31 protein-coding genes and 1 tRNA gene are annotated in these 41,978 nt (G+C 64.1%); 21 read left to right on the plus strand and 11 right to left on the minus strand.

Annotated elements, in window-relative coordinates; genetic code table 11:
* Nucleotides 1-2,382: tetratricopeptide repeat protein (locus D779_RS18600; protein ID WP_198295752.1), on the plus strand; the 2,382-nt coding region annotated here is incomplete at its 5' end.
* Between the two features lie 44 nt (nucleotides 2,383-2,426).
* Here D779_RS18600 and D779_RS18605 read toward each other — a convergent pair.
* Entirely contained in the window at nucleotides 2,427-4,277 is a 1,851-nt protein-coding gene (locus tag D779_RS18605; RefSeq protein ID WP_043757150.1) for a glycosyltransferase family protein, read from the minus strand.
* Nucleotides 4,278-4,872: 595 nt separating this feature from the next.
* On the opposite strand from D779_RS18605, the gene D779_RS23195 reads away from it, so the two are divergent.
* The 5 genes from D779_RS23195 to fliS all read left to right on the plus strand — a co-directional run bounded on the left by D779_RS23195 (nucleotide 4,873) and on the right by fliS (nucleotide 11,067).
* Nucleotides 4,873-7,026, plus strand: coding sequence for a flagellin N-terminal helical domain-containing protein (locus D779_RS23195; RefSeq protein WP_043757152.1), 2,154 nt, complete (start codon nucleotides 4,873-4,875; stop codon nucleotides 7,024-7,026).
* Nucleotides 7,027-7,136: 110 nt separating this feature from the next.
* The gene (locus tag D779_RS23025) at nucleotides 7,137-7,523 is read left to right on the plus strand and encodes a flagellar protein FlaG (RefSeq protein WP_269747406.1); all 387 of its coding nucleotides are present in this window, start codon (nucleotides 7,137-7,139) and stop codon (nucleotides 7,521-7,523) included.
* A gap of 80 nt (nucleotides 7,524-7,603) precedes the next feature.
* Nucleotides 7,604-10,015, plus strand: a complete 2,412-nt coding sequence (fliD, locus tag D779_RS18620; protein WP_043757155.1) for a flagellar filament capping protein FliD — start codon at nucleotides 7,604-7,606, stop codon at nucleotides 10,013-10,015.
* A 247-nt stretch (nucleotides 10,016-10,262) separates the two neighbouring features.
* A complete protein-coding gene (locus tag D779_RS18625; RefSeq protein WP_052348270.1) occupies nucleotides 10,263-10,577 on the plus strand; it encodes a flagellar protein FlaG in 315 nt (104 codons plus the stop codon).
* 88 nt (nucleotides 10,578-10,665) lie between these two features.
* A complete protein-coding gene (gene fliS / locus D779_RS18630) occupies nucleotides 10,666-11,067 on the plus strand; it encodes a flagellar export chaperone FliS (protein WP_043757204.1) in 402 nt (133 codons plus the stop codon).
* Nucleotides 11,068-11,140: 73 nt separating this feature from the next.
* On the opposite strand, the gene D779_RS18635 is transcribed toward fliS, so the two are convergent.
* Both D779_RS18635 and D779_RS18640 read right to left on the minus strand, forming a co-directional pair.
* On the minus strand, nucleotides 11,141-12,256 hold the full coding sequence (locus D779_RS18635) for a phosphoserine transaminase (protein WP_043757157.1): 1,116 nt from the start codon (nucleotides 12,254-12,256) through the stop codon (nucleotides 11,141-11,143).
* Nucleotides 12,253-13,479 carry an ATP-grasp domain-containing protein gene (locus D779_RS18640; protein WP_043757159.1) on the minus strand — a complete coding sequence of 409 codons (1,227 nt, stop codon included), beginning with the start codon at nucleotides 13,477-13,479 and terminating at the stop codon, nucleotides 12,253-12,255. The genes D779_RS18635 and D779_RS18640 overlap by 4 nt, the downstream gene beginning before the upstream one ends.
* A 253-nt stretch (nucleotides 13,480-13,732) precedes the next feature.
* Here D779_RS18640 and D779_RS18645 point away from each other — a divergent pair, with 253 nt between their 5' ends.
* Together D779_RS18645 and D779_RS18650 are read left to right on the plus strand one after the other, a co-directional pair.
* Nucleotides 13,733-14,665: a GGDEF domain-containing protein gene (locus tag D779_RS18645; RefSeq protein WP_043757164.1), complete on the plus strand. Its 933-nt coding sequence runs from the start codon at nucleotides 13,733-13,735 to the stop codon at nucleotides 14,663-14,665.
* Between the two features lie 150 nt (nucleotides 14,666-14,815).
* Entirely contained in the window at nucleotides 14,816-16,489 is a 1,674-nt protein-coding gene (locus D779_RS18650; RefSeq protein WP_043757165.1) for a methyl-accepting chemotaxis protein, read from the plus strand.
* 62 nt (nucleotides 16,490-16,551) lie between these two features.
* Here the strand turns inward: D779_RS18650 and D779_RS18655 are convergent, their stop codons facing one another.
* The 5 genes from D779_RS18655 to D779_RS18675 all read right to left on the minus strand — a co-directional run bounded on the left by D779_RS18655 (nucleotide 16,552) and on the right by D779_RS18675 (nucleotide 26,032).
* Nucleotides 16,552-19,032 carry a response regulator gene (locus D779_RS18655; protein WP_198295753.1) on the minus strand — a complete coding sequence of 827 codons (2,481 nt, stop codon included), beginning with the start codon at nucleotides 19,030-19,032 and terminating at the stop codon, nucleotides 16,552-16,554.
* Between the two features lie 165 nt (nucleotides 19,033-19,197).
* Nucleotides 19,198-20,316, minus strand: a complete 1,119-nt coding sequence (locus D779_RS18660) for a DUF4340 domain-containing protein (RefSeq protein WP_081763601.1) — start codon at nucleotides 20,314-20,316, stop codon at nucleotides 19,198-19,200.
* Nucleotides 20,313-23,252, minus strand: coding sequence for a Gldg family protein (locus tag D779_RS18665; protein WP_043757168.1), 2,940 nt, complete (start codon nucleotides 23,250-23,252; stop codon nucleotides 20,313-20,315). The genes D779_RS18660 and D779_RS18665 overlap by 4 nt, the downstream gene beginning before the upstream one ends.
* Nucleotides 23,245-24,183, minus strand: a complete 939-nt coding sequence (locus tag D779_RS18670) for an ABC transporter ATP-binding protein (RefSeq protein ID WP_043757171.1) — start codon at nucleotides 24,181-24,183, stop codon at nucleotides 23,245-23,247. Before D779_RS18670 ends, D779_RS18665 begins: the two co-directional genes overlap by 8 nt.
* A 325-nt stretch (nucleotides 24,184-24,508) precedes the next feature.
* On the minus strand, nucleotides 24,509-26,032 hold the full coding sequence (locus D779_RS18675) for a fumarate hydratase (RefSeq protein ID WP_043757172.1): 1,524 nt from the start codon (nucleotides 26,030-26,032) through the stop codon (nucleotides 24,509-24,511).
* A gap of 467 nt (nucleotides 26,033-26,499) precedes the next feature.
* Between D779_RS18675 and D779_RS18680 the strand changes: the two genes are divergently transcribed.
* The 10 genes from D779_RS18680 to D779_RS18725 all read left to right on the plus strand — a co-directional run bounded on the left by D779_RS18680 (nucleotide 26,500) and on the right by D779_RS18725 (nucleotide 34,971).
* Nucleotides 26,500-26,576 (plus strand) — tRNA-Val (locus D779_RS18680).
* A 178-nt stretch (nucleotides 26,577-26,754) separates the two neighbouring features.
* Nucleotides 26,755-28,674 carry a threonine--tRNA ligase gene (gene thrS / locus D779_RS18685; RefSeq protein WP_043757174.1) on the plus strand — a complete coding sequence of 640 codons (1,920 nt, stop codon included), beginning with the start codon at nucleotides 26,755-26,757 and terminating at the stop codon, nucleotides 28,672-28,674.
* Nucleotides 28,675-28,736: 62 nt separating this feature from the next.
* Nucleotides 28,737-29,270: a translation initiation factor IF-3 gene (gene infC, locus D779_RS18690; protein ID WP_043757211.1), complete on the plus strand. Its 534-nt coding sequence runs from the start codon at nucleotides 28,737-28,739 to the stop codon at nucleotides 29,268-29,270.
* Nucleotides 29,271-29,426: 156 nt separating this feature from the next.
* Nucleotides 29,427-29,621, plus strand: coding sequence for a 50S ribosomal protein L35 (gene rpmI / locus D779_RS18695; protein ID WP_007042952.1), 195 nt, complete (start codon nucleotides 29,427-29,429; stop codon nucleotides 29,619-29,621).
* Nucleotides 29,622-29,695: 74 nt separating this feature from the next.
* Nucleotides 29,696-30,052: a 50S ribosomal protein L20 gene (gene rplT, locus D779_RS18700; RefSeq protein WP_043757175.1), complete on the plus strand. Its 357-nt coding sequence runs from the start codon at nucleotides 29,696-29,698 to the stop codon at nucleotides 30,050-30,052.
* 116 nt (nucleotides 30,053-30,168) lie between these two features.
* On the plus strand, nucleotides 30,169-31,200 hold the full coding sequence (gene pheS, locus D779_RS18705) for a phenylalanine--tRNA ligase subunit alpha (RefSeq protein WP_043757177.1): 1,032 nt from the start codon (nucleotides 30,169-30,171) through the stop codon (nucleotides 31,198-31,200).
* A gap of 100 nt (nucleotides 31,201-31,300) precedes the next feature.
* Complete coding sequence (gene pheT, locus D779_RS18710) at nucleotides 31,301-33,679, plus strand: phenylalanine--tRNA ligase subunit beta (RefSeq protein WP_043757180.1); 2,379 nt, start codon at nucleotides 31,301-31,303, stop codon at nucleotides 33,677-33,679.
* A gap of 4 nt (nucleotides 33,680-33,683) precedes the next feature.
* The gene (gene ihfA / locus D779_RS18715; RefSeq protein WP_007042956.1) at nucleotides 33,684-33,983 is read left to right on the plus strand and encodes an integration host factor subunit alpha; all 300 of its coding nucleotides are present in this window, start codon (nucleotides 33,684-33,686) and stop codon (nucleotides 33,981-33,983) included.
* Nucleotides 33,964-34,338 (plus strand): MerR family transcriptional regulator, encoded by a 375-nt coding sequence (locus D779_RS18720; protein ID WP_043757183.1) that lies wholly within the window; start codon nucleotides 33,964-33,966, stop codon nucleotides 34,336-34,338. The genes ihfA and D779_RS18720 overlap by 20 nt, the downstream gene beginning before the upstream one ends.
* A 294-nt stretch (nucleotides 34,339-34,632) precedes the next feature.
* Nucleotides 34,633-34,971 carry a hypothetical protein gene (locus D779_RS18725; protein WP_043757184.1) on the plus strand — a complete coding sequence of 113 codons (339 nt, stop codon included), beginning with the start codon at nucleotides 34,633-34,635 and terminating at the stop codon, nucleotides 34,969-34,971.
* 90 nt (nucleotides 34,972-35,061) lie between these two features.
* Here D779_RS18725 and D779_RS18730 read toward each other — a convergent pair whose 3' ends face one another.
* From D779_RS18730 to D779_RS18740, 3 genes are read right to left on the minus strand one after another with little or no spacing between them, the layout of a single operon-like run.
* Nucleotides 35,062-35,616 carry a VOC family protein gene (locus D779_RS18730; RefSeq protein ID WP_043757187.1) on the minus strand — a complete coding sequence of 185 codons (555 nt, stop codon included), beginning with the start codon at nucleotides 35,614-35,616 and terminating at the stop codon, nucleotides 35,062-35,064.
* 5 nt (nucleotides 35,617-35,621) lie between these two features.
* Complete coding sequence (locus tag D779_RS18735) at nucleotides 35,622-36,470, minus strand: metallophosphoesterase family protein (protein WP_081763602.1); 849 nt, start codon at nucleotides 36,468-36,470, stop codon at nucleotides 35,622-35,624.
* 22 nt (nucleotides 36,471-36,492) lie between these two features.
* On the minus strand, nucleotides 36,493-37,521 hold the full coding sequence (locus D779_RS18740; RefSeq protein ID WP_081763603.1) for a diacylglycerol/lipid kinase family protein: 1,029 nt from the start codon (nucleotides 37,519-37,521) through the stop codon (nucleotides 36,493-36,495).
* Between the two features lie 285 nt (nucleotides 37,522-37,806).
* Between D779_RS18740 and D779_RS18745 the strand changes: the two genes are divergently transcribed.
* The 3 genes from D779_RS18745 to D779_RS18755 form a co-directional block, all read left to right on the plus strand.
* Nucleotides 37,807-38,502 (plus strand): hypothetical protein, encoded by a 696-nt coding sequence (locus tag D779_RS18745; protein ID WP_157726459.1) that lies wholly within the window; start codon nucleotides 37,807-37,809, stop codon nucleotides 38,500-38,502.
* A 318-nt stretch (nucleotides 38,503-38,820) separates the two neighbouring features.
* A complete protein-coding gene (locus tag D779_RS21320) occupies nucleotides 38,821-40,896 on the plus strand; it encodes a hybrid sensor histidine kinase/response regulator (protein WP_052348271.1) in 2,076 nt (691 codons plus the stop codon).
* A gap of 83 nt (nucleotides 40,897-40,979) precedes the next feature.
* A partial coding sequence (locus D779_RS18755; protein ID WP_043757195.1) for a sigma-54-dependent transcriptional regulator occupies nucleotides 40,980-41,978 on the plus strand: 999 nt, incomplete at its 3' end.

A 41,978-nucleotide genomic window follows, 5' to 3' on the forward strand; every position in this document is an offset into this window, starting at 1 on the left:
GCGGAGCAGGGCGACCACCCGGGCGCGCATCACGGGCTCGGCGTGCTGGAGGTCGAGCGTGGCCGGATGGAGGAGGGACTGGGGCACCTGAGGCGGGCCTTGGAGTCTGCGCCCGAGACGGGGGACTACTGGCAGTCCTTCGCCGAGGGGCTGCTGCTGGCGGGGCGGGCGCAGGATGCCGCGAGCGTGATCGAGCAGGCCATGGCGGCCGGACTGCGCACTCAGGCCGCCCTAAAACTCGAGGCGCGGATCCGGCAGGCGCTCAAGGCGTCATCGGACAAGGCCGCCGATCTTCTGGCCGACCTCTTCAACCAGGGGCGTTACGACGAGGCCGAGGCCCTGGCGCGGCGATTGGCGAACGAGCATGCGCGCGATCCTCTGGGCTGGAAGCTGCTGGGAGCGGTGCTGGCCCAGACCGGCCGTCCGCAAGAGGCGATTCCCAACCTCGAGCAGGCGCTTGCCCTGAATCCGAACGACGCCGAGACGCTGAACGCCCTCGGATCGGCCCTGGAAGATGTCGGGCGACTCGAGGAGGCGGGGGTGAGCTATGCCCGTGCCGTTCAGCAGAGGCCCGGGTTCGTGGCGGCCATCTACAATCTGGCGAGGCTGATGCATTCCCTGGGACGTCTGGACGAGGCCCGGACCTATTTCGAATGGGCGCTGACACTCGATCCGGGGCACGTGAAGTCGCTCAATCAGCTCGGCTCCATCCTGCGTGAAATGGGGAACATCGAGGAGGCCGAGGATCTCTATCGCAAGGCATTGACGATCGATCCATCCGACGCACAGGTGCTCAGCAACCTCGGCAATACAGTATTGGGACAGGGGCGGTTGGACGAGGCGCTCGAATGCCAGCAGCGGGCCGTGAAGCTGCGGCCCGGCAGCCCCGAGATCCTCTCGAATCTCGGCAACGCCCTTCAGCACCTGGGGCGTCTGGACGATGCGCTGGCGATCTACCAACAGGCAATGACGATGCGGGGGGCTGCATCCGGTGCCGAAAATCAGGCCGATGCCATCCAGCAGCTCGAGGCGATGCTCCAGATGGAGCACCCTGAAATATTGGTGATTCGAGGCAACACCAATCAGTCGCTCGGCCGTCTCGACGAGGCCGAGAGCGACTATCGCAGGGCCATGCGCATGGATGCGAAGAATGCCTCCATCTACAGCAAGCTGCTCTTCACGCTGAATTACCATCCCGACAAATCCGCCGAGGAGATCTTCTCCGCCTATCGAGCCTTCGATCTGCATTTCGGCGAGCCGCTTCGAGCCGCCTGGCAGGCGCATGGCAACGACCGCGATCCGCAGCGGCGTTTGCGGATCGGATATGTCTCGCCGGATTTTCGGCGTCATTCATCGCGATTTTTCGTCGAGCCGCTGCTGGCGCATCACGATGCACGCGTCGTCGAGGTGACCGCCTATGCCGAATTGGCGCACGAAGACGAAGTGACGGCGCGCTATCGCAGCCATGTCGATGCCTGGGTGCCGACGCGAGGGTTGTCGGACACCGCATTGGCGGAGCGGATTCGCGCCGATGGCATCGATATCCTGGTGGATCTCGCCGGCCATACCGCCAACAACCGGCTCGGTGTTTTTGCTCGCCGTCCGGCGCCGGTCTCGGTCTCCTGGATGGGATACGGATATACCACGGGCTTGAGCGCGATCGACTATTTCCTGGCCGACGAGGTCATGGTGCCTCGGGGCAGCGAGGCGCTCTTCGCCGAGCAGCCGTGGCGTCTCGCCGTCCCTTCTCTGGTCTACCGGCCGGCACCGGATATGGGCGAGGTCGGTCCATTGCCGGCGCTCACGCACGGCGGCGTCACTTTCGGGACCCTGACGCGCAGCGTGCGCATCAACCATCGCACCATCGAGGTCTGGTCGAAGATCCTCGAGCGCATTTCCGCATCGCGGCTCGTCGTGGATAGCCAGGATTTCGCCTCCGAGTCCGTCAGGCGAGACCTGATCGAGCGTTTCGCCGAACATGGCATCGGCGCCGAGCGTTTGGTGATCGGCTATCACAGCCCGCCCTGGGATCTGTTGAGAGGCATCGATATCGGCCTGGACTGCTTTCCGCACAACTCGGGGACGACCCTGATCGAGTCGCTCTACATGGGGGTTCCTTACGTCACGCTGGCCGGTCGCCCCAGCGTCGGCCGGATCGGCAGCCAGATGCTTCAGGGGGCCGGTCTCGGCGAATGGATCGCCGATAGCGAAGAGGAGTATGTCGAGAAAGCGGTTGCCCTCAGTGGCGATCTGGACCGCTTGGCATCGATACGGGCCGCATTGCGCGATCGACTGGAGAGCGGCCCCTGGCGCGACGAGGCGGGGTTCGCGCGCCGGGTCGAGCAGGCCTACCGGGAGATGTGGCAGCGCTGGTGCGGATGACCCTGGGCGGGACGTGCAAAGCCCTGCGCAGCCCAGTGAATTCGTTAGGCGTTCATCCATTCGGCCAGCCAGCGCGCCCGATGGCTCATCAGGTGATTGTCTCGGGTATGTGCCTGGAGGCGCGCCTTGTGTCGGCTCAGATCTCGTGCGAGCAGCGTCTCGGCCAGCTCCGGCAATTCATCCAGGTCGTCGAAGACGAAGGGCCGCACGGCCGGGTCCGGGTATAGCCAAGAGAGTTCGGGGCGGGCGTCGGTCAGGACGGTCCCGCCAGCGGCGGCGATGTCCAGGACCCGTGGGTTCACGGTCGAGGAGACCTGCATGAAATTCAGATTCAGATTGATCCGACTGTCTCGGTAGAGACTCGGCAGGGATTCGGGAGCGATGATACCGGCATATTGGCCGGTCGCGAGCGCACCCGATTTCAGCCATTCCGCGTCGCCATGGACGCGGATCGGCAGACCCGCTTTGGCCAGCGTCTCCACTGCGGCGATGCGGAAGGATCCGGTCAGACACATCGACAGCAGATAATTCAGGAAGTAGACCAGATGGGGATGGGCGCGGCGCTGGACATCGATCGTCTGACGCAGATCCGTTTCATGTCCGCTCAGATAGCGATGGATCGCCACGAAGCCGCGCTGGCGGTTGATATCGGCCGTCAGGGCGGTGCCGCTCTGTCCGCAGAGCTGGTCGAGGCCGGAGGCCAGCATGTTGAGATTGGCGACCAGTCCCGAGAGTCGGCTCTGGCCGACGAATGAAATCAGGGGTTCCAGGCGTTCCGGTTCCCTGTCTGGAACGGCGGCGAAGGCTTGAAGCGCTCCGGGAGGCAGCCAAAGAGACCCAGGTGGCAGTAGCGGCAGCATATCGCGGGCGAAGGCGAGCGCCGGGCTGGGCGGGTCGGCGAATTCCATGTCGATGACCGAGGCGATGTTCGGTACATCCCACCACCAGCTTAGGATCCGTCCCGGCAGGAAAGGCTCCGGATCCAGGCGCTCATGGTTCATATCGGTTTCGAGCAACGAGCGGTTACGCACCAGGGTGACGGAGGCCGGCTGGGCGAGCAACTCGGCCAATGCCTGCCGCCACTCGGCCGCTTTCCAGACACCCTGCCGATCCGGGACCCGAAAGAGCTGAACGCGAAGACCTTGCTCGGACAGACATGCGGCCAAATCGTCGAAAATCCGGCAGCATGGGCTGATGACCGTGACGTCGAAGGCCGGCGCCGGCCGGCTGGTGGATGGGGTTGGGGCGGCGTCGGTCTGCGGTTCGGGTTCGGATTCACCCCAGTCCGTCAGGATGGCGGCGAGGGCGCGCGATTCGCGCACGCTCGCTTCGATCGCTTCGAAGAAGCTGTGGTGAAATTGGGTCGAACCCGTTCGAATGAGCATGGGGGCGTCGGGCTTCAGGTTATCGCGCTGGAGTTCCGCCAGGGTTTCCATCAGTCCGATTTCGGAGAATCCGGGATGATCGATCCAGGGAATCGCCAGGCTCAGCCGTCCCTCGGCAATGGGACCGGAGAGGTCGATGCGCCCGAGCAGGCCGATCAGCAGCCGGCCTTCGGGTTCGATGACCAGGACCCGGGCATCCGGATTGTCCAGCGCCCGCATCAGCCGCCGACCGTCCCCTATTCCAAACAGGACTCGACGCGCATGGATGGCCGGGTCGAGATCCGCTGGATCCTCGTCCGCGATCGAGTGCCGTGAGGACCCGTTTTCGGGAGACTGATCCAAGGCGTAGAGCCTGGCGCTCGTCGCCTCTTGATCGGCACGCCATGCGAATTGCTGAATGCGCCCGGGCAGACGCTTGCCGGTCAAGATTCGCGCCATGCGGGGATCGAAGAGTCGCAGCGCCTCCAGATTTCGACGCCAGATATCGGTTTCGGGATGTTCGAGTGTCATCGGGCCGCTATCGTTCCTGACAAGATTCTGAGCAAGAGTGGATCCAAACAATGTCTCATGCGATCGATGCGTACAGCTACAGGCTCGGATCCTGAAGTCGGCGATTCATGCCGATTTATCTACACTGTCAACGGATGCGACGTCGTGGACGTGGGCAATCACAGCGGTTCCCCAGTCTGGCCTTCATCATGTGGCAGATATTATGCATCCGCCTCCCAGGTGCCAAAGTATTGGCGCCGAGAGGATGTATCCTGGACTCGATTACTCGGATTCGGATTCGGCTGACCGAAGGAGGAGCGGACACGATTGCATGTCAGGCGGGTTTGGCGTCTCGCCGAACGGGGAACCGGCCCCGAGATGCTCGATGCGGCAGTGCAAGCTTGGAGAAATGAGAGCATCGTCACAGGTTAGGTGTGGGGTTCGCTCAAGAGACGCCGAGTGTGGTCGATAACCTGCATTGAAGGGGTGCTAAGCTTCGCGTGGCTAAAGATTTTAGCCCGATCGCCGATACCCCATAGGTGCGGAAAATCAACAGAGAACGGTTTATCGCTGCCGTGCGCAGACTACCGGTTCGGCGGTTATCAGGAGAATAGTCATGTCATTGGTCATCAACACCAACGTTGCCTCGCTCAATGCACAGCGAAATATCGAAAAGTCACAGTCCAGCCTGAGTCAGTCCATGGAGCGGTTGAGCAGCGGCCTGCGCATCAACTCCGCCAAGGACGACGCGGCCGGATCCTCCATCGTCAGCCGTCTGACCTCGCAGATCAAGGGCCTCGACCAGGCGGTCCGCAATGCCAACGACGGCATCTCGCTGGTTCAGACGGCCGAAGGCGCCCTCAGCGAGACGGGCAACATCCTGCAGCGTATGCGCGAGCTCGCGGTACAGTCCGCGAACGGAACCTATACCACCGGCAACCGGGACACGCTGAACGCCGAGACCAAGCAGCTGATCGAGGAGCTGGACCGCATCTCGAGCACCACGGATTTCAATGGCCTGAATCTGCTGGATGGATCCGCTCACGATGTGACCTTGCAGATCGGCTCCCAGGCGAACCAGACCATCACCGTCTCGATCGGGAAGATGGATTCCGGGGCACTGGGTGTGTCGGAGTCCGCGGGGCTCGGTTCGGTCTCTCGGGTCGGTACCGGCGCGGCAGCCTCGTCGTCCGCCGCGAGCGATGTCGATGTGGCCATGGCCGCCGCGGCGACCAATGCCGGCGCATTGGGCACGGGCGACCTGGTGATCAATGGCATCGCAATCGATGGCGCTATCTCGGCCTCCGATGCGGCTTCCGCGTATGGCAAGAGCAGTAGCGCCATCGCGACCGCGGCCGCGATCAACGAGAAGAGCGATCAGACCGGTGTCTCCGCGGTCGTGGGCGAGACCAAGCTCGGCGGTTCGAGCATGGCTGCGGGTACCGCCACCGGGACGATCCAGCTCAATGGCGTCTCGATCAGTCTGCAGACGACCAGCGATGCCGCGACGACCCGTTCCTCCATTATCGAGGCCATCAATCTGAAGTCGGATCAGACCGGTGTCACTGCTATCGATTCTGGTACCGACATGGGCGGTATCACACTGTCCGCCGCGGATGGCCGCAATATCACGCTGATCGAGACCGAAGGTGGATTGACAAAGGCCAATACCGGACTCGGGTTTGCCGGTGCCTCCCTCACCACGGCGATGGCCACTGGAACCGTCACCCTCGTTTCCGAGGGGGGCAAGGACATCAATATCGCGTCCGGTGCGACCGGAAAGGCCAGCGACGCGGGTTTCAGCGAGGGTACCTTCAGTGGCACCATGACCCAGGTGACCTCGAATCTCAAGGACACCACGAACTCGATGGCCGCGGGCAACCTGCTGGTCAATGGGATACAGGTCGGTCCGTCGTATGCAAACGACGATACGGCGTCGTCCGGCGGCAATGTGTACAGTGCCATTGCCAAGGCCGCGGCATTCAATCTGGTTTCGGACAGGACGGGTGTCACCGCGACGGTCAACGAGAATATCGCCAAGAACGATGTGGCGCAGGCCACGGCGAGCGCGGCCGTGTCGGGCTCGATCAACGGGGTTGCGATCACTGGTTTCAACTCGGTCGCCGGTGATGATGCCCGGAGCGCGAACCGTCAGTCGCTGGTGAACGCCATCAACGGCATCTCCGATCAGACCGGCGTGCGGGCGGTCGATACCGGCGAGGCGGGGACCTCGGCGGGCGGCGGCGTGCAGCTCTTCGCCGAGGACGGCCGTAATATCGTTGCTCAGCTGACCAACGGTGCAAACGCGGGCTTTGGGAGTACCGCTGGTACCACCACCTTCGTCGGCGAATTCACGCTCACCTCCGACAAGGAGATCGTCATCGGTCGCGGGACCAACGACAACCTCGCTTATTCCGGGTTGACCGTTGGCGAATACGGCGGCGGCGAGGATGGAATGTCGCTGGCCAGCATCGACATCTCGACCGCGGAAGGCGCCACCAAGGCGATCGGCGCCATCGACAACGCGCTCGACGAGGTCAACAACGTCAAGGCCGATCTGGGTGCGGTGAACAACCGGCTCGACTTCACGATCAACAATCTGTCGAGCATCTCGCAGAACGCCACGGCCTCGCGCTCGCGCATCCAGGACGCGGACTTTGCGTCGGAGACCGCCAATCTCTCGCGCTCTCAGGTTCTGCAGCAGGCGAGCTCGGCCATGCTGGCCCAGGCCAACTCGGCGCCTCAGCAGGTGCTCTCCCTCCTGCGTTAAGGTGATTACTCAAGGCTGAAGGGCGCGCGGCCTCCGTCCGGAGGCCGCGCGGTTGACTTCGGAGGCGTAAGATGGTCAATGATATCAATGGACTCGCATCGCATAGTCAGATGCCGGTATCACCGCATTCGTCGGCATCGTCCAATCAGGCGGCGAACAATGGAACCGAAGGACAGGGTCTGAAGACGACGAAGTCCGCGACGGATCCGGCGAGGGCGGAGGCCATGGCCGAACGTCTTCAAGGACATCAGGGCGGTCAGGATGGGGCCACTCTGCGCGAACAGCTGACCGATGCCGTGGAACGCATCAACGAGATGATGCAGAACGGCAAACAGACCCTGAAGTTCCAACTGGATGACGATTCCGGGCGCATGGTGGTCCAGGTGATGGATGCCAGAACGGATGAGGTGATCCGCCAGATCCCCAGCGAAGAGACCCTGAAGTTCGCGGAATATGTCGATGGTCTGGTTGGCTTGATCTTCAACAAGAAGGCCTAGGGTCGACCGAATCGCGGATACCGCATCCACACAAGGCGCGATCCTCTCATCAGCATTTCTGAAGTAATGGAGCGACGGCCATGGCCACCAACAATATCGTCAACTCACTGGGTATCGGGTCCGGGATCGATCTCAGCACCCTGGTGTCGCAGTTGGTCGAGGTCGAGCGGGCCGCGCCCCAGGAGAGGATCGATAAACGCACTGAAACGCTCAAGGCCCAGATCTCCGGTTACGGTCAGCTGACGAGTGCGCTCGATACGCTGCAGACCGCGGTCAAGACGCTGAGCGATGGCGATCTCTTCAATGCCCGATCGGTCGCCGTTCCCGATTCCGACTCGATCACGGCCGAGTCCCTCGAGGCCGGCGCCCAGACCGGAAGTTACAGCATCAAGGTCAATCAGGTCGCGACCGCGCAGTCTCTGGCGATGACGGCGGTGAGCCAGAATCAGCGTGATGCCGCGCTTGGCAAGTCCGGAACCATGTCCATCAGCTTCGGGGAATGGAGCTATACGGGGGCCGATAACGATATACCGGACGCCTTCACCGTCAACGCCGATCGTGCGGCCCTGTCGATCGAGATCGAGGAGACGGATTCGCTCGATACCATCGCCCAGAAGATCAACGATCAGGCTTCCGGGGTGCAGGCATCCGTGCTCAAGGTCGACGGCAAGTTTCAGCTGATGCTCACCGCCTCTTCCGGTCAGTCGAACGCCATGGAGATCACGGTCGACGATGCATCCTTGGACCAGTTCGCCTTCAATAGCGCGAACCATGCGAACGTCACGGAGACCCAGCAGGGACAGGATGCCATTCTCGAGGTCAACGGCTTGGCCGTGACGCGCGAGAGCAACCAGATCGATGACGTGATCGAGGGGTTCAAATTTACTCTGAACAAGCCGTCCACCGAGGCGCTCAGCTTTTCGATCACGGAGGACAAGAGCGCGGCCGAGACTGCGATTCGCGAGTTCGTCGATGCCTATAACAGCTTCCATGAGACTGTCGAAGGCTTGGTCGGCTATACCCGCGACGAGGATAAAAACTGGGTGCGAGGCGATCTGGCCGGAGACAACTCGGCGCGGATGATGATCAATCGTCTGCGAGAGTCGATCGGCCGTGCCGTCCCCGGGCTCGAATCCGGGTTCACCTCGGTGGTCAATGTCGGTATCCGCACCGAGCGCGATGGCACCCTGAGTATCAAGGAAGAGTGGTTCGCACCCGCCTTCAACGACCATTTCAAGCTGTTCGAATCACTCTTTTCCCCCTCTTTGAGTGTGGGCAACACCTCGGTCGCGGTCTACCAGGGCAGCTTCGCCTCGAAGGCCGTGTCCGGCAACTACCAGGCCGAGATCACCCGCGATCCGACTCAGGGTCAGGTCGTGGGCGGTGCGATCGGGCATGATTTCGGCCTGGGGGCTCTCGATGCGTCCGGCGGGGGCTATAGCTTCAAGATCAATGTGAACGGGGCGGAATCCGACCTCATCGAGTTGACGGGTAACTATGGTTCGGCCGATGAGCTGCGCGCGGATCTGCAGTCGCGCATCAACGGGGACTCCAATCTCAAGGCGGCCTTCGGTGCCGTCGACGTCCTCTACGACTCCACCAGCAATGCCTTCAGTTTCGTCTCTCGGGAATATGGCTCGATTTCCAAGGTGGGGTTCACCGAGGTCGGCGCCAATATGGGCACGCTCGGAATCTCTGCGACCGGTGCCGAGGTTCATGGCAACTCGATCAGTCAGGCCGGCTTCGATTCGGCTACAGACGCCTTCACGACATCGCTCGACGGATCGGCCGGTGACTACAGCTTCAAGATCGGTGTCGACGGTGTCGAGTCGGATCTGATCCAGCTCTCCGGTACCTATGCCAGCGCGGAAGAGGTACGCGCCGAGCTCCAGTCCCTGCTCGATACCGATGCCCAGCTGGTGGCCGCCGGGGTCGGGGTCGATGTCAGCTACGACGCGGATACCGATCGTTTCAGCTTCGTCTCGCGGTCGACCGGCTTAGACTCCGATGTCGATTTCACCGAGGTTGGGGCGGATATCGGCAAGCTGGGCATCGAGGATGTCCTGACCGGAACCTCCGGCGTCAACGTTGCCGGGACAATCAATGGCGTGGCTGGCTTCGGTGCCGGCAACGTGCTGCTGCCGAATCTGGACTCGGATGCCTATGGTCTCAATCTCAGCGTCAAGCCGGGTGCGAAGGCCCAGGGCCAATTCGATTTCAGTTTCACGCGTGGCTTTGCCGGCGAGCTGTCCAAACTGATCGACGAGCTCGCGGGAAGCTCGGGTCTGATCAGCGTGCGCGAGGAGAATGTCCAGAGCCAGCTCGACGCCTTGGGCGAGGATCAGACCAGGCTGGATGCCAGGATGGATAAGGTCAGTGCCCGTCTGACCGCCCAGTTCATCGCGATGGAGAGCATCCTGGATTCGCTGGACTCGACGAGCGGCCAGCTGGAGGGGCTGGTGGATCGTCTGCCGTTCACTTCGAAAACTTGATTTCAAATCTCTCGCTTTCCTTACCCGGGGGGAGTGCCGAGACTCCCCCCGTTCCTATGTAAGGGACGCCTGAAGGCTATCGTCATGACATCGCCGGACCGGCGATTTTTTTTGCTCGACCGAAATTTTCCCTCAAGAATCCCTTTGCTTTGCCGTTACTTCAATCAAGGATGGTATATGGCTGTGTAGAAAGGGTTTTCACTAAATTCATGTGTCTGATCCAAGGCGCTGAAGAAGAGGATGCCTCATGAGTGACGCGAAACCGAGCCTCGGGTTGGCCTCCGCCAACGGAGGTCCGGTATCCGCCAAGACAGGCGGCGAGGCGTATGTCAAGGGTGTGGTCGCAGGTGGCAATCAGGTTGTCGTCGAGTCGATCGATAGCTTCTTGCAGGATGAGAAGCGAACGCTTGAGTTCTGTCTGGATGAGGATCAGGGGTGCGTTCTGGTCCGGGTCCTTGACTGGGAGCGTCGGACGCTCATCAGACAGATACCATTCGCGCAAGCTGTGAGGTTGATGGCCGAGTTCTATGAGCGGGTGACCGATCGTGCCAAGCCTCGGTGAGAGAAAATCTCTGACAAACATTTGAATGAATTTCGACTACTGATTCGTATCAATCCTAATAGCCACTCGTCGGGGAGTGAGGAACATGATGTACGCGATGCGCAGAGAGTTACAGCAATATCGTCAATCCGGTGCAATGGCCGAGGCGGAGACGGCAGACCCTCATCGGTTGATCCAAATGCTCTTCGAGGGGGCTCTTGAGCGCATTGCAGTGGCTAAAGGCGCCATGGAACAAGGCAATATCCAGCTCAAGGGGAATAAGCTGACTCAGGCGATCGCGATCATCGGTGGTCTGCGCTCATCCCTGGATCATGGCAAGGGCGCGGATCTGGCGGCCAATCTGGACTCGCTGTACGAATACATGACGCGCCGTTTGCTGCATGCAAACATGCGTAACGATGCCGAGGCGCTGGACGAGGTCATTGGCTTGCTGCGTGAGATCAAGTCCGCCTGGGATACGATTCCCACTCTGCTGCGCCAAGCTTCCTGAGAACCGCGGCCTCGATCGATGAAGATGCCCGAACACCGCTCGCTGTTCGGGCTTTTCTCTGGTTCGACGTGGATCAGACGCGCCCGCGATGCGTATCTGATCGGGATGCGAAGTCCGTCATGAATCCACAGAGCGATTCGACGGCGTCGAGCGTCATGGCATTGTAGATGGAGGCGCGGATTCCCCCCAACGATCGGTGTCCCTTCAGTCCGCTGAATCCGGCCTTGGCCGCTTCAGCGGCAAAGGTCTGCTCCAGTTCCGGTGTCGGTAGGTTGAAGGTGACGTTCATCAGCGAGCGATGCTCGCTATTCGCCCAGCCCAGATAGATATCCGAATGCCCATCGATGATGCCGTAGAGCGCATCGGCCTTGCGCCGGTTGATCTCGGCCATCCGATTCAATCCGCCGATCTCGTCCAACAGCCAGCGCGTGACCAGCAGCACCACATAGATGGCGAAGACCGGAGGGGTGTTGTAGATGGATCGGGCCTCGAGATGGGCGCGATAGTCCAGCAGTGACGGGATCTTGGCGGGAACGCGTTCGAGCAGATCGCGACGGATGACGACGAGCGTGACGCCGGCCGGCCCCAGGTTCTTTTGCGCATGGGCATAGATGAGATCGAAACGCCCCGCGTCGAATGGTCGTGAGAGGAAATCCGAGGACATGTCGCATATCCGCGGGACCTCTTCGCGTCCCGGGATCTCGTGAAACTGGATGCCCTCGACCGTTTCGTTCGAGACATAGTGGAAATAGGCCGCTTCGGGCGAGCAGTGCAATTCCTCGGCTGCCGGAAGGCGGCGATATCCAAGGGCTTCTCCGTCCCAGAGGACACGCACCTCTCCTTCCAGCCGCGCCGGCGGTATGGACCGTCGGCTCCAGTAGCCGCCGCGCACATACTCGGCCGCCTTGCCCGAATCGCGTAGCAGCAGCATGGGCACCATGCTGAATTGGAGCGTGGCGCCGCCCTGCAGCAGGAGGACGGCATGGGTTTCCGGAAGATCGAGCAAGCGTCGGATATTGCGCTCGGTCTCGTCCACCACCGAGGCGAACCAGTCCGAGCGATGACTGATGCCCAGGATGGAGAGTCCGACCTCGGGCACCGCGACGATGGCCTCTTGTGCCGCCTGCAGCACGGTGCCGGGCAGGGCCCCGGGACCCGCCGAGAAATTCAGTGCATTCAGTGCATTCATGCCGGCGTATTCGACCCCCGATCTTTCGCGCGCTGGATGAGCATGGTGCGGAAGGCATCGAAGACCTTCCGCATCGCCGGTTGCTTATAGGGATAGAGATCGACCGGGTCCATGGCATGAACGACCATCGCCGGATCGATCTCGAAGATCAGCAGACGTCCATCCTCCGTTTCGGCACAGTCGATGCCCAGATAGTCGAGCCCGATGGCGCGATGGATGGCTGTCAGGGCAGGGCCATGCCTGACGGCGAATTCCTGGTCGAAGCGGTTCATGAAATCCGCTTCCTCGGCGCGCTTCTCGGCGCTCTCCGCCATTCCTGCGTTGAGATAGTGAATCATCCAATGGTCCGATATCCCCATGTGGCAGGCGAAGGGCCGCCCGTCGATCAGCACGAGCCGATACTTGCGATAGCGTCCATCCCGACTGCGGTAATCGACGAACGGCGAGAGGAAGACCTCCTGGTTTGGCAGCGAGCGGACGGCCGCCAGAAGTTCGTCACCGTTCTCGGCCTTGGTGAGCCCCTGACCGGCATGGGAGTCGACCGGGCGTAGGATCAGGGGGAAATTGACGGATCCGTCCGGCGAGCGAAGCGGTTGGGCGTTGTTGGCGATGATCTCTTCCAGCCGGTCGGTCCGAAGGCGCCAGGTCGGCGGGATGAGGATGCCGGGAAGCGCTTTCATGACGTCATGGACCCGCTCTCGCGCCACGAGGCCAAGCGTTTGCTTGAGGTTGAGGACTGGCCTGGGCCAGTCGAGCAATCGCGGCAGCCAGGCATCCAGCAGCGGTCGGTTGGCGTCCGATTCGCCGATGGCGAAAAAGAGCAGATCGTGCTCGGGAAACTGTAATGAATCGAACGACTCTGCCGTTAACTCATCGGGAGACGGGTAGCACAGGGTCAATGCGATATCCGACTCTTCGAGGAGACACTCGATCGGCACATTGGACATGAGGTCGCCCGGCGCCATGATGGCCAGCAGTTTCAAGCGGGCGGGGCGTGAGGACTGGATGGGATAGAGGGTTTGGATCTCGAGCGCCTCGCGCTGGAGTTGCATCGCGATGTCGCGCTGACCACGGAACTGCATCAGGATCGAGGCGTCCATGAGCGCGGCTGCATCCGTTGGGTCCGTGCTCGCGCGTTGAATCAGTGTTTGACCGAACGCCGTCAGATCGACACCCGAAAGGTGTTGGCGCAGCAGCGGGGCGAGACCAAGCGAGGTTTTCATGATGCAGCTCGGGACGATGAGATCAGGTGTCGAAGAATTGTCTTCCGCATATCCAGGTGCTGCAAGTCATCGTCATGAAGACCGGTTGTATTGCACCGATCCGATTCAACCGGGCGGTTTTCCTGTCAGGATGTTGACGGGGCGCCATTCGTCCGTGTCAAGTTGTATGCAATCTTCTGTTATCGAAAGAGATTTTTCTTTTGGCATGGGTTTCGCAGATCCCCGTTTAGAACATGATTGCGGGAGATATGCCGTGAACTCTGTCAGCCAAGCCGATACGCCGCGCCTGACCCTCGTCTCTTCGGTCGCACAGCCGATCCATCAGCCCGTCGAGGAGACCATCGATGCAGTGCGCTTTCTCCAGGCGATGACCTTGTCCCTCGACCTGGACGAGGTGTTGGAGACGCTCAACGGCTTTCTTCGCGAACTGGTCGACCACAGCGGCTGGGAGTACCGTCATGCGGAATACTCCTGCGTATTCAACGGTGGAATCCCGGACCGTCATCGTCTCGAGTATGCCCTGACCCTGAACGGACAGGAGATGGGCACGCTCAAGCTGATGCGCGGCCGGCGATTCTCCGAATCCGATCAGATGCGTATCGAGAGCCTCTTGGGGCTGGCGGCGCAGTCGCTGCGCAACGCCCTGCGGTTTTTCAGGGCCTCGCAGCAGCTGGAGCGCGACCCGCTGACGGGGCTTGGCAATCGGCGCGCCTTCGACATGCAGGGTTCCCAATGGCTGGCCGACAGCGTGCGCCATCGTCATCCGATCGCGCTCATGGTCATGGATCTGGATCGCTTCAAGGGTGTCAACGACACCTACGGTCATCCGGTCGGCGATCAGTTGCTCCGCGCGGTGGCCAATACCCTGACGTCCGTGACCCGGGCCGCGGATCTGTGCGTACGCATGGGGGGCGATGAATTCGTGGTCCTGCTGCCGGGAACGGATCTGTCCGCCGCCATGGAGTGTGCGGAGCGAATTCGTCAGGCGGTGAGCCGGGAGTGCGTCATGATTCCGACGGGGGAAACCGTGACGACGAGCGTCAGCATCGGTGTCGCCGCCCATCGTCATGGCATGGACCTGGATCAGCTCTACCATCAGGCGGACGATGCGCTCTATGCCGCCAAGCGTGCAGGGACGAATCGCGTCTTGGCCGGTGCGGGGAATCCCTCATTGCAGACGAAGTGATGCCGTTGGCATTTTCAGTTAGCCGAACTCGCTTAGACTCATTACGATACCCTTAACGCCAGTGCCGTTGGTACCCAGACTGCGGCACTCTTCGGATAGAGCGCCTTCGAGGCGCTTTATCGTGTCCGATTCTTGTGGGAAACGTATGTCATGAGCAAAGTTCGACTAAGTGTGAAGTTGCTGGTCGGCTTCCTTTCGGTCGCGATGATCGTCCTGATCGTCGGACTCTTCGGGATCAAGGGCGAGATGGACATGAACAGTCATCTCGTCGCGATCAGCGAACAGTGTCTCCCCTCCCTGACCCAGCTGAATCGCCTGAATCTGGAGCGCGTCCAGATCCGTGCCCAGAGCTACGAGGTCAAGGCGCTGACGACATGGGGACCAGAGGCGCGCGAGATACTCGAACAGGTGATGCGCCAGCGCCAGGCGTCCTGGACCATCATCGAGGATGCGATCGCGAAATACGAGCGCTTGCCTCAAGCCGAGGTTGAACAGGCCGTTTATGAGGCATTTCTGTCCGATTACAAGACCTGGCGCAGCAGTTACGTTCAGATCGATGACCTCATGGCCCGCATGGTCGCGGCGTCCGGGCCAGATGCCTACGATGCTTTGGCGGCCGAGTATTCGGCGATCATCGACGAGTCATTCCTGCTGTCCGATCGCGTCGGGGTACTGATCGAGTCGCTGGTCGCGCTCAAGAATCAGAGCGCCAACACCCAGCTCGCCGAGTCCCGCCAGTCCGGTAGTCTCATGCTGAAGATCAATGGCGTTGGGATCGCGCTCGGCCTGATCCTGGCCGGTGGGCTCGGCCTGTTCATCACCCGGGACACCTTGCGCCAACTCGGCGACGAACCGCTCCGGGTGGTCGATGTGGTGAATCGGATCGCCGGCGGCGATCTGGCCTCGGAGATCAAATTGCGCAAGGGCGACGAGACCAGCCTGCTGGCGGCCATCTCGCGCATGGCATCGGATATGAAGCATCTCCTGCAGCAGGTTTCGTCGGTCAGCGATCAGGTCGCGGCCGCCTCGACTCAGCTCGCGGCGACGAGCGAGAAGACCCGCGAGCAGGTCAGGGTAGGGCAGTCGGAGACGGATCAGGTCGCCACGGCGATGAACCAGATGCTCTCTACCGTCGAGGAGGTCGCCCGGCATGCCGCGGCAGCGGCCGGCGCGGCACGGGATACGGATCGGGAGACCGAGGCGGGCGGCCAGGTGGTCAATCAGACCATCGCCGCGATCGAATCCCTGGCCATGGAGGTCGAAGAGGCCGGCAAGGTCATCGAGCGCCTGTCCGATGACAGCAAGGAGATCGGTGCCGTGCTGGACGTCATCCGGGGCGTCGCGGAACAGACCAATCTCTTGGCCCTGAATGCCGCGATCGAGGCGGCCCGCGCCGGCGAACAGGGACGCGGCTTCGCCGTGGTCGCCGCGGAGGTGCGGACCCTGGCCAGCCGGACGCAGTCCTCGATCCAGGATATCCAGGGCAAGATCGAGCGGGTCCAGAACGGCTCGGAGGGGGCTGTGCGGGTCATGCAGAAGGGGCAGGCGATGGCGCGCGAGAGCGTCGATCAGGCCCAGCAGGCCGGTGTGACCCTGCAGAACATCAGCTCCGCCATCACCAGCATCAGCGACATGAATCATCAGATCGCGAGCGCCGCCGAGGAGCAGACCGCGGTCGCCGAGGAGATCAACCGCAATATCCACACCATTTCCTCGACCGTGGATCAGACCTCGAGCGGTTCGTCGCAGATCGCCATGGCGAGCGAGCAGCTGGCGCAGCTCGCCACACGCATGCAGGAGCGCGTGGAGCGCTTCAAGATCTGATTGCCGACCCCGGACCCTTCATTCGCAAGGAGTGGGTGAAGGGTCTTGGGTGCGATCTCGGCTCAATGGGCGCCGTCATGATCGGAGCGGCCGGATCCGTTGCGCTTCTTCCTGTCTTCGATCAGCCGTAAGACCCTTTCTTCCAAGGCGTCGGCTTGAATGGGCTTGGCGATGATGTCGTCCATTCCGGCTTCCAGGAAGCGTATAGGGTCGTTTGCCAGCGTATCGGCCGACATGCCGATGATCGGGGTGAAGTCCATCCCGTCTTCCTTCTCTCTGAGTCGTCGAATCGTATCGATGCCATTCGCGTCGTGCATCTCCAAGTCGATCATCACGAGATCGAATGTCATGGGGGCGAATCGCTCGATCGCGATCGCTTCATCTCCGACGCTGGTGACCGAGTGTCCCCATTGGGCCAGCAGGCTTTGAGCGAGCTTGCGGTCGAGTTCTTTGCTCTCGACGAGCAGGATGCGGAGCCGAGACCGCTGTTCCTTGAGGTCGTGGCGTGTCAGCAGCGTCGGCCTCGTCTTGGATTCGCCGGATTCCAGCAAACGGGTCAGCAGGTCTCGGATCTGGCAGGGCGGTGTCGGTTTGGTGAGAAAGGCATCGATTCCGGCCTCACGGCAACGCTGTGCCTCTCCGCGGGTTGCGCTGGCCGAGATGAGGATGATCTTGGCCTGTCCGATCAGTCCTTCCTCGGAGAGCTGGCGTGTCAAGTCATAGGCATCCATGCCCGGAAGGATGGAATCCAGCAGTATGACGTCGTAGCTTGGTTCGGCCGTTCGGGCGAGTTGCAGGGCCGAGCGACCGTTGCCGGACTCCCGAGTCGAAAAGCCCCAGTCATCGAGCCAATAGGCGAGCGTCCTGCGATTGAGCGCATTGTCATCGACGATCAGGGCGCGTCTGCCCTGCCAGCTTTGGCGGATGCCCAAAGGAATCTCGGGCGGCTCGGTTCGAGGTAGGCTCAGATTGACGTAAAAGATCTTCACGCCCTCCGGTTTGGCGTCCAGCCGCAAATGTCCACCCAAATGCTCGATCAGGCGTGCCGCCATCGTGAGTCCGAATTCGGCGTCGATCGGATGGAGCGGCGTGTGAGCGGTGCGTGTCGGGGCGAGCACGGCAAGAAGCTGGCGCAGATCGCTGCACTGGATATCGATCCCGTTGGCGATGACCGCAATCTGGATGTCGTCTTCGGCGGCGACCCGGTTCGGACGGGATGCCAGCTGGATGCGGATCTCGCCATGCATGCTCAGATCGATCGCGGTCGCGCAGAGACTGGTCAGCACCTGGCGAATCCGTCCTGGGTCGCCGACGTGGAATTGCGGCTGATCCTCCGGCAGGTCCGCGACGAATGTCAGCCCCTTGTTTTCGGCCCTGATCGCCAGCGGCTCGAGCGTCTCGGCGACCATGATCGCGAGATTGAAAGGGATCGACTGGATCTGGAGCTCGCCGGTATCGATATGGGCGACGTCCAGGAGATCGTCGAGCAGTGCGAGCAGGGTTTCGCCCGAAGCCTTGAGTCGATCGAGATAACCGCGCTGGGTCGAGGTCAACTCGGTATCGAGCGCCAGTTCCGCCATCTTCAGGATGGTCTGCATCGGGTCGTGAATCCGATTGCCCATGGCCGAGATGAATTGGCTCCGGCCGCGATTGGCCCTCTCGGCCAGATCGCGAGCTCGCTCCAGATCCGACTCGGCTTGCCTGTCCGCCGTGATGTCCGTGCAGACGCCGACCATGCGCAGCACTTCGCCCGTCGGTGAGCGAACGAGTGTCGCCTGCTTTCTCAGGTGCCGGACATCCGAGTCCGGACGCAGGATGCGAAATTCGATCTCCCCGTAGTCCGCCTCCTTGGCGAGCCGGTCCAGGGTCCGCAAGGTCGGCTCTATGTCGTCCGGGTGAATCCGTGTCCGCCAGTCGCTGAAGGTCCCTCCGAAGGCATCGTTCGCCACTCCGCACAGTTGGCGCATCTGAAAATCCCAGACGAGCTGTCCCGAGCACAGATCCCATTCCCAGACGCCGATGCCCGCGGACTCGCGCGCAAGCTCGAACCTCTGGGTCTGGTGGCGCATCTGCGCGCGATGGATGCAGGCATTGGCGGCGTTGGCGAGCCGTCGGACGAGCGGCACGAAGGCATGCTGCATCCGCTGTGACATGGGGCTGGCCTCATGCCCCGCGAGAAACAGCAAAATGCCGAATCCGGGCAGACGAAATGCATGCAGCGTGCATTCCTCGTGCTGCCAGATCAGTGGAAGCTCATCCGGGTTGCGCGAGAGACTTTCATAGAGATCCCTTGCGGACCATTGATCCCAGAAGGTGGCGTAGCATGCGGTGCGCGTCAGCGTATCGGGTACGGCGGTGATACCCTGAGGCGTGTCTTCGTTCCTCTGTTCCTGTTGCTGGACGTGGAGAACGGCGGCGCCGACGCCGCCGAGCAGGCGCTGCATCTCGACCAGAAAACGTCGCAGCATGGGCTCGGGCTCGGTGCCTTCGCCAATGGCGAGCGACAGTTCGTACAGGATCTCGATATCGGCCGATGCACTCATAGGCGGTCGTCGTTCGTATTCCAGTGTGTCGCGCTCCATTCTCGGGTATCGAAATCGCTACGGCAAGCAAGCCGCGAGCCGATGGGGGTAGGGCGGCCCAGGCGCGACGCCCGGGCCGGAGTCTGGCCAGATACCCTCGGCATGTGCCGAGGGTATGGGGGCGGGTCAGTCCGCTTGCGAGGGTGCCGATGCGGCTTTCGGCTCGACGGTCGCTGGCGTGTCCTCAGCGGCTGGGGCTGCTTCGAGCTCGTCGGCTGGTTCCTGCGTCTGCGCCGGTCCTTCCGGCTCGGCCTTCAGGTCGTCGGCCTTCAGGTCGAGAACGCCTTCCAGGTCGTATTGCGAGAGCTTGAAATAATAGGGACGATCGGCGTCCTTGAGGACATAGTCCTCGCTGTCCTTGGCCTGCGAGATGCGATAGGTCCGGGTCTTGTCCCCTTCCAGATGGATGACGAGCGTCAGCTTGGGGTTCTCCTGGTCGTAGTCGGGTTCGTCCTGGATGCCGAGCACACCGCGATAGCCGAGGTTGGCGACCTTCATGAGGAGCGCGTCCACCGCGCTCTGGTCCACCTGGGCCTCCTGGCCGTCCAGCGTCCAGCCCTCCTCGCCCTTGGTCAGGGTCCAGTCGTCGGTGCCGATCGCGGTGATCTTGGGTCGCTCGATCTGCAGTTGGGAGCGGTCGATCCAGTCGTCGCGCCGGTTGGAGACGTCCGAGATCGCCAGCGGCAGCTCGTAGACGGCCGGATCGTCCGCCGGGCGTCCGAACAGACGTCTGAATCCACCCGATTCGCCGAACAGCAGCGTCGCCAGCTCGCCCTTGCCGTCCCCAAGCACCAGCCGGCGCTCGAACGCATCGTCGGCGACCTTGAAGCGCGTGCGCGCCTCCTCGCTGGTCGCGACCGGCAGCGGACGTTTGAGCCCGGCGAGCTGAGTCAGCAGACGGTCCATCTTGGCACCGTCGGCCGGAAAGTCGGCCAGGTCCGCCAGAACCCAGCCGCCATCCGAGCGGCGGCTCAGGGTCACCGAATCGGAGGGTTCGGATCCGGCGATGGTCACCCGCTGGACCTGATTAGGTTCGAGATCCACCAGCGGGGTCTGGGGTGCCGGGGCGTTCATGCGCGACTCGGTCAGCGAGACGCCGAGCGCGAGCAGCAGCTGCAGACCGAGCAGGGCGATCAGGACCATGACCCAGGGCGCGCGCAGATCCGGGCGCCAGCCCAGGCTCTGGGCGGTCGGCTGTGATGGGGTCTCCGTCATCTTGGACTCCGTCGAGGTCTGTTGCTTCATGCCCGCGCCCCTCCGTCGTGAAGGATGGCGGCATAGGCGGACTCACGCCGCCGACGGGCGCGACGATGGATCCAGTACACCAGCGCCAGTCCCGCCAGGGCCAGGAGATAGTTGAGCGACTCCCAGAAGAGCCGCGTCTGCTGACCCATGGGGTCGAGCATGCGGCTGAACTGGCCGCGTCCGCGCAGGCTCAGCAGGCCGCGATCCTCGAGCGACCAGTCGACCGCGTTCTGCACCAGCTCGACCGGCTTGAGATAGCGGGTCTGGGTCGCCTCGTTGGCCAGGCTGATGGCGGTGTCGGAGAGGAAGCTCGATGAGCCGATCAGGATCAGCCGCGCCGACTCCGGCGAGGACTCCACGACGCCCGAGATGACCGGCTTCTTGGCCTCCGCATCGGCGTCCGTCTCTGACTCCTGGTCGGTCTCTGCATCCGCATCCTTCGCCTTGCCGTCGGTGTCCTTGGCGTCCGCATCCGCCTTCGGCAGCAGCGGCGAGGGCTTGCCGGCGAAGGGCGAGTCGAAGCGTCCCTCGATCGAGACCGCCAGCAGCTTGCGTCCCCGGTCGTCGCCGCGCGGGAAGCCGATGTCGCCGTGGGCATCGAAGTCGGGCTGCATGTTCTCCGAATCGCTGGTCCAGGCGCTATCCGAGCTGCGGATCAGCTCGACCAGATGACGGCCCGCGTTCTTCTCGCGGTCCACCTCGATCGGCGAGGACCAGTTCATGGTGATCTGACCCAGGTTGGAGGTGATCCCCGAGTCCTGCGCCAGTCCGTCGCCGCGCACGTCCGGGAAGTAGGGATAGTCCAGGGTCTGGATCTCCTGCACCACGAACCCGCCGACGTCGCGCTGCACCGGGATGGGGAAGGGCGTGTTCTGCGGATCCAGGACCAGGCTCTCGCCGAGCGTCAGGCCCTGATGCTCGAGCCAGGATTCGAGCCCGGTCGGGGCCTTGTGGGCGCCGATGGTGCCGCCGGAGAGGTCGACCTGGAAACTGGACGCGGCCAGGAGGACGGTACCGCCCTGCATCAGGAACTGGTCGACGGCGAACTGCTGCTTCTCGTCCAGATTCTCCGGGGCCAGGACCATCAGCAGATCCGCCTCCGCCGGCACCTGGCCGGATTCGAGATCCGTCTCCTGGATCCGGAAGTTCTCCTCCAGGCTCTGCTGCAGCAGGCTGTAGTCGCCGCCGCCCGGCGCCCCGTAGGGATTGGGCATGGAGGCCGGCTTGTAGAGCGCCAGGGTGCGCAGCACGCCGGGCGCGAAGCGCTTGATGCCGGCCTCGATCGCCCGGCTCAGACCCGCGCGGTCGAGCGATTCGGGCAGCGGGATGGGGAAGCTCTGATCCCCGGACTGCAGCACCATGTAGAAATAGAAGGGCGTCGGGTCCAGCAGGCTCACGACCAGTGGCTCGAAGCCGTAGTCCTCGCGGATCTGCTTGGCGACGCTGCCATCGCCGGCGGCCGGATCCTTGAATGCGAAGCTGAAGCGTCCGGACGAGTCCCGGGCCAGATCGCTCAGGACCGATTCCAGATCCTTGCGCAGCGCCGGCAGGGGCTCGGGAAGCGTGTCGGACGCGGAGACGAATCCGGTGAAATGCAGCGGCTTGGTCAGGCTGGAGAAGAGATCGCCGCCGCCGCGATAGCCGTAGAGCACCTTCTTGATGGTGCGGGTCAGGTCGTACTCGGGGTTGCGCAGCCGGACGTCGAGATCCGTCTCGCTGCGCACCTTGAGATCGATCAGATCCTGGAAGTTGAGCGTCTCGTACTGATCGCCGTACTTGACCAGGATGTCGAAATAGGAGTTGACCACCGCCGCCTGGTACTTGTTGGCGGTCTGGAAGGCCACCGGATGAATGCCGTAGAGCTCGCCCGCCTCGCGCTCCAGCTCGGGCGAGTCCTGGGGATCGACGATCTCGACCCGGACCTTGCCCTTGCCGGCGATCTCGTACTCCTTCAGCAGATCGCGCAGCTGCGGGACCAGCGGGGCCAGCAGCGGATGGGTCTGGGCGCTGAAATAGCCGCGGATCAGCAGCGGCTCCTGGAGCTGGTCGAGATAGGTCTGGGTGGCCTCGGAGAGGGTGTAGAGACGGCCCTGGGTGAGGTCCGCGCGTGCCTGGGTCACGCCCTGCAGCCAGAGGTTGGCGGCGATCAGGTTGGCGACGGCCAGTCCGGTGACCAGCATCCAGCGGTGATGGTGGCGCGGGTTGGCCTGGGGTTCGGCCCAGCGCAGACGCTCCAGGCTGTAGACCGTCAGGGCCAGGAAGGCGCCGACCAGGCTGAGATAGTAGTAGAGATCGCGCAGATCGATCACGCCCCGGGTGATGGACTCGAAACGCGATCCGCTGCCGATCAGACGCAGGATCTCCCCGCCGTTGTGCCCGACCAGGCTGGTCAGGGCCGGCGAGCCGATCAGATAGAAGAGGATGCACACCAGCGCGCTGCCGATGAGCGCGACGATGGGGTTGTCGGTGCGCGACGAGACGAAGAGCCCGATCGCCAGATAGGCCGCGGCCAGCAGCAGGGTGGCCAGATAGGCGCCGACGATCGGACCCCAGTCCAGCGGCCCGAGCAGGGACACGGTGACCGGCAGGGGCAGGGTCAGGGCCAGTGCGACCGCGACCAGTCCGAGCGCGGCCAGGAACTTGCCGAGCACCAGCTTGGGCGTGGCGACCGGCAAGGTCATGAGGTTCTCGATGGTGCCGGACCGGCGCTCCTCGCTCCAGAGCCGCATGGTGAGCGCCGCGCAGAGGAACACCAGCAGGATCGGCATCCACTCGAACAGGGGCCGCGCGTCGGCGATGTTGCGGGCGAAGAAGGCGTCGACCCAGAAGAAGACGAAGAGACAGACCGCCAGGAAGGCCCCGATGAAGATGTAGGCCACCGGTGAGCCGAAGAAGGCCGCCAGCTCGCGGCGGGCGATACGCAGGATCTCAGACATGGGCCGCCTCCATCCGCTCCAGGGTCACGGCGCCGAACAGCGCCTCCAGGTCCTGACGCTCCTGCTCCAGCCCGTAGAGCGGCCAGCCGCGCTCGCCGAGCGTTTTGGCGACCAGTGGCGCCGCCGAGCGGGCGTCCGGGGTCTCCAGGGCGAAGCGCCGCAGTGTCTCATCCTGGTCGAGCAGCGAGACGTCCGTGACGGCGTCCAGCCCGGTCAGGGCCGAGCGCACCGCGTCCAGATCCTGCTCCAGGGTCACCAGCAGCCGCGGCGTGCGGCCGATGGCGTCCAGCCGGCTGTCGAGCGCCAGGCGTCCGCCGCGCATGATGAGCACGCGTCCGCAGACGGCCTCGACCTCCTGGAGGATGTGGGTGGAGATGATGACCGTGGCGTCCTGGGCCAGCTCGCGCACCAGTGCGCGCATGTGCTGGATCTGCGAGGGATCGAGCCCGTTGGTCGGCTCGTCGAGGATGAGGATGCCCGGCGCGTGCAGGATCGCCTGGGCGACCCCGACGCGCTGGCGGTAGCCGCGCGAGAGCGTCTCGATGGTGGCGGTCGCCTTGGGTCCGAGCTCGGTGCGCTCGACCGCGCGGCGGATGGCCGCCGGCCGCTGCCGGGGCTCGAGTCCCTGGAGCGACGCCTGGTAGTCCAGGTAGTCCAGCACCGTCATCTCGGGATAGAGGGGGCAGTTCTCCGGCAGATAGCCGATGCGTCTCTGTGCCTCGCGCCGTTGCTCGGCGATGTCCAGTCCGTCGATCCGGATGTGTCCGGCGCTGGGTTCTAGATAGCCGGTGAGCATCTTCATGATGGTGGTCTTGCCGGCCCCGTTGTGACCGAGCAGACCCACGATCTCACCGCGACCGATCTCGAACGAGACGTCCTGGACCGCCCTGAGCTCGCCGTAGCGACGACTGAGCCCGCGAACTTCGATCATGGCGTTACTCCTAGGCTCGCTTGATGTGTGTCTTGAGGAAGGGGCGGATTGCCCGCCTGGGCGCGGATTTCATCCAAGCCGCCCGGGTCGTGCAAGTACCGCCGCTCGGGAGGCTTGGTGGTGGGATCGGGGCGAGGCTTTGAATTCCTTGTCGATTCAAATCCTTGCGAATTCGCTTCGGTGTGGCGGGGCGGTGGTTAAATTTTGTTAAGGCATCGGCGCCGCCTCGAAGGCATGCTGCCGTTGGGGTTCGCTCTCGCCCACCTCGACCGACCCATGAAGGGCATGGGTCGGTTCATCTGGCCGGGAATGGCCTGGGCGGTCGTCAGATCACCGCGACCGGTATCTTGCCGATCCGGCCGCGCCATTCGGCCGGTCCGGTCTGGTGCACGGACTCGCCGCGGCTGTCGACGGCGACCGTGACCGGCATGTCCTCGACCTCGAACTCGCGGATGGCCTCCATGCCCAGGTCCTCGAAGGCGACGAGCCTGGAGCTCTTGATCGCCTTGGCGACCAGATAGGCCGCGCCGCCGACCGCCATCAGATAGACGGCGCCGTGACGCGCGATCGCCTCGATCGCGGCCGGGCCGCGCTCGGCCTTGCCGACCATGCCGATGAGGCCGGTGTCGGCGAGCATCTGCTCGGTGAACTTGTCCATGCGGGTCGAGGTGGTGGGGCCGGCGGGTCCGACCACCTCGTCGCGGACCGGATCGACCGGGCCGACGTAATAGATGAAGCGGTTGGTGAGATCCACGCCCTCGGGCAACGGCTCGCCCTTGTTCAGCAGGTCGGTGATCCGCTTGTGGGCGGCATCGCGACCGGTGAGGAGCTTGCCAGAGAGCAGCAGACGCTCGCCCGGGCGCCAGGTGGCGATCTCATCGCGGGTGAGGCCGTCGAGATCGACCCGGCGGGCGCCGGCATCCGCGTCCCAGGCGATCTCGGGCCAGTCGTCGAGGCTCGGCGGTTCCAGAACCGCCGGGCCGGATCCGTCGAGGGTGAACTCGATATGACGGGTCGCGGCGCAGTTGGGGATCATGGCGACGGGCAGCGAGGCGGCGTGCGTCGGATAGTCGAGGATCTTGACGTCCAGCACCGTGGTCAGCCCCCCGAGTCCCTGGGCGCCGATGCCGAGCGCGTTGACCTTCTCGAACAGCTCCAGGCGCAGTTCTTCGATGGGTGTGGATGGTCCACGCGCCTTGAGCTCGTGGATGTCGATCGGCTCCATCAGGGATTCCTTGGCCATCAGCATCGCCTTCTCGGAGGATCCGCCGATACCGATGCCGAGCATGCCGGGAGGACACCATCCAGCCCCCATGGTCGGGACCGTCTTGAGCACCCAGTCGACCAGGCTGTCGCTCGGGTTGAGGATGGCGAACTTGGACTTGTTCTCCGATCCGCCTCCCTTGGCCGCGATCCGCACCTCGACGCGATCCCCCGGAACCAGATCCAGGTGCATGACGGCCGGGGTGTTGTCGCCCGTGTTCTTGCGCCCGCCGATCGGTGGGGACACCATGGAGGCCCGCAGGACGTTGTCGGGGTGCGTATAGGCGCGGCGCACGCCCTCGTCCAGCATCTCCTGGAGGCTCATGTCGGACTCCCAGCGGACGTCCATGCCCACCTTGACGAAGGCCACCACCATGCCGGTGTCCTGGCAGATGGGGCGCCGGCCCTCGGCGCACATTCGGGAGTTGATGAGGATCTGGGCCATGGCGTCCTTGGCGGCGGGGGATTCCTCGGCGGCGTAGGCCGCGGACAGCGACTGGATGTAGTCGCTGGGGTGATAGTAGGAGATGAATTGCAGGGCGTCGGCGACGCTCTGAATGAAGTCGTTCGTTCGTATGATGCTCATAGTGCCAGCTGACGTTTGTCAGGTTCGTGACCGGTAGAACCTTGGTATGGTGGCCAATTCTACGACAGGGTCTGAAAGACCTGGAAACCTGAAGCCCAGGGGGCGCGATGCGTCGGCGTTTCCCAACGATTGAGCCAGGCGCTCTCCGCGGAGGTCTCCATCTTCCAGCCGGATAGTGGCACACCCCGTGGTATGGAGACCGCTCGCGCGAAGGCTAGGCATCAAAGGGGTTCCGGGAGGCGTCCGGCCCCGGCGGCCAAGGGATCATCCTCCAAGGTTGTCAGGGCCATGTCGTCACAGACCAAGTCGGCGTCGCTGCCGGCCCGCTCGGAGACCGACGAGTGGGAGGAATTCTGACCCGAGGGCAGCGATGGAGCATCGACGGGGATCCGTCGCGGTGACGAGGATGAAAAAATGCTTGCTATCGCTGAAAGCCGTCTGTAATATAGCGGGCTCTGAACGACGACAGGCGCGTAGCTCAGTTGGTTAGAGCACCACCTTGACATGGTGGGGGTCGTTGGTTCGAGTCCAATCGCGCCTACCAATTCCGGCTGTCAGCCTTCAGCGATCAGCTTTCAGCGCAAGAATCTGGCTGAAAGGGGAGCGCTGAAGGCTGACGGCTTTTTTATTGCCCGTCAATCCTTGCGTTCCCCCAAGTCAGGGCCGTGCTGTACGACTCACGTGATCCCTCGTATCGATCACCACTGAAACCAGGATTCGAGATGCCTCTGATTACCCTTCCCGATGGCTCCCAACGCCAGTTCGATCAACCCCTTTCCGTTCACGAGGTCGCGGCCTCGATCGGCCCGGGTCTCGCCAAGGCGGCGCTCGCCGGGCGTGTGGATGGAACCCTGGTCGACACCTCCTATATGCTCGACCGCGACGCCGAACTGGCGATCGTCACCAGCAAGGACGAAGAGACCGCGCTGGAGCTGCTGCGTCACGACGCCGCCCATGTGATGGCGCAGGCGGTCCAGGAGCTGTATCCGGGCACCCAGGTGACCATCGGTCCGGCGATCGAGAACGGCTTCTATTACGACTTCGCCCGCGACGAGCCCTTCACCCCGGACGATCTGGAGCGCATCGAGGCGCGCATGCACGAGATCGTCAAGCGCGATCTGCCCATCGTTCGCGAGGTCTGGGACCGCGAGGAGGCCAAGCGCACCTTCGCCGGGATCGGCGAGCGCTACAAGGTCGAGATCATCGAGGACATCATCCCCGAGGGCGAAGAGGTCTCCGTCTATCGTCAGGGCGACTGGTTCGACGTCTGCCGCGGTCCGCACCTGCCGAGCACCGGCAAGCTCGGCAACGGCTTCAAGCTGACCAAGGTGGCCGGCGCCTACTGGCGCGGCGACTCCAGCAATGCCATGCTGCAGCGCATCTACGGCACCGCCTGGCGCGACAAGAAGGAGCTCAAGGCCTATCTCCAGCGTCTGGAGGAGGCCGAGAAGCGCGATCACCGCAAGCTCGGCAAGCAGCTCGATCTCTTCCACTTCCAGGACGAAGCGCCCGGCATGGCCTTCTGGCACGCCAAGGGCCGCGTCATCTATCGCCTGGCCGAGGCCTACATGCGCGAGAAGCTCGCGGAGTACGGCTACGAGGAGGTCGAGACCCCGCAGGTGCTCGACCGCTCGCTGTGGGAACGCTCGGGCCACTGGGAGAAGTTCGCCGACGGCATGTTCACGACCCAGCTCGACGATCGCGACTATGCGATCAAGCCGATGAACTGTCCGGGCCACATCCAGCTCTACAACCAGGGGCTCAAGAGCTACCGCGACCTGCCGCTGCGTCTCGCCGAGTTCGGTGTGGTGCACCGCAACGAGCCGTCCGGAACCCTGCACGGCCTGATGCGCGCCCGCCGTTTCACCCAGGACGACGCCCACGTCTTCTGCACCGAGGAGCAGCTCCAGTCAGAGGTGGCGACCCTGATCGACATGGTGTTCGAGACCTATCGGGATTTCGGCTTCGACCAGATCGACCTGGCCCTGTCGCTGCGCCCCGAGAAGCGGGTCGGCGCCGACGAGCTGTGGGACAAGGCCGAGGCCGCCCTGGATCGCTCGCTGAAGGACAAGGGGCTCGAATTCAGGGTGCAGCCGGGCGAGGGCGCCTTCTATGGCCCCAAGATCGAGTTCACCCTGCACGACAGCATCGGCCGCGCCTGGCAGTGCGGCACCATCCAGGTCGACTTCTCCATGCCCGGCCGGCTCGGTGCCTACTACATCGCCGAGGACAACAGCAAGCAGACCCCGGTCATGATCCACCGCGCGGTCCTGGGCTCGGTCGAGCGTTTCATCGGGATTCTGATCGAGCACTATGCCGGATTCTTCCCTGCCTGGCTGGCGCCGGTCCAGGTCGCCGTGCTCAATATCACCGACCGTCAGGCGGACTATGTCAAGGAAGTCGCTAAGGTATTGCGCGACAAAGGCTTCCGTGTCGAGACGGACTTGAGAAACGAGAAGATCGGCTTTAAAATCCGCGAGCACACCCTGCGGAGGGTGCCCTACTTACTCGTGGTGGGGGATCGGGAAGTCGAAACCCGCTCGTTGTCCGTTCGTGACCGCAAGGGCCAGGATCTCGGCTCGTTCGAGCTTGGCGCCTTCATCGACCGCCTGGGCGAAGAGGTCGCGAGCCGAGCCCACTAAAGCGTACGGCTTCGCGAAGCGGGTCATGAGCATGATCCGCCCCGCTGCGTTCATTTGTGTTTCTGGAGGAACCTGCTATCGCCGCACCAAAGAGAAACCGCGTCAACAAGGAAATCAATGTGCCGGAGGTCCGGCTGATCGGCGCGGATGGAAATCAGATCGGGGTCGTGAACACGCGCGAAGCGATGGACATGGCCGCCGAGGCGGGATTGGACCTTGTCGAGATCGTACCCACGTCGGAACCACCGGTGTGTCGGCTGATGGATTTCGGTCGCTTCCTCTTCGATCAGAAGAAGAAGAAGAACGAGGCCAAGAAGAAGCAGAAGCAGGTTCAGATCAAGGAAGTGAAGTTCAGGCCAGGGACGGATGAGGGAGACTATCAGGTCAAACTACGCAACCTGACGCGTTTCCTCAATGAAGGGGACAAGGCCAAGGTGACCATGCGGTTCCGGGGGCGTGAGCACGCCCACCGCGAACTCGGCTTGGAACTCCTCAGACGGATCGAGAACGATCTGGCCGAATTCAGTACCGTGGAGCAGCAGCCGCTCATGGAGGGGCGTCAGATGGTCATGGTGCTCGGCCCCAAAAAGAAATAGCGACGATCGGAATACCGGCCTCGGGGCGATTCACACTGAGGGATCGCGGAGGCAAGGCATCGGGCGCCCCTGCTGGCGCCCGATGCGTTCTGAAGACCTGTCGGCCGGTCCGCGTCGCATCATCGTCATCAGCAAATAGCGGAGTATTCGAGACCCATGCCTAAGCTGAAAACCAATCGCGGAGCCGCGAAGCGCTTCAAGCGCACCGCCTCCGGTATCAAGTGCAATGCCTCCCATCGGCGTCACATCCTGACCAAGAAGAGCACCAAGCGGAAGCGTCAGCTGCGCTCGCCGCAGCGCATCCACAAGTCGGATGTGCGGATGGCGCTACGGATGATCCCCTACTGCTAGGGAATCGACGCGACCGATCGGATCCATTCGGCCGATCGGCCAATTGCACTCATCAAGTTACCGGAGAGTTATAGATGCCAAGAGTCAAACGCGGTGTGACGGCGCATGCCCGCCACAAGAAGGTGCTGGACGAAGCCAAGGGCTATTACGGCGCGCGCAGCAAGGTCTATCGGGTCGCCAAGCAGGCGGTCGTCAAGGCCGGTCAATACGCCTATCGCGACCGTCGCCAGAAGAAGCGCCAGTTCCGTGCGCTCTGGATCGCCCGCATCAACGCCGCCGCCCGCGACAACGGTCTGTCCTACAGCCGTCTGATCGCCGGTCTGAAGCTGGCGGGTGTCGAGGTCGATCGCAAGATGTTGGCCGACATCGCCTATCACGATAGCGTCGCCTTTGCGGCGATCGCCGAGCAGGCGAAGACGGCCCTGGCCTGATCCGCAGCCATCCCGTTCGCGTCCGCCTGCGACAAAGAGGGAAAGGCTCAGGTCTTTCCCTCTTTTCGTTTGGGTCGGGGCGAACGCACCAGACATCCAGCCGGAAGACTCTAAGCATGGCCGAAAACACCGGACTCGGTATCGCTTCCCTGCGCGATGCCGCTATCGAGGCAATCGCGGGCGCAACCGATCTTGCCGCGCTCGACCAGGTGCGCGTGCGCTATCTGGGCAAGAGTGGCGAGATGACCGCCCTGCTCAAGCGGCTCGGCACCCTGCCGGCGGAGGAGCGTCCGGCCGCGGGGCAGGAGATCAATCGGGCCAAGGTCGCCGTTCAGGAGGCCATCGACGCGCGCAAGGGCGCGCTGGAGCAGGCCTCGCTGGCCGCGCGTCTCGCCGCCGAGCGGATCGACGTGAGCCTGCCCGGGCGCGGACAGCAGCCCGGTGGACTGCATCCGGTCACCCGCGCCCTGCGCCGCATCGAGCGGCTCTTCGCTAATTCCGGCTTCGCCGTGGCCGAGGGTCCCGAGGTCGAGGACGCCTATCACAACTTCGAGGCCCTCAACATTCCCGAGCACCATCCGGCACGGGCGATGCACGACACCTTCTATTTCGACGCCGACCGCCTGCTGCGCACCCATACCTCGCCGGTGCAGATCCGGGTGATGGAGGAGCAGAAGCCGCCGCTCAAGATCATCGCCCCGGGCCGGGTCTATCGCTGCGATTCGGACCTGACCCACACCCCCATGTTCCATCAGGTCGAGGGGCTTCTGGTCGACGAGAACGTGAGCTTCGCCGACCTCAAGGGCGTGCTCTACGACTTCCTGACCAACTTCTTCGAGCGCGATCTGGCGCTGCGCTTCCGGCCGTCCTACTTTCCCTTCACCGAGCCCTCGGCGGAGGTCGACATCCAGTGCGTCATCTGCGGCGGCAGCGGCTGCCGGGTGTGCAAGCAGACCGGCTGGCTGGAGGTGCTCGGCTGCGGCATGGTCTATCCCGAGGTGTTCCGGCACGTGGGCATCGATCCCGACCGCTATCTCGGCTACGCCTTCGGCATGGGCGTCGAGCGTCTCGCCATGCTGAGATACGGCATCGACGATATCCGCCTCAATTTCGACAACGACCTGAGATATCTGCGTCAGTTCGCCTGACGCCGACTCGGCGGGCGCCGACGCGCGCGCCCGGCATCATGACTTCATCTAGACTCGCCGGGCGCGACTGGTCCGGCGAGCGACGACGGGAAATCGAGACATGCGATTCAGTGAGGCTTGGCTCCGCGAGTGGGTGAACCCACCGGTCGATACCCAGCAATTGGCCGATCAGCTCAGCATGGCGGGTCTGGAGGTGGACGCGGTTGAGCCGGCGGCGCCGGACTTCAGCGGCGTCTTCATCGGGCTGGTCCAGGCGATCGCACCCCATCCGGACGCGGCCAAGCTGCGTATCTGCACGGTCGACGTGGGGCAGGGCGATCCGCTTCAGATCATCTGCGGCGCCGCCAACGTCGCCGAGGGGATGCGGGTTCCGGTGGCGACCATCGGCGCTCGTCTGCCGGGCGACTTCAAGATCAAGCGCGCCAAGCTGCGCGGCGTCGAGTCCTTCGGCATGATCTGCTCGGCCAAGGAGCTGGGTCTGGCGGAGTCCTCCGAGGGCATCCTGCCGCTGCCCGCCGACGCCCCGCTGGGCGAGGACGTCCGCGCCTGGCTGGCGCTCGACGACCACTGCATCGAGGTCGATCTGACCCCGGATCGCGGCGATTGTCTGGGACTCGCCGGACTGGCGCGCGAGGTGGCCGTCATCAACCGCTCGCCCCTGACGCCGCCCGCGATCGAGCCCGTGGCGCCTGCCTGCGACGACCGCTTCCCGGTCTCCCTGGCGGCGCCGCAGGCCTGTCCGCGCTACGTCTGTCGCGTGATCCGCGGCATCGACCCGACGGCCGAGACTCCCATGTGGATGCAGGAGCGTCTGCGTCGCGGGGGCATTCGCGCCATCAGCCCGGTGGTCGACGTCACCAACTATGTGCTGCTCGAACTGGGGCAGCCGATGCACGGCTTCGATCTAGCCAGGCTCTCGGGCGAGATCCGGGTGCGCATGGCCGCCGCCGGCGAGCGTCTGGCCCTGCTCAACGGCGAGGAGGCGGAGCTGCGCGAGGACACGCTAGTCATCGCCGACGCCGAGCGTCCGCTCGCCATGGCCGGCATCATGGGCGGTGCGGACAGCGGGGTCGGCGACGATACCCGCGACATCCTGCTCGAGAGCGCCTTCTTCGCCCCGCTGGCCATCAGCGGCAAGGCGCGCTCCTATGGTCTGCACACCGATTCCTCGCACCGCTTCGAGCGCGGCGTGGATCCGGAGCTCCAGGTCCGGGCGATCGAGCGCGCCACCGCGCTGCTGCTCGACATCGTCGGCGGCACCCCAGGTCCGGTCCATGAGACCAGCTCTGCCGAGCATCTGCCCCCGCGCCGGCCCCTGCAGCTGCGCGAGCGGCGTATCGCCCAGGTTCTGGGCCTGGAACTGCCGGCCGAGTCCGTCGAGGACATCCTCGGCCGTCTCGGGATGGATCTGGAGCGCTCGGACGAGGGCTGGACGGTCACGCCGCCGAGCGCCCGCTTCGATCTGGTCCAGGAGGTCGACCTGATCGCCGACGTCGGACGCATCCACGGCTACGACCGCATCCCGGTCTCGCATGCCAGCGCCTCCTCGGTGACCAAGTCGGCGCCCGAGTCCGGGTTCGATCTGGATCGCGCCCGGCTCGCCCTGGTCGATCGCGGATTCCACGAGGTCATCACCTACAGCTTCGTCAGCCCCGAGATACAGGCGCTGGTCGAGCCGGGCGTCGAGACGCTCCAGCTGGCCAATCCCATCAGCGCCGAGCTCTCCACCATGCGCACCAGCCTCTGGCCGGGTCTGCTGCAGAGCGCGCTCTACAACCAGTCGCGCCAGCAGGACCGGGTGCGGCTCTTCGAGTCCGGGCTGCGCTTCCGGGTGACGCCCGATGGACTGCGCCAGGAGCTGGGGATCGGTGGTCTGGTGGCCGGGGGCGTCGCTCCCGAGCAGTGGGATCAGAAGGCGCGCCCCGTCGATTTCTACGATCTCAAGGCCGATGTCGAGGCATTGCTGTCCCTGACGGGCGCGGCCGGCGAGTTCCGCTTCGTCCCAGGCGAGCATCCGGCCCTGCATCCGGGCCAGACCGCCCGTATCGAGCGCAATGGCGAGGCGGTCGGTCTCATGGGGATGCTGCATCCGTCGGTGGCCGCCAAGCTGGATCTGGACGGCGACGTCTTCCTCTTCGAGCTGGATATCCTGCAACTGGACGAAGGCGTGCTGCCGCGCTACCGGCAGATCTCGCGTTTCCCGGCCATCCGCCGCGATCTGGCTCTCCTGGTCGACGAGGGGGTCACCTACGGGGCCATAGATGCCTGCATCCGAGCGGCCGAGCCCGAGCTGCTGCGCGAGCTGGTGCTGTTCGACGTCTACACAGGTGAGAACATTGATTCAGGACGAAAAAGCCTCGCTTTAGGATTGATTTTACAGTCTTCTTCCCAGACACTTACGGACGAAGTCATCGAGAGAACGGTAGGACGCATCCTGGATCGTCTTACCACCGAACTTGGCGCACGATTGAGAGATTGAAGGTATGGCATTGACCAAAGCCGAAATGGCTGAACATCTGTTCGAAGAACTCGGGCTCAACAAGCGCGAGGCCAAAGACATCGTCGAGATGTTCTTCGAAGAGATCCGCACCGCGCTGGAGCGGGGCGAGCAGGTCAAGCTGTCCGGATTCGGCAACTTCGATCTGCGCGAGAAGAAGGAGCGTCCGGGACGCAATCCCAAGACCGGCGAGGAGATCCCCATCACCGCCCGTCGCGTGGTCACCTTCCGCCCCGGCCAGAAGCTCAAATCGCGTGTGGAGGCCTATGCTGGAACCGATCGATAGTGGTAACGGTCTCGGCGAGGGCGATCTCCCGCCCATCCCGGGAAAGCGTTATTTCACCATCGGCGAGGTCAGCGAACTGTGCGGCGTCAAGCCGCACGTCCTGCGCTATTGGGAACAGGAATTCCCACAGCTCAAGCCCGTGAAGCGCCGGGGCAACCGGCGCTACTACCAGCGACACGACGTCCTCATGGTCCGGCAGATCCGCAATCTGCTCTACGACCAGGGGTTCACCATCGGTGGCGCCCGCCAGCAGCTCAGCGGCGAGGGCGCCAAGCACGACATGAACCAGACCCACCAGATCCTCCGCCAGATGCGCCTGGAGCTCGAAGAGATCCTCCAGGTGCTCCGGCGCTGATTCCAGGACGCCGTCGCCCGATTCCGAGGCATGGTTCCTGCTTACTTCACCTTCCCCCGGATTCCCCCCATCCTTCATGCCCGGCCGGGGTCCAAGGCCGTATGTCCTCATCCCTGAATTCGCCGCCGTGGGCTCGGTCATCTCGCGAGGGTGACATAGTCACGGATGTTCGGGGACGGAATCCTTAGAGTTGGATCACACCGCGCGGCACCATCCACGCGCGCGTCCCGCTCCGTCCCTCGCCCGTACCGCGATGGATCGAGGCCGGAGCCAGAACCCAAAGGAATCCGCCCCATGTTGAAATCGATCATCCCGCCCGCCGTCGGTCTGGCCATCGGCCTCGGTCTCTTCGGCGCTTCAGCCGACGCCTCCGAGACGCTCGATGGCCGCGTGCTGTGGGAACGTGCCGAGGGGCCGACCGGCAAGTCCTGCGCCTCCTGCCATTCGCCCCTCGAGGAGACGATGCGCGGACGGGCCGCGACCTATCCCAAATTCATCGCCGCCATGGATCGCGAGGTGACCCTGGAGCAGCGCATCAACGGCTGCCGCCGCAAGGCGCTTGGCGTCGAGCCCTGGGCGCCGGATGCGCCCGAGCTCGAGGCGGTCGCCGAGCTGCTCCGCTCCTTGGACTGAACGTCCCGGCGTCCGCTTCCTTGGCGCCCTCCATCGGTCCGCTCGGCTGGGAGGGGCCGATCCGTCCCCGGGGAACCGGGCTGAGACGGATCAGCGCTGATCGGTCCTCGATGGAAGGCGGCGTATCCCAGCCTTCCACGGCGGCTCCTTCCATTCGGGATGCCGCTTCCATTCGCCCTTGAGCGCCCCGAGCCAGCCTCGGAGGTCTGAAAGGGACGGGATCGTCGGGGTATGGCTCAGCTCGAAATGGATGCCCGTGAAGGGGTCGTCGAAGAAGACGGCATAGTAGCCCGGCGCGTAGACGGGATACTCGGCCGGCGGCTCGGTCACCTTCACCTGGTTCCTCAAGAGGAAATCCCGGTGGAAGTCGTCGACCTCGCGGCGGTTTCGGGCCCAGAGCGCGATGTGATGGATGCCGGTGGCATGCGCGTCCGGGTTCAGCCTGTCCCCGGTCTCCGCCGGCTGGATCCCGATATAGCTGTGGAAGAAGGGGAGGCGGGCCATGTAGTAGGTCGAACGGTAGCCGATGTCCAGGGTCCAGAAGCTCTGGTAGCCCAGCCAGCCGAACATGCGGTCGAAGAAGGCGATGGATTCCTCGTAGCGCAGCACCGAGAATTCGACGTGATGAATGCCTTTCCATCTCATCTCGATCAGACTCCATTGTTGCTTGATGGCGGTTCGAATTGCGGACTTGAGTGTAGGTTATGAGCAGCGGGCGCCCAGCCGAGTTCGGAACGTTGAAAGGACGAACTCCCGGCCACGGCGAACCGCTTGCCGTCCCAGCGCATGGCCTCGATGCGGATCTGCCGGGACGATGCCTGGATGCGGTTGTAGGCGTTCGGCTCGCCCTTGCGGCGGCTGGAGATGGCGGTTCCGGCCTGGGCGACGACGATGCCGTTGGCGGTGCCGGCGTCGCTGCGGTGCAGGTGTCCGCCGAGGATGAGATCGATCCGGGCCGAGCGCAATCCGTCCAGAATCTCATCGGCCCGGCCGACCAGGCCGCGTTTGCGCACCGCGTCCGAGAGCAGGAAGGGATGATGGGCGACCAGGATGCGCACCGCATCGGGTTCCGAGGCGCCGGCCAGTCTCACGACCCGGCCCAGCTGATCCAGGTTGATTCGGCCCCGGGACCAGTCCAGATGCATCCCCCAGCGTCGCGCCGTCTTGACCCCGATGGCGATGAAATCCCGTCCCCTGACGCTGGATTCGAGATCCTCCGAGATGTGGCGACGCCATTCGCGCCAGGGGTGGACGAAGCGCCGCCAGGGTCGCCAGCCGGGCAGGTCGTGATTGCCGGGAACCACCAGGACAGGATCCGGCAGCCTGCGGATGAAGGTGGCGGCGGCGGCGAATTCGCGCGGGCGTGCGTGCTGGGTGAGGTCGCCGCTCAGGGCGACCAGATCGGGCCGCATCCGCCGGATCTCCGCGCAGAGCGTCTCGGCGAGCGGCGGCAGGTGGGTTCCGAAATGCAGGTCCGAGATGTGGGCGATACGCATCATGGAAGGGGCGTCGCGGCGCCGCTCAGGTCGCGGGCACCAGCATGGCGACGGATCGAGGCTCGACCGAGAATCTCAGCGGCGTCTCGAGACGCCGGATCTCGCCGTCCAGCATGAGGGAGATCGCTCGGCGCCCGGAGACGCCGAGGCTCGCCTCGGACGCGGCGGTGGTGAGCACGGCGTCGTCCGCCAGCCAGTCGCCCAGCATGACCCGGGTGAGCAGTCGGATGAGATCGCGGGCCGAGGTCTTGCGGACCGCATAGATGCCGAGCCGCCCGGCGTCGAGATGCGTCCGGCGGGGCAGCGGGCCGGACGCGGTCTCCAGCAGGTTGTTGGTGACCACGACCGTGTGCGAGCGCAGCCGTCTGCTGCGTCCGTCGGCGATCAGCCGCATGCGTCGGTGGGGGTAGAGGCGCAGCAGTCTCAGGCCCTGCCAGACGAGCCTCGGCCATCGGCTCCAGGGCGCCGATCCGCGTTCGCGCTCGCGTTGGCGGGCCACCAGGGGGCTGACGCCGATCATGCAGGCGCAGAGGAAGGGTGCGCCGTTGACCCTGGCCGTGTCCACGTATCGGACGCGGGCGTCGAGCAGGGTCTCGACTGCGGCCTCCAGATCGAGCGGGATCCCCAGATCCTTGGCCATCCAGTTCATGGTTCCGCGCGGAACGATGCCCAGCGGCACCCGGCGCCCGTCCAGAGCCTCGACGACGCCGAGCAATGTGCCGTCGCCTCCCGCGACGCAGATGGCGCTAACCTGCTCGTCGAGCGCCTCGGACAGCGCGCCTGCGAGTCCGTCTGGCTCGAATGGGATCCGTTGGACCTGGACGCCTCGCTCGTCGAGACGTCGGCTCAGCAGCTCCATTACGGGATCCGGGCCGCTCGGGTCGGCGTCTCCCGAGGCTGGGTTGATGACGGCCAGGATGCGGGATCCTGGCGGTGTGGAAAATGGTTCAGTGTCTGTTACCGTGGGCATCTGTTGGCCATATGGGGTGCTTGCGAGCGAGGAGCATGATTCGGGCCATCCGTGATGGACGCTGATTCTGGGCACCCATGGCATTCGATATCACCTCCCGAGGATGGTGCAGGACGTTCCTGGATGTATTTTGGCGATGGTGGTTGGGCAAATCAGCCGCTCGGGAGGTGCAAATCCACCGTTTTCATGGTTGGATGGGGCCTTCGAAAGGGACCGGACGCGATGGTGGAATGATAAACGCCAGGACATCGGGGCGGCAGCCTGCAATGTCGAAAGTCCTGGATTCGGCTTGCTCTTTGCTTATCAATAGATCGACCAGAGACTTTGTCTATCCTCATCATCGGGACGAACACAGGGCCGATCATCCTCATGCCGTCAACCCACCTTCACTCCACTCCACATGACTTGCCGCTGGATCCGGAGCGCGAGCGACTCGCCGACCTCGAGCGCCGCTCGCTGCTCGCCGAGCAGGCGAGACAGCAGGCGCACCATCTGCGGACACCCCTGAGCGTGATCAAGCTGATCTCGGAGACGCTGCAGCTGGAGCTCTTCGACGACCGCGCCTATCATGAGCGTCTGCAGCGTCTGCTCGGCGCGGCATCGACCCTGTCCAACGGTCTCAGCGATGCGGTCCGCTCGACCCGCTTCGGAGACGGTCCGCAGAAGCGGCTGGATGCGCTGTCCGTCGCGGCGGATGTCGTGCGTCTCTATGGCGGGCGTGTCGTCGCGCCAGCCGATACCCGTAGCGCCGCGCTCGGGGTGGAGATCGAGCGCGACAGCTTCGAGGCGGCCGTCATCCATTGTCTGAGGCTTCTGGGCGTCGGCACGGACTGTGGTCATCCCTGGGGGCATCGGCCGGTTCTGGAGTATCGCGAGGGTGATGGAAAGGTCATCCTGAGACTGAGCGTCGAGGGTCGGCCCAATCCGGAGATTCCCAGCGAACGCGCCGATCTCAAGCTCATGACATTGGCGGCGGAGCGTGCCGCCCGTGACGCTGGTGGCACCCTGACCCTGACCGATGAGAGCGCGACCTTTCTGCTCCCATTGGTGGCAGGTAGCGGCTAGGGAACCTTCCGCGGTTCCGACCCCCGACTCGATCGGTCCCGCAGCCATGTGGGACGGATATCGGTCTGCGCCGATCATCCAGGTATCCTCGGGGCTTGCGGCGGCCGGATTGGCTCCCGGTCCTCAGGCGGCCTTCCCCCGGCCGGGATTGCGGTTTACTTGCCGGATCGCACCCAAAGCGGTTCAAATGCCCCCATCTCTCCTCGTGGTCGGTCCCCGACGCGCATCCACGATCCTGTGCGACGAGCCCGTATCGATCCTGGAGCGCATTCGAGAGTCCGCCAATCCATATTTGTCTCCAATTCCGAGGTGACGTCGATGAACGAGGATATGCGCTCCAGTCATGAGGAGGCGGATACCTCCGATGAGCTACTGTCCGATGAGGGGCAGGAATCGATTCAGCGGCTGCAGACGGTCAATGAGGCACTGGCCGTCGCGAACGCTCGGCTGGCACGGAGGATCGAAGAGCTTGAATCCGAGAGGGACAGGTGCCGGCAGGTCGAGCTGCGCGCGGTGTTCGAGGCCGCGCCGGTCGGTATCTATCTCGGTCGCGATCGCGAATGCCGGGAGATCGAGATGAACCGCGCCGGCGCCGAGATCCTGCGTCTGCCGGAGGATGCCAATCCATCCATGTCGGGACCGGATGCCGGCTCGCTGCCCTTTCGCGTCTTCAACGCCGGATGCGAGCTGACCTCCGACGAACTGGCGATGCAGACCGCGGCGCGCACCGGCGCGCCGGTGCATGGCTTGGAGGAGGATCTTCTCTTCGACGACGGCGAGGTCAAGCATCTGATCGCGTCCGCCGCACCCTTGCGCAACGAGGCGGGCGAGGTCTACGGCTGCGTCGGCATCCTGTCCGACATCACCACGGCCCGACAGACCGAGCGGCGTCACCGGGAGACCCTGGAACGTCTGAAGCTGCATGTCGACAATTCTCCGGTCGCCTCTCTGGAGTGGGCCGCCGATACGGGGATCATCCGCTGGTCGTCCGCGGCGGAGCGGGTCTTCGGCTGGAGCGAGTCCGAGGCGGTGCAAGGTTCGCTCCTGGGTCTGGGGCTCTTCGAAACCGAGGGGCACGAGTCCTTCGCGAACATGATCGGCGCCCTGGTGGGCGGTGAGCGCGAACGCAGCCACTGTCTGCACCGGAACCGGCGCAAGGACGGCGAGGGCATCTGGTGCGAGTGGCACAACTCGGTCCTGCGCGACGGCGACGGCCGGCTGGTCTCGGTCCTCTCCCTGACCATGGACGTCACCGAGCGCGAGGCGTTGCAGGCGAGTCTGCGTCAGCAGACCGAGCGGCTTGCCGAGGCCGATCGGCGTCGCAACGAATTCCTGGCGATGCTGGGGCACGAGCTGCGCAATCCACTGGCGCCCGTGCGCAGCGCGCTGGATCTGCTCGCGCTGGGCAGCGAGGATCCGGCGACGCGCGACTGGGCCTATCGGGTCATCGACCGGCAGACCCATCATCTGGAACGCCTGGTGCGCGATCTGCTCGATGTCGCGCGCATCACGCGGGGCGCCATCGGGCTCGAGATGGGACGGCAGGATCTGGGGGAACTGGTGCGCGAGGCGCTGGAGGTGGTGGACCGGGAGGTGCGCTCCCGAGGCCATCGCGTGGTCCTCGACCTGCCGGAGGATCCGGTGCCGGTTCGCGGCGATGCGACTCGGCTCGTTCAGGTGCTGAGCAACCTGCTGCACAACGCCGCGAAATATACCGGCGAAGGCGGTCGCATCGCGGTCGTTCTGGTCAGCGAGGGAGACCGGGCAAGGGTCACCGTCGAGGACAATGGTCGGGGTATCGAGGCCGAGGCCATCCCCTGGCTCTTCGAGGCATTCAACCAGGGACCGCAATCCCTGGCGCGGCCGGAAGGTGGTCTGGGCGTCGGGCTGACCCTGGTGAAGAACCTGGTCGAACTGCATGGCGGCAGCGTCGAGATCCGGAGCCCGGGTCTCGGGCTCGGCACGGAGGTCACCCTGATCCTGCCGCGCGATGCCGACTCGGCTCCCGAGGAGCCGGCGAGACCGCCGGTCGCCGCCCGGGCCGAGGTTGGCAAGCGGGTGCTGATCGTCGACGATTCCGACGAGGTGGTGGATGCCGCGAGCCGTCTTCTCATCGCCTTGGGTCACAGTGTGTCGGGCGCCCTGAACGGTATGGAGGCACTGGAATCGGTACGCGCGGAGCGTCCGGATCTCATCCTGCTCGACATCGGTCTCCCGGATATCGACGGGATCGAGGTGGCGCGGCGTTTGGCCGAGATGCCCGATCGCGGGACCTTCAGACTGGTCGCGGTCTCGGGCTACGGCGAGAGCACCCTCGGCAGGGACATCGCGCTGTTCGACGATCATCTGCTCAAGCCGACCCGCCTCGAGGATCTCAGGCGCATCCTGGAGTGACACGGGGCCGAACGTCGCCTCAGGGGGCGCTCGGCGCCCTCGTCCGAATCGAACATCAGATCTGAACACCAGAAGGAGCCTCGATGGGCAACTCGCTGCTGATCATCGAAGACAACGAGGCGCTCGGCCAGGAGCTGAACCGCCATTTCAACACCAAGGGGTGGGATACCGAATGCGTCATGACCCTCGGGGAGGCGCGTCGACGTCTGCTCGACGAGCGTCTCGATCCGCAGGTCATCCTGGCCGACATGAGCCTGCCGGACGGGAACGCGCTGGATCTGCTCGAAGAGGTGCGGCGGGAGAAGATCGGTGGCGAATGGATCCTGTTGACCGGTTATGGCGGGGTCTCGGACTCGGTCAGGGCCTTGCGTCTCGGGGCCTACGACTTCCTGGAGAAGCCCTGCGCCCTGGCGCGGCTGGAACTGGTGGTCTCGGGGGCTCGGCGTGCGGCGTCGGCGCAGCGGCGCTTGCGCAGCGAGAGCCAGGACCGCAGCCGCCGCTACGGCGTGGACTCCTACATCGGCTCCAGCGAGGTCACCCGATCCACGCGAGACATGATCGCGCGGCTCGCCGAGGTTCCGTTCAGCGCGCTCGTCATCGGCGGCGAGACGGGTGTCGGCAAGGGGCTGGTCGCCCGCATCCTTCATCACTCCGGACCGCGTGCCGACGGCCCCATGATCGAGGTCAACTGCGCCGCGCTGCCCCGCGAACTGCTGGAATCGGAACTGTTCGGGCACGAGTCCGGGGCCTTCACCGGCGCCAAGGGACGCCATCGGGGCTATCTGGAGCAGGCGCACGAGGGGACCCTGTTCCTCGACGAGATCGCCGAGATGGATCTGGACCTGCAGACCAAGCTGCTGACGGTGCTGGAGGACCGGCGCGTTCGCCGGCTCGGCTCCGAGAAGGCGCTGGACGTCGATGTGCAGGTCATCGCCGCGAGCAACCGCAATCTGGAGCAGCGGGTTCAGGAGGGGGAGTTCCGCAGCGATCTCTACCACCGTCTCAGCGTCTTTCGTCTCGACCTGCCGCCGCTGCGCGAGCGGCTCGACGATCTGCCGCAGATCGTCCCGGCGCTGGGGGGG

It is taken from the genome of Imhoffiella purpurea (assembly GCF_000585215.1).
GTDB lineage: Bacteria > Pseudomonadota > Gammaproteobacteria > Chromatiales > Chromatiaceae > Imhoffiella > Imhoffiella purpurea.

What these genes read in the sequence shown, in the direction of transcription:
- fliS (WP_043757204.1), top strand. Translation starts at nt 10,666, where the DNA reads ATGTACGCGATGCGCAGAGAGTTACAGCAATATCGTCAATCCGGTGCA.
- D779_RS18650 (WP_043757165.1), top strand. Translation starts at nt 14,816, where the DNA reads ATGAGCAAAGTTCGACTAAGTGTGAAGTTGCTGGTCGGCTTCCTTTCG.
- rpmI (WP_007042952.1), top strand. Translation starts at nt 29,427, where the DNA reads ATGCCTAAGCTGAAAACCAATCGCGGAGCCGCGAAGCGCTTCAAGCGC.
- D779_RS18640 (WP_043757159.1), bottom strand. Translation starts at nt 13,479, where the DNA reads ATGAAAACCTCGCTTGGTCTCGCCCCGCTGCTGCGCCAACACCTTTCG.
- D779_RS18725 (WP_043757184.1), top strand. Translation starts at nt 34,633, where the DNA reads ATGTTGAAATCGATCATCCCGCCCGCCGTCGGTCTGGCCATCGGCCTC.
- rplT (WP_043757175.1), top strand. Translation starts at nt 29,696, where the DNA reads ATGCCAAGAGTCAAACGCGGTGTGACGGCGCATGCCCGCCACAAGAAG.
- D779_RS21320 (WP_052348271.1), top strand. Translation starts at nt 38,821, where the DNA reads ATGAACGAGGATATGCGCTCCAGTCATGAGGAGGCGGATACCTCCGAT.
- D779_RS18720 (WP_043757183.1), top strand. Translation starts at nt 33,964, where the DNA reads ATGCTGGAACCGATCGATAGTGGTAACGGTCTCGGCGAGGGCGATCTC.
- D779_RS18660 (WP_081763601.1), bottom strand. Translation starts at nt 20,316, where the DNA reads ATGAAGCAACAGACCTCGACGGAGTCCAAGATGACGGAGACCCCATCA.
- D779_RS18625 (WP_052348270.1), top strand. Translation starts at nt 10,263, where the DNA reads ATGAGTGACGCGAAACCGAGCCTCGGGTTGGCCTCCGCCAACGGAGGT.
- D779_RS18635 (WP_043757157.1), bottom strand. Translation starts at nt 12,256, where the DNA reads ATGAATGCACTGAATGCACTGAATTTCTCGGCGGGTCCCGGGGCCCTG.
- D779_RS18745 (WP_157726459.1), top strand. Translation starts at nt 37,807, where the DNA reads ATGCCGTCAACCCACCTTCACTCCACTCCACATGACTTGCCGCTGGAT.
- D779_RS18730 (WP_043757187.1), bottom strand. Translation starts at nt 35,616, where the DNA reads ATGAGATGGAAAGGCATTCATCACGTCGAATTCTCGGTGCTGCGCTAC.
- pheS (WP_043757177.1), top strand. Translation starts at nt 30,169, where the DNA reads ATGGCCGAAAACACCGGACTCGGTATCGCTTCCCTGCGCGATGCCGCT.
- D779_RS18675 (WP_043757172.1), bottom strand. Translation starts at nt 26,032, where the DNA reads ATGAGCATCATACGAACGAACGACTTCATTCAGAGCGTCGCCGACGCC.
- ihfA (WP_007042956.1), top strand. Translation starts at nt 33,684, where the DNA reads ATGGCATTGACCAAAGCCGAAATGGCTGAACATCTGTTCGAAGAACTC.
- D779_RS23195 (WP_043757152.1), top strand. Translation starts at nt 4,873, where the DNA reads ATGTCATTGGTCATCAACACCAACGTTGCCTCGCTCAATGCACAGCGA.
- pheT (WP_043757180.1), top strand. Translation starts at nt 31,301, where the DNA reads ATGCGATTCAGTGAGGCTTGGCTCCGCGAGTGGGTGAACCCACCGGTC.
- D779_RS18655 (WP_198295753.1), bottom strand. Translation starts at nt 19,032, where the DNA reads ATGAGTGCATCGGCCGATATCGAGATCCTGTACGAACTGTCGCTCGCC.
- D779_RS18740 (WP_081763603.1), bottom strand. Translation starts at nt 37,521, where the DNA reads ATGCCATGGGTGCCCAGAATCAGCGTCCATCACGGATGGCCCGAATCA.
- D779_RS18670 (WP_043757171.1), bottom strand. Translation starts at nt 24,183, where the DNA reads ATGATCGAAGTTCGCGGGCTCAGTCGTCGCTACGGCGAGCTCAGGGCG.
- fliD (WP_043757155.1), top strand. Translation starts at nt 7,604, where the DNA reads ATGGCCACCAACAATATCGTCAACTCACTGGGTATCGGGTCCGGGATC.
- D779_RS18665 (WP_043757168.1), bottom strand. Translation starts at nt 23,252, where the DNA reads ATGTCTGAGATCCTGCGTATCGCCCGCCGCGAGCTGGCGGCCTTCTTC.
- thrS (WP_043757174.1), top strand. Translation starts at nt 26,755, where the DNA reads ATGCCTCTGATTACCCTTCCCGATGGCTCCCAACGCCAGTTCGATCAA.
- D779_RS23025 (WP_269747406.1), top strand. Translation starts at nt 7,137, where the DNA reads ATGCCGGTATCACCGCATTCGTCGGCATCGTCCAATCAGGCGGCGAAC.
- D779_RS18605 (WP_043757150.1), bottom strand. Translation starts at nt 4,277, where the DNA reads ATGACACTCGAACATCCCGAAACCGATATCTGGCGTCGAAATCTGGAG.
- D779_RS18735 (WP_081763602.1), bottom strand. Translation starts at nt 36,470, where the DNA reads ATGATGCGTATCGCCCACATCTCGGACCTGCATTTCGGAACCCACCTG.